Origin of the sequence: Halalkaliarchaeum desulfuricum, from assembly GCF_002952775.1 — an archaeon.
GTDB lineage: Archaea > Halobacteriota > Halobacteria > Halobacteriales > Haloferacaceae > Halalkaliarchaeum > Halalkaliarchaeum desulfuricum.
In genome coordinates, this window is the sequence record NZ_CP025066.1 from 3,035,569 (window position 1) to 3,090,411 (window position 54,843).

The 54,843-nt window shown below is 62.3% G+C and carries 60 protein-coding genes (2 of these 60 cut by a window edge); 36 read left to right on the plus strand and 24 right to left on the minus strand.

Annotated features, from left to right (window positions below):
• The 3 genes in view from AArcSl_RS15070 to AArcSl_RS15080 are tightly spaced (at most 3 nt apart) and all read left to right on the plus strand, a layout consistent with a single transcriptional unit that may run on beyond the window.
• Nucleotides 1-1,470 carry the 3' portion of an ABC transporter substrate-binding protein gene (locus AArcSl_RS15070; RefSeq protein ID WP_119821054.1) on the plus strand. It extends 60 nt beyond the left edge of the window, so the window shows 1,470 of its 1,530 coding nt (coding positions 61-1,530); its start codon lies off the left edge, out of view; the stop codon is at nt 1,468-1,470.
• Between the two features lie 3 nt (nt 1,471-1,473).
• Nucleotides 1,474-1,923 carry a class I SAM-dependent methyltransferase gene (locus AArcSl_RS15075; protein ID WP_119821056.1) on the plus strand — a complete coding sequence of 150 codons (450 nt, stop codon included), beginning with the start codon at nt 1,474-1,476 and terminating at the stop codon, nt 1,921-1,923.
• Nucleotides 1,851-2,075: a winged helix-turn-helix transcriptional regulator gene (locus AArcSl_RS15080; protein ID WP_245883448.1), complete on the plus strand. Its 225-nt coding sequence runs from the start codon at nt 1,851-1,853 to the stop codon at nt 2,073-2,075. Before AArcSl_RS15075 ends, AArcSl_RS15080 begins: the two co-directional genes overlap by 73 nt.
• Nucleotides 2,076-2,087: 12 nt before the next feature.
• Here AArcSl_RS15080 and AArcSl_RS15085 read toward each other — a convergent pair whose 3' ends face one another.
• Together AArcSl_RS15085 and AArcSl_RS15090 are read right to left on the minus strand one after the other, a co-directional pair.
• Nucleotides 2,088-2,417, minus strand: a complete 330-nt coding sequence (locus AArcSl_RS15085) for a DUF7853 family protein (protein WP_119821058.1) — start codon at nt 2,415-2,417, stop codon at nt 2,088-2,090.
• A gap of 137 nt (nt 2,418-2,554) precedes the next feature.
• Nucleotides 2,555-3,205 carry an HVO_2922 family protein gene (locus AArcSl_RS15090; RefSeq protein ID WP_119821060.1) on the minus strand — a complete coding sequence of 217 codons (651 nt, stop codon included), beginning with the start codon at nt 3,203-3,205 and terminating at the stop codon, nt 2,555-2,557.
• Nucleotides 3,206-3,326: 121 nt separating this feature from the next.
• Between AArcSl_RS15090 and AArcSl_RS15095 the strand changes: the two genes are divergently transcribed.
• From AArcSl_RS15095 to AArcSl_RS15110, 4 genes are all read left to right on the plus strand, one after another.
• Nucleotides 3,327-4,193, plus strand: a complete 867-nt coding sequence (locus tag AArcSl_RS15095) for a hypothetical protein (RefSeq protein ID WP_119821063.1) — start codon at nt 3,327-3,329, stop codon at nt 4,191-4,193.
• Complete coding sequence (locus AArcSl_RS15100; RefSeq protein ID WP_119821065.1) at nt 4,190-4,774, plus strand: cysteine hydrolase family protein; 585 nt, start codon at nt 4,190-4,192, stop codon at nt 4,772-4,774. Before AArcSl_RS15095 ends, AArcSl_RS15100 begins: the two co-directional genes overlap by 4 nt.
• A gap of 107 nt (nt 4,775-4,881) precedes the next feature.
• Nucleotides 4,882-5,184, plus strand: a complete 303-nt coding sequence (locus AArcSl_RS15105; protein WP_119821067.1) for a hypothetical protein — start codon at nt 4,882-4,884, stop codon at nt 5,182-5,184.
• Nucleotides 5,185-5,697, plus strand: coding sequence for a YlaK family protein (locus tag AArcSl_RS15110; RefSeq protein WP_119821069.1), 513 nt, complete (start codon nt 5,185-5,187; stop codon nt 5,695-5,697). It begins immediately after the preceding gene.
• 14 nt (nt 5,698-5,711) lie between these two features.
• Here the strand turns inward: AArcSl_RS15110 and AArcSl_RS15115 are convergent, their stop codons facing one another.
• Nucleotides 5,712-6,809: an aminopeptidase gene (locus tag AArcSl_RS15115; RefSeq protein ID WP_119821071.1), complete on the minus strand. Its 1,098-nt coding sequence runs from the start codon at nt 6,807-6,809 to the stop codon at nt 5,712-5,714.
• Between the two features lie 61 nt (nt 6,810-6,870).
• On the minus strand, nt 6,871-7,866 hold the full coding sequence (locus tag AArcSl_RS15120) for a radical SAM protein (protein WP_119821073.1): 996 nt from the start codon (nt 7,864-7,866) through the stop codon (nt 6,871-6,873).
• 170 nt (nt 7,867-8,036) lie between these two features.
• Between AArcSl_RS15120 and AArcSl_RS15125 the strand changes: the two genes are divergently transcribed.
• The 4 genes from AArcSl_RS15125 to AArcSl_RS15140 all read left to right on the plus strand — a co-directional run bounded on the left by AArcSl_RS15125 (nt 8,037) and on the right by AArcSl_RS15140 (nt 11,751).
• A complete protein-coding gene (locus tag AArcSl_RS15125) occupies nt 8,037-8,507 on the plus strand; it encodes an OsmC family protein (protein WP_119821075.1) in 471 nt (156 codons plus the stop codon).
• Between the two features lie 244 nt (nt 8,508-8,751).
• Nucleotides 8,752-9,381, plus strand: a complete 630-nt coding sequence (locus tag AArcSl_RS15130; protein WP_119822033.1) for a vitamin K epoxide reductase family protein — start codon at nt 8,752-8,754, stop codon at nt 9,379-9,381.
• 63 nt (nt 9,382-9,444) lie between these two features.
• Nucleotides 9,445-10,470 carry a DUF5784 family protein gene (locus AArcSl_RS15135; RefSeq protein WP_119821077.1) on the plus strand — a complete coding sequence of 342 codons (1,026 nt, stop codon included), beginning with the start codon at nt 9,445-9,447 and terminating at the stop codon, nt 10,468-10,470.
• Nucleotides 10,471-10,557: 87 nt separating this feature from the next.
• A complete protein-coding gene (locus AArcSl_RS15140; RefSeq protein WP_119821079.1) occupies nt 10,558-11,751 on the plus strand; it encodes a pyridoxal-phosphate-dependent aminotransferase family protein in 1,194 nt (397 codons plus the stop codon).
• 6 nt (nt 11,752-11,757) lie between these two features.
• Here the strand turns inward: AArcSl_RS15140 and AArcSl_RS15145 are convergent, their stop codons facing one another.
• On the minus strand, nt 11,758-12,192 hold the full coding sequence (locus tag AArcSl_RS15145; protein ID WP_119821081.1) for a universal stress protein: 435 nt from the start codon (nt 12,190-12,192) through the stop codon (nt 11,758-11,760).
• A gap of 116 nt (nt 12,193-12,308) precedes the next feature.
• The gene (locus AArcSl_RS15150) at nt 12,309-14,237 is read right to left on the minus strand and encodes an aldehyde ferredoxin oxidoreductase family protein (protein ID WP_119821083.1); all 1,929 of its coding nucleotides are present in this window, start codon (nt 14,235-14,237) and stop codon (nt 12,309-12,311) included.
• Nucleotides 14,238-14,476: 239 nt separating this feature from the next.
• On the opposite strand from AArcSl_RS15150, the gene AArcSl_RS15155 reads away from it, so the two are divergent.
• Both AArcSl_RS15155 and AArcSl_RS15160 read left to right on the plus strand, forming a co-directional pair.
• Nucleotides 14,477-15,553 carry an archaeosine biosynthesis radical SAM protein RaSEA gene (locus AArcSl_RS15155; RefSeq protein WP_119821085.1) on the plus strand — a complete coding sequence of 359 codons (1,077 nt, stop codon included), beginning with the start codon at nt 14,477-14,479 and terminating at the stop codon, nt 15,551-15,553.
• Between the two features lie 98 nt (nt 15,554-15,651).
• Complete coding sequence (locus tag AArcSl_RS15160; RefSeq protein WP_119821087.1) at nt 15,652-19,302, plus strand: tetratricopeptide repeat protein; 3,651 nt, start codon at nt 15,652-15,654, stop codon at nt 19,300-19,302.
• Nucleotides 19,303-19,314: 12 nt separating this feature from the next.
• On the opposite strand, the gene AArcSl_RS15165 is transcribed toward AArcSl_RS15160, so the two are convergent.
• Complete coding sequence (locus AArcSl_RS15165) at nt 19,315-19,677, minus strand: BsuPI-related putative proteinase inhibitor (protein ID WP_119821089.1); 363 nt, start codon at nt 19,675-19,677, stop codon at nt 19,315-19,317.
• Between the two features lie 23 nt (nt 19,678-19,700).
• Nucleotides 19,701-20,033, minus strand: coding sequence for a DUF7536 family protein (locus AArcSl_RS15170; protein ID WP_193588476.1), 333 nt, complete (start codon nt 20,031-20,033; stop codon nt 19,701-19,703).
• A 135-nt stretch (nt 20,034-20,168) separates the two neighbouring features.
• Between AArcSl_RS15170 and purS the strand changes: the two genes are divergently transcribed.
• Nucleotides 20,169-20,420 (plus strand): phosphoribosylformylglycinamidine synthase subunit PurS, encoded by a 252-nt coding sequence (gene purS, locus AArcSl_RS15175; RefSeq protein WP_119821091.1) that lies wholly within the window; start codon nt 20,169-20,171, stop codon nt 20,418-20,420.
• On the plus strand, nt 20,417-21,106 hold the full coding sequence (purQ, locus tag AArcSl_RS15180) for a phosphoribosylformylglycinamidine synthase I (RefSeq protein ID WP_119821094.1): 690 nt from the start codon (nt 20,417-20,419) through the stop codon (nt 21,104-21,106). The genes purS and purQ overlap by 4 nt, the downstream gene beginning before the upstream one ends.
• Nucleotides 21,107-21,115: 9 nt before the next feature.
• On the opposite strand, the gene AArcSl_RS15185 is transcribed toward purQ, so the two are convergent.
• Nucleotides 21,116-21,643, minus strand: coding sequence for a metal-dependent hydrolase (locus AArcSl_RS15185; protein WP_245883281.1), 528 nt, complete (start codon nt 21,641-21,643; stop codon nt 21,116-21,118).
• Between the two features lie 117 nt (nt 21,644-21,760).
• Between AArcSl_RS15185 and AArcSl_RS15190 the strand changes: the two genes are divergently transcribed.
• Complete coding sequence (locus AArcSl_RS15190) at nt 21,761-22,474, plus strand: creatininase family protein (RefSeq protein ID WP_119822036.1); 714 nt, start codon at nt 21,761-21,763, stop codon at nt 22,472-22,474.
• Nucleotides 22,475-22,510: 36 nt separating this feature from the next.
• Here AArcSl_RS15190 and serA read toward each other — a convergent pair whose 3' ends face one another.
• Nucleotides 22,511-24,118: a phosphoglycerate dehydrogenase gene (gene serA, locus AArcSl_RS15195; RefSeq protein WP_119821096.1), complete on the minus strand. Its 1,608-nt coding sequence runs from the start codon at nt 24,116-24,118 to the stop codon at nt 22,511-22,513.
• 695 nt (nt 24,119-24,813) lie between these two features.
• Entirely contained in the window at nt 24,814-26,178 is a 1,365-nt protein-coding gene (locus AArcSl_RS15200; RefSeq protein WP_119821098.1) for an IS4 family transposase, read from the minus strand.
• A gap of 233 nt (nt 26,179-26,411) precedes the next feature.
• Here AArcSl_RS15200 and AArcSl_RS17840 point away from each other — a divergent pair, with 233 nt between their 5' ends.
• From AArcSl_RS17840 to AArcSl_RS15225, 5 genes are all read left to right on the plus strand, one after another.
• Nucleotides 26,412-26,627, plus strand: coding sequence for a hypothetical protein (locus tag AArcSl_RS17840; protein ID WP_119821105.1), 216 nt, complete (start codon nt 26,412-26,414; stop codon nt 26,625-26,627).
• Between the two features lie 200 nt (nt 26,628-26,827).
• A complete protein-coding gene (locus AArcSl_RS15210) occupies nt 26,828-27,106 on the plus strand; it encodes an antitoxin VapB family protein (RefSeq protein ID WP_119821107.1) in 279 nt (92 codons plus the stop codon).
• A complete protein-coding gene (locus tag AArcSl_RS15215; protein ID WP_119821109.1) occupies nt 27,093-27,494 on the plus strand; it encodes a type II toxin-antitoxin system VapC family toxin in 402 nt (133 codons plus the stop codon). The genes AArcSl_RS15210 and AArcSl_RS15215 overlap by 14 nt, the downstream gene beginning before the upstream one ends.
• A 328-nt stretch (nt 27,495-27,822) precedes the next feature.
• Complete coding sequence (locus tag AArcSl_RS15220) at nt 27,823-28,230, plus strand: hypothetical protein (RefSeq protein WP_119821111.1); 408 nt, start codon at nt 27,823-27,825, stop codon at nt 28,228-28,230.
• A gap of 463 nt (nt 28,231-28,693) precedes the next feature.
• Nucleotides 28,694-29,146: an NUDIX hydrolase gene (locus AArcSl_RS15225; protein ID WP_245883283.1), complete on the plus strand. Its 453-nt coding sequence runs from the start codon at nt 28,694-28,696 to the stop codon at nt 29,144-29,146.
• A 166-nt stretch (nt 29,147-29,312) separates the two neighbouring features.
• Here AArcSl_RS15225 and AArcSl_RS15230 read toward each other — a convergent pair whose 3' ends face one another.
• From AArcSl_RS15230 to AArcSl_RS15250, 4 genes are all read right to left on the minus strand, one after another.
• The gene (locus AArcSl_RS15230; RefSeq protein ID WP_119821113.1) at nt 29,313-30,458 is read right to left on the minus strand and encodes an ISH3 family transposase; all 1,146 of its coding nucleotides are present in this window, start codon (nt 30,456-30,458) and stop codon (nt 29,313-29,315) included.
• Nucleotides 30,459-30,568: 110 nt separating this feature from the next.
• Entirely contained in the window at nt 30,569-30,895 is a 327-nt protein-coding gene (locus AArcSl_RS15235; protein WP_119821115.1) for a hypothetical protein, read from the minus strand.
• Nucleotides 30,896-31,805: 910 nt separating this feature from the next.
• On the minus strand, nt 31,806-32,234 hold the full coding sequence (locus AArcSl_RS15245) for an SHOCT domain-containing protein (RefSeq protein ID WP_119821119.1): 429 nt from the start codon (nt 32,232-32,234) through the stop codon (nt 31,806-31,808).
• 123 nt (nt 32,235-32,357) lie between these two features.
• Complete coding sequence (locus AArcSl_RS15250; protein WP_119813768.1) at nt 32,358-33,188, minus strand: IS5 family transposase; 831 nt, start codon at nt 33,186-33,188, stop codon at nt 32,358-32,360.
• Between the two features lie 667 nt (nt 33,189-33,855).
• On the opposite strand from AArcSl_RS15250, the gene AArcSl_RS15255 reads away from it, so the two are divergent.
• The 3 genes from AArcSl_RS15255 (at nt 33,856) to AArcSl_RS15265 (ending at nt 36,430) form a co-directional block, all read left to right on the plus strand.
• Nucleotides 33,856-34,500, plus strand: a complete 645-nt coding sequence (locus AArcSl_RS15255; RefSeq protein WP_119821121.1) for a hypothetical protein — start codon at nt 33,856-33,858, stop codon at nt 34,498-34,500.
• Nucleotides 34,501-34,623: 123 nt separating this feature from the next.
• The gene (locus AArcSl_RS15260) at nt 34,624-35,796 is read left to right on the plus strand and encodes an ISH3 family transposase (protein WP_119821124.1); all 1,173 of its coding nucleotides are present in this window, start codon (nt 34,624-34,626) and stop codon (nt 35,794-35,796) included.
• Nucleotides 35,797-36,061: 265 nt separating this feature from the next.
• Nucleotides 36,062-36,430 (plus strand): hypothetical protein, encoded by a 369-nt coding sequence (locus AArcSl_RS15265; protein WP_119821126.1) that lies wholly within the window; start codon nt 36,062-36,064, stop codon nt 36,428-36,430.
• A 172-nt stretch (nt 36,431-36,602) separates the two neighbouring features.
• Here AArcSl_RS15265 and AArcSl_RS15270 read toward each other — a convergent pair whose 3' ends face one another.
• The gene (locus AArcSl_RS15270) at nt 36,603-37,106 is read right to left on the minus strand and encodes a hypothetical protein (protein WP_133412182.1); all 504 of its coding nucleotides are present in this window, start codon (nt 37,104-37,106) and stop codon (nt 36,603-36,605) included.
• A 288-nt stretch (nt 37,107-37,394) separates the two neighbouring features.
• Between AArcSl_RS15270 and AArcSl_RS15275 the strand changes: the two genes are divergently transcribed.
• Nucleotides 37,395-37,826, plus strand: coding sequence for an SHOCT domain-containing protein (locus tag AArcSl_RS15275; protein WP_133412183.1), 432 nt, complete (start codon nt 37,395-37,397; stop codon nt 37,824-37,826).
• 137 nt (nt 37,827-37,963) lie between these two features.
• Here AArcSl_RS15275 and AArcSl_RS15280 read toward each other — a convergent pair whose 3' ends face one another.
• The gene (locus tag AArcSl_RS15280) at nt 37,964-38,668 is read right to left on the minus strand and encodes a CPBP family intramembrane glutamic endopeptidase (RefSeq protein WP_119821132.1); all 705 of its coding nucleotides are present in this window, start codon (nt 38,666-38,668) and stop codon (nt 37,964-37,966) included.
• A gap of 462 nt (nt 38,669-39,130) precedes the next feature.
• Between AArcSl_RS15280 and AArcSl_RS15285 the strand changes: the two genes are divergently transcribed.
• Entirely contained in the window at nt 39,131-40,375 is a 1,245-nt protein-coding gene (locus AArcSl_RS15285) for an outer membrane protein assembly factor BamB family protein (RefSeq protein ID WP_119821134.1), read from the plus strand.
• 323 nt (nt 40,376-40,698) lie between these two features.
• The gene (gene ubaA / locus AArcSl_RS15290) at nt 40,699-41,511 is read left to right on the plus strand and encodes an SAMP-activating enzyme E1 (RefSeq protein ID WP_119821136.1); all 813 of its coding nucleotides are present in this window, start codon (nt 40,699-40,701) and stop codon (nt 41,509-41,511) included.
• A gap of 49 nt (nt 41,512-41,560) precedes the next feature.
• Here the strand turns inward: ubaA and AArcSl_RS15295 are convergent, their stop codons facing one another.
• Nucleotides 41,561-41,932, minus strand: coding sequence for a DUF7577 domain-containing protein (locus AArcSl_RS15295; RefSeq protein WP_119821138.1), 372 nt, complete (start codon nt 41,930-41,932; stop codon nt 41,561-41,563).
• A gap of 176 nt (nt 41,933-42,108) precedes the next feature.
• Between AArcSl_RS15295 and pheA the strand changes: the two genes are divergently transcribed.
• The 3 genes from pheA (at nt 42,109) to AArcSl_RS15310 (ending at nt 44,026) form a co-directional block, all read left to right on the plus strand.
• Nucleotides 42,109-42,921 carry a prephenate dehydratase gene (gene pheA, locus AArcSl_RS15300; protein ID WP_119821140.1) on the plus strand — a complete coding sequence of 271 codons (813 nt, stop codon included), beginning with the start codon at nt 42,109-42,111 and terminating at the stop codon, nt 42,919-42,921.
• A 41-nt stretch (nt 42,922-42,962) separates the two neighbouring features.
• Complete coding sequence (locus AArcSl_RS15305; protein ID WP_119821142.1) at nt 42,963-43,403, plus strand: Hsp20/alpha crystallin family protein; 441 nt, start codon at nt 42,963-42,965, stop codon at nt 43,401-43,403.
• Nucleotides 43,404-43,573: 170 nt separating this feature from the next.
• Complete coding sequence (locus AArcSl_RS15310) at nt 43,574-44,026, plus strand: Hsp20/alpha crystallin family protein (protein WP_119821144.1); 453 nt, start codon at nt 43,574-43,576, stop codon at nt 44,024-44,026.
• 55 nt (nt 44,027-44,081) lie between these two features.
• Here AArcSl_RS15310 and AArcSl_RS15315 read toward each other — a convergent pair whose 3' ends face one another.
• The 3 genes from AArcSl_RS15315 to AArcSl_RS15325 all read right to left on the minus strand — a co-directional run bounded on the left by AArcSl_RS15315 (nt 44,082) and on the right by AArcSl_RS15325 (nt 45,829).
• A complete protein-coding gene (locus AArcSl_RS15315; protein ID WP_119821146.1) occupies nt 44,082-44,417 on the minus strand; it encodes a hypothetical protein in 336 nt (111 codons plus the stop codon).
• A gap of 83 nt (nt 44,418-44,500) precedes the next feature.
• On the minus strand, nt 44,501-45,103 hold the full coding sequence (locus AArcSl_RS15320; RefSeq protein ID WP_119821148.1) for a uracil-DNA glycosylase: 603 nt from the start codon (nt 45,101-45,103) through the stop codon (nt 44,501-44,503).
• A gap of 45 nt (nt 45,104-45,148) precedes the next feature.
• A complete protein-coding gene (locus tag AArcSl_RS15325; RefSeq protein ID WP_119821151.1) occupies nt 45,149-45,829 on the minus strand; it encodes a class I SAM-dependent methyltransferase in 681 nt (226 codons plus the stop codon).
• A 131-nt stretch (nt 45,830-45,960) separates the two neighbouring features.
• Here AArcSl_RS15325 and AArcSl_RS15330 point away from each other — a divergent pair, with 131 nt between their 5' ends.
• The gene (locus AArcSl_RS15330; RefSeq protein WP_119821153.1) at nt 45,961-46,542 is read left to right on the plus strand and encodes a DUF7090 family protein; all 582 of its coding nucleotides are present in this window, start codon (nt 45,961-45,963) and stop codon (nt 46,540-46,542) included.
• A 24-nt stretch (nt 46,543-46,566) separates the two neighbouring features.
• Here AArcSl_RS15330 and npdG read toward each other — a convergent pair whose 3' ends face one another.
• Nucleotides 46,567-47,235, minus strand: a complete 669-nt coding sequence (gene npdG, locus AArcSl_RS15335; RefSeq protein ID WP_119821155.1) for an NADPH-dependent F420 reductase — start codon at nt 47,233-47,235, stop codon at nt 46,567-46,569.
• Nucleotides 47,236-47,395: 160 nt separating this feature from the next.
• Between npdG and AArcSl_RS15340 the strand changes: the two genes are divergently transcribed.
• Both AArcSl_RS15340 and cgi121 read left to right on the plus strand, forming a co-directional pair.
• Entirely contained in the window at nt 47,396-49,762 is a 2,367-nt protein-coding gene (locus AArcSl_RS15340; protein ID WP_119821157.1) for an ATP-dependent DNA helicase, read from the plus strand.
• Nucleotides 49,763-49,784: 22 nt separating this feature from the next.
• Entirely contained in the window at nt 49,785-50,279 is a 495-nt protein-coding gene (gene cgi121 / locus AArcSl_RS15345) for a KEOPS complex subunit Cgi121 (protein ID WP_119821159.1), read from the plus strand.
• Nucleotides 50,280-50,309: 30 nt separating this feature from the next.
• On the opposite strand, the gene cmk is transcribed toward cgi121, so the two are convergent.
• The gene (gene cmk, locus AArcSl_RS15350; RefSeq protein ID WP_119821161.1) at nt 50,310-50,924 is read right to left on the minus strand and encodes a (d)CMP kinase; all 615 of its coding nucleotides are present in this window, start codon (nt 50,922-50,924) and stop codon (nt 50,310-50,312) included.
• Between the two features lie 155 nt (nt 50,925-51,079).
• On the opposite strand from cmk, the gene AArcSl_RS15355 reads away from it, so the two are divergent.
• Entirely contained in the window at nt 51,080-52,069 is a 990-nt protein-coding gene (locus tag AArcSl_RS15355) for a transcription initiation factor IIB (protein WP_119821163.1), read from the plus strand.
• 80 nt (nt 52,070-52,149) lie between these two features.
• Here the strand turns inward: AArcSl_RS15355 and AArcSl_RS15360 are convergent, their stop codons facing one another.
• Nucleotides 52,150-53,151 (minus strand): class I SAM-dependent methyltransferase, encoded by a 1,002-nt coding sequence (locus tag AArcSl_RS15360; RefSeq protein WP_119821165.1) that lies wholly within the window; start codon nt 53,149-53,151, stop codon nt 52,150-52,152.
• Between the two features lie 116 nt (nt 53,152-53,267).
• On the opposite strand from AArcSl_RS15360, the gene AArcSl_RS15365 reads away from it, so the two are divergent.
• Complete coding sequence (locus AArcSl_RS15365) at nt 53,268-54,404, plus strand: glycosyltransferase (protein WP_119821167.1); 1,137 nt, start codon at nt 53,268-53,270, stop codon at nt 54,402-54,404.
• Nucleotides 54,405-54,467: 63 nt separating this feature from the next.
• Nucleotides 54,468-54,843 carry the 5' portion of a DUF7475 family protein gene (locus tag AArcSl_RS15370; protein ID WP_119821169.1) on the plus strand. 5 nt of this gene lie beyond the right edge of the window, so only the first 376 of its 381 coding nucleotides appear in the window; the start codon lies at nt 54,468-54,470; the stop codon falls past the right edge of the window.

A 54,843-nucleotide genomic window follows, 5' to 3' on the forward strand; every position in this document is an offset into this window, starting at 1 on the left:
GCCGGCATCCTCGGCGTTGCCGGCTGTCTGGGTGGAGACGAGCGGGCGGCGTTACACGTCGGCTCACCGTGGGGCATCGACAGGGATCCCCTCGAATCCGGGTACGCCCTCCGTCGGGTCGGAATCACCGAAGCGCTGGTGGGCGTTTCTCACGACGTCGAACCGACCCCGAGCCTGGCGACCGACTGGGAGCAGGTCACACAGACGCGCTGGGAGTTCACGCTCCGGGAGGGCGTGACCTTCCACGACGGCCGGCAGCTCGATGCCCGGACTGCGCTCCCGTCGCTCCGTCGCGCCGCCAGCTCGAACGCGTTCGCCAACGTCCCGGTCCGGAGCGTCGAGGCCGTCGACGACGTGACGATCGCCATCGAAACCGAGACGCCGTTCGCGCCGCTTTTGGCTCACATGTCCCGCCACGAGGCGGTCGTGTTGAGTCCCGACGCCCTGGATGACGACCCAATCGAACCGATCGGGACCGGCCCGTTCGTTTTCGACTCGCTGGAGACCGGGGCCGAACTGCGTGCCCGAAGAAATGAGGAGTATCACGGCACGGTTCCGTCGGTCGAGTCTGTCCGATACGAGGTCGTCGAGGACGATCAGACCCGCCGGCTGAAACTCGAGAACGGCGAACTCGAGATGGCCCGCATCCTGCCCCAGGAGTTCGTCGCGGATCTGGAAGCGGCGGACGGGATCGACGTGTACACGCCGACGATCCCCCGGCTCCGGTTTCTGACGTTCGATACACAGTCCGCCCCGTTCGACGACAGCCGCGTTCGGCGGGCGGTCACCCACGGGATCGACAGGGCCGCGATCACCGAATCGGTCCTCGAGGGAATCGATGACCCGGTGGGCGAGCCGATCCCGCCGGTGATGTCCAGCTGGGCCGATCCCGACGTCGACGGACCGCAGTACGACCCGGAGCGAGCCGACGACCTGTTGTCGACCGCGGGATGGACGACGGGATCGGACGGGACCCGAACGAACGGAGACGAACGGCTGTCAGTCGACTGTTACACCTACGACGCCCGGAGCCTGCCCCTGATTGGCGAGGTGCTCCAGAGTCAACTCGCCGACATCGGAATCGAGTTCGAACTCGCGATCCTCGAGTACGGAACCATGGTCGATCGAATCTCCCGGGATCCGTTCGACGCGTATCTGACCTCCTGGAACTGGCATTATCCGGATCCGGACAGGCTCACCGACCTGTTTCACTCTGCGGGAGCGCTCCAGCACGGGTGGAACAACGACCGGGTGGATCGCCTGCTGGAGGAAGCCAGAGCGAGTTTCGATCCGGAAATTCGCCGACAGAAATACCACGCTGTCCAGTCGGCAGTCCTCGATGACGTGCCGATAGCCGTATTGACGGGCTACACGAACGTGATCGCGACATCGGCAGACGTCCGCGGTTACGACCCCCATCCGGCCGAGACGCAGTACGGGCTCGAACACGTCAATCTGGAGGGGAAATGAGTCATGACTGACAGGGATTCACCGGCGGAAACCAGCAAAACAGCGGTCGAACGCTACTGGGCTGGTCGAGCCGACGAATACGACAGTGACGGAATCTCCGGCATCCACAGCACAGACCAGCGTGACGCCTGGTTGGACCGGCTTCGGGCGTGGACGGGTGAACATCCCCGTGACGTCCTCGACGTCGGGTGTGGGACCGGCGTCATCTCGTTGTTGCTTTCGGATCTGGGCCACAACGTCACCGGAGTCGACATCGCCGCCGAGATGATCGACCGGGCCCGTTCGAAAGCCGACAGCCGGGAACTCTCGGCCGGTTTTTGCATCGGCGACGCGGTGTCGTTGCCGTTTCCGGACGATCGATTCGACGTGTTGACGGCCCGCTGCGGTTTCGCGACCTCGAATCGACCCTCGAGGTTCCCCCGAACACCCTCTCGACGCGGCTCGCCGAGTTGACCGACGCCGGACTGCTCTCGCGAACTGCCTACGACGAAGTTCCCCCGCGTGTGGAGTACGAACCGACCGAGAAGGCGCGGGCGCTGTTTCCCGCCTTCGGCCACCTCCACGTCTGGGCACACGAATACGAACTGGCGACGGAAACTGAGTGAGAAAACGAAAACCTACGTCGCCTCCGCCCTCTCGATCGCGTCCGAGACGCGGACTAACAGCGCCTCGATCTCCGGCCGGTCGAGCTCCCAGTCGGTCGGTGCGTGGTGATACGCCGACAGCACCGACTGCACCGCCTCGAGCTGTGCGAGCGTGAACGCTGTCTCGCCGTCGTCCAGGCGATCGAACGCCCGATACACCTCGATCGACGGGGGCCCCAGCTCCGGGGACTCCGCCGTGCGTTCTCGTTCGATCCGGTCGAGGAGCACGTGGTGTAGCGTCCACTGCTCCTCCCGTGGGATCGATACCGCGACCGACCGACCTGTGTGCTGTGAACTGGACATGACCTTCGATCTCGTGTTAGGCGTCCACCCCTACGTCATGCTCATTGTTAACTCTTACCACAGGTATCTCGAAAGATACTTCGGTCGGATCGGGTTCGGTTCCAGAAACGAGTCCGCGGGGACCGACTCGGGTTCGACTAGGAATCGGTTTCCTCGACGGGCGCCCCGCCGACGTTCTTCTGGACGCTTCCGAGCCCCTGTTTTGCCTTCTGTTTGGAGGCGTACCCCTGCCCCGAATCCGCGATGACGTTACCGTTCTCGTGGCGGAGCCGCCAGCGCCAGCGCCCCTCGACGTCCTCGAACAGTTCGAACGTCGCGTTGCTGCCGCCCTCGGGAGGTGCCTCCTCGTCTTTCGACTCGTCGACGACGAACGCGCCCGGAGCGTTGCGCCGGACGCTCTCCAGTCCCTGCTTGGCCTTCTGTTTGGATGCGTATCCCTCGCCGGAGTCGGCGATCACGTTGCCGTTGCGGTGGACGAGCCGCCAGCGGACGTTCCCACCCCTGTCCTCGTACACCTCGAAGCGAGCCTTGCTGGCGACGACGTCAGTCTCGATTTGTCCCCCGTCTTCGGGCCACTCGAGCCCGATGTCGAGGTGGATGTCGTCGCCATCCCGCGTGAGTTCGACCTCCATCTCCGCCTCCGCGGGCGGATCGATCGTCACGCTCTGGCCGTCGTCGATCGGGACCGCCTCGCCGCTCCGGAACCGATCGGCCAGCCGACCGAAGAACGTCGCCAGTCGGCCGCGCTTTTGTACCTCTGTAGACTCGTGGAGCGTCTCATCAGTCATACAGTTGACTGATCGGCGGGAGACTACAAGAAACACCAGGTCGGTCGGAGACTCGCGCGCCGAGGGACACCGGGCTAAATCGTGACGCCATTTTAAGTCTTTCGCGCAAGGGGACACGACCATGCGACGCGCCGCCCTCCATGCAGTGCTCGCCCTCCTGATCGGGATCGTCCACGCCGCCGTCGTGGTCGGGGTTGCGCTCCGATACGGCTACGACTACGGGCCCGGATCGCTGGCGCCGTCTGCGCTGGCGTGGCGCTACGGCGGGCTGGTGCTTTTGGGTGCGGTGCCGGCGTGGCTGGCGTTCGAGGATCGCCTGGCCTCGCCGCTTTTCGTCGTCGCCGTGATCGGCGGCTACGCGGTCGGGATGGAACTGGCACCGCCGGACCCGACGTTCGTTGACGTCGCCGATATCGAACCGGGCATCGACGAGCCGACCGGTCACACCGTCGTCGAGGACGGACTCTACATCGTCAAATACGTCGGGGCGTGGTACGTCTGGCTCGTCGGCGCCGTCCTCGCCGGGGTGTGGGAGCACGTCGCCCGGGCGCGCTCGGGTCGGGTTCCCGACCCGGGCGGGTGGTCGAGGCTGTCGTGGATCACGCGAACCACAACCCGAGAGGGTGCCCTCCGGGTCGCCCTCGCGGCCGGCGGACTCCACGCAGTCGCGTCGCTGGGCTATGCGGCCGGCTGGGGAATCTTCGGATCGCCATTGCTGTTGGTGTGGGGCGCGGTCGGCGGGGTTGCGCTTCTTGCGGTGCCGACGTATCTGCTCGTGCGCTTTGGACTCGTCTGGCCGCTCCCCGTCGCGATCGTCCTGTTTCTCAACAGTGTCCACACCCAGGCGTACGTCGCGGGCCCGAGCGATCCTCACGCACTGTACGTCGGGGCGTGGTTCTTCTTTCTCGGCCTCCCGCTGCTCGTCGCCGCCGGAGAAGTGGCCGCGAGGAAGTTTTTAGGGACGTTCGATGCGTACAACCGGATATGAGCGAGTTCACGTTCGATTCCGACAGCACCGCACTCGTTGTGGTGGACATGCAAAACGGCTTCTGTCATCCCGACGGGAGCCTCTATGCCCCAGGCAGCGAAGATGCGCTCGACCCAATCTCGACACTCCTGGACAGGGCCCGCGAGGCGGACACCCAGGTGGTGTTCACTCGGGATGTCCACCCACCCGAGCAGTTCGAGGACGCCCACTACTACGACGAGTTCGAGCAGTGGGGCGAACACGTGCTGGAGGGCTCCTGGGAGGCGGAGATCCACGACGACCTCGAGGTCAGACCCGAGGATCACGTCGTCGAGAAGCACACTTACGACGCCTTTTACCGGACCGAACTGGAGGGGTGGCTAAAGACGAGACACCTCCGGGACCTGGTGATCTGTGGGACACTGGCGAACGTCTGTGTGCTCCACACCGCCGGCAGCGCCGGACTGCGGGACTTCCGACCGGTGCTGGTCGAGGACGCGCTGGGTGCGATCGAAGCGGATCACCGAGAGTACGCCGTCGACCACGCCGACTGGCTGTTCGGCGAACGGACGACAGTCGAGGAAATCAGGTTTGGGGACTGACCGACAGGATCTCCCTGTACTGTGGCGACGTTCGGCGATGCGATCCAGAGAGGCTCACACTGTACACACGACAATAGCTAAGTAGATTGGCTCACAATGTACACACAATGAGCACCGACAAAAAGCGCGTTCAGTTTCGGGCACCACACCGACTCATCGATCGGACCGATGCCCTCGCAGAGGTTCTCGGGGAAGACCGGACAGATATTCTCGTAACAGCGCTGCGGGAATACCTTCAGGAGGCCACACACGACACCGCGCTCGTCCAGGAGATTGCGGCCGCCTACTACGACGACGAGATTTCCTTCCAACAACTCGAATCGCTCGTCGGTGCCGAAGAGGCGGCGAACCTCCGCGTGTTGAAACAGCAGTTGGATGCAGACTTCATCGACGAGGTCGCCGACGCATAGATGACGACGCTCGTCGCAGACGCCTCCGCTCTCGTCAGTCTCGGAGTTGTCGCCGACGCGGAACCCGAACCGCTCGCGCTGTGTCTGGCTCGCTACGAAGTCGTCGTCCCGGCAGTTGTTCTCGAAGAGCTCCAGGAGATCTCCTCGTACGATGACGCACACGGTCGTGCCGCAACTGTTGTCCTCGATCGAACAGATGTTCTCGACGTTCAGTCGGTCGAACTCGACGTCGGGTTTCCGCTCGACGACGGAGAGAACGCTGCTGTCACTCTCGCGAACGAACTCGGTGCTGGACTCCTCCTCTGTGACGAATTCTCACAACTCGGGTTGATCCACGCGTCGCTTTCGGATACCAGGCTCGTGACGACACCGACGCTGCTTTCGGTACTCGTTCGAACCGATCGGCTGTCCGTCACCGATGCTCGTACACTCCTCGACGAGATCAGTGATGCCCGCAGCTGGGAGGCGAACAGCTACGTTCGACGGGCTCGTTCGTTGTTCGAAGGGTCCTGACAGCAACCGTATCCCTAGCCGTCGAACCCGTCTTCCCATCGGAACCGCCCGTCGCGCTGGATCACCTCGCCATCGACCGATAGTGTCGCATCCTCGTCCATGCCAGTTATCAGGTCGACGTGGACCGCCGAGTCGTTGCCCGACTCGCCCTCCGGGAGGCAGGCGTCGTACGCCCGCCCGAGCGCCAGGTGGACCGTCTCGCCCATCTTCTCGTCGAACAGGATGTTGTCCGTGTAGCGGTCGATCCCGCGATTCATCCCGATCCCGAGTTCGCCGAGACGGCGGGCGCCATCGTCGGTTTCGAGGATCGACGCCAGTTCCGCCTCGTTCTCCCCGGCGGAGAAATCGACAACTTCGCCGCCCTCGAAGGTCAAGTGCACGTCCCGCAGGCGCTTGCCGTTGATCGTCATCGGCACGTCGAAGGACACCTCGCCCTCGGTCGCCGCCGGCGCGGTGAACACCTCGCCGGAGGGCAGGTTGTGCGAGTCGTACGCCACCGACGCACAGGAGTTGACCGCGGTGCGTCCCTCGATCGACATCGTCAGATCGGTCCGCTCCTTTCGGAGCGTGACTTCGCTTCCCGCGTCCAGGATCTCCTTCAGTTGCTGCATCTCCTCGGCCAGCGCCTCCCAGTCGCGCAACACCGCGTCGTAGACGAACTCCCGGTACTCCTCGTATGCCATCCCCGCCTGCTGGGCCAGCGACCGGGTCGGATGGACGGTCGACACCCAGTCGGTCGCCATCCGGGCCTCGCGGATCCCCTTCCGGGCCCGCGAGTGCGCCTGCTTGCGGTCGGGGGGAACGTCCGCCATCGCGGCCGTGTTCCGTCCGCCGCCGAGGCGCAACACCACGTCGGCCGCCTCGTACAGCGCGAGTTCGTGGTCCGGGTCCGGCTCGAACTCCCCGTCGTGCGCCTGCAGGTACGCCCGCGTCAGCTCGTCGGAGGCGTAGGTGAACATCGGGTTGGCCCCGCGCTCGCCCAACGTTTCGGCGACTGCCTCCGCCAGATCGTGGGCATCCTCGGCGACCGAGACCACGACGTCGTCGCCCGGTTCGATCCGGGCGCTCCAGTCGACCAAAAGCTGTGCGTGTTCGGAGACGCGCTCGTCCATGTATCTGCTGTGTGCTCCCGACGATTAGGGCGTGGCGATCCGATGTCGACGGTACGCTTCGTCACGCCAACGGCGTGCGTTCGACGACGGTCCCGTCGACGGTGGGGTACTGTTCGACGATTTCCCCGTCCGCGAGATCGCCCTCCTCGATCATCTCCTCGAGCAGCCACCAGGCGATTTCGACGTGGTTCCGCTTTGCGGCATAAAACTCCTCGGGGACGCCCAGTTGCTCGAACCGTTCGGGATCCGTGCGGGTCTTCCCGTAGACGATGGTGCCGTCGTCGGTCACCTCGTCGAACTCCCGGCGAATGTTTCTGGCCATCCGTTTGAGCCGGTTGCGGTGCTGGGCGGCGTCCTTGAACACGCTGGTACAGAAGTAGACGCGCTCGTGGGCGGCCATCTCCTCGAGGATCGCGTTCTTCGATCCGTCGACGGCGGACATGTGCCCCTCCTGGAGCTCGAACCCCTCCTGTTGCATCCGGCGGTAGTTCCCCTGACTCATCTCGAATTCGTTTACGTTGCAAAACTCCGCGGCGCCCTCGTCGAGAAACTCCAGGAACTCCGGCTCCGCGCGGATTCCCGGGATCTCGAAGGCCGGGGTGATCCCCTCCTCACGGGCGATATAGAGGATCTCTTCCCACTCGGTGCCGTGGAGGTCGCCCCACAGTTCGAGCGGGGGGTGAAACCGGATCTCGTCGAGACCGGCTTCCGCGAGCCGGCGCATGTTCTCCCGCCCGCCGGTGATCCCGGTGTACAGGTGGATGTGGTGATCCTCGCCGAACTCGTCTTTCAAAAGGCGGATGTAGTGGCAAGTCCGCTCCATCGCCTCCTGGGGTTCGCCGCCGGTGACCGACGAGCCTAGCGCGTCCATCAGCCGGGCCTCTTCGAGAACGTCCTCGTCGGACTCGACGAGCCGCTCGTTGGCGTACACGTCCGTGACGTTCTTGCGGTTCTCCCCGAGTGGACAGTAAAAGCAGTCGCGCTGGTCGCAGTACCCGTATACGAAAAGCACCAGCTTCCCGCCTTTGGCGCACTGCTCGCAGCCCTCGGAGATCATGAAGTAACCGTGTTAGCGGCTCGGAGACCAAAAAGCGTGCGAAATCGGTTCCGGAAATCCGACCTGTCGCGGACCGCCTGCCGTGCGGCGAGTGTTGCCGGCGGCGCCGACAACGGACGCGTGTTGCCGGTGCGGGTGGCCCTTTATCCGGCTCGTCCCGAGGGGAACCCGTGAGCCAGAAACAGAAACAATCCGACCGCGACTCCGTACCGACCTTCGGCGTGACTGCAACCGCCGAAACCGCCACGAAAACGACTGTCGAAGCCCGCGAGTTCGAGTTCGTCATCGACGAACCCGAGGAGCTCGGCGGCGAGAACGACGGACCAAATCCCGTCGAATATCTGGCGGGATCGCTGGCCGGCTGTCTGAACGTCGTCTGCCACCTCGTCGCCGACGAGTACGGCATCGAGATCGACGACCTCGAATTCGAGATCGAAGGCGCACTCGACCCCTCGAAACTGCTCGAGGACGCCGCGGGCGTCCGGGCGGGCTACCAGGGGCTTCGCGTGGAGATCACGGCGACGACCGACGCCGACGAGGCCACCCTCCAGAAGTGGCTCGCAGCCGTGGAGGATCGCTGTCCAGTGACCGACAACGTCGCCAACGAGACGCCGGTCGCGATCGAACTGACGACGCGATAACCGAGTTCTTTCTGCCGTCGACTACGCTTTGTCGCGATCGGTGAACTACTGTGGAGAAGAGATGGATAACTCGACCAGCAGGACCTCGGGAGCGGAGGTTGGTAGGCAAATTATACACAATTCCGGAGCAGCTTCCGGGATGTGCCCCTTCGTTATACGGCCTTTTATTAGCCCTTGTCGAACCAGGTATTGCAATCAAAGCACAATATTTTAATACCACATCTTACAATAGTCTTGTATGGCAATGGGTACATCGACCAAGAACGTGTTCGATTACGAGTGGGAGTATTCACCGCGGGTGACGACCCTTTTCGGGGTTTTCACCGCTGTAGCGCTTGTTGGCTGGCTGGTGACGGTTGTGCTGACGTCGATTCACATGTTCGCACTGCCTGCAATTCCGGCCGACGCGCCGGTGCAGGGTAGCATCGAGGTGATCACGAGTTCGTGGGCGTACGTGTTCGGCATCCCGCTGGCGACGCTGGGCGGGTTCTACTACCTGACCACGATCGGGCTGGCGCTGTGGTGGTTCGACACCCGGCACCCGCTGATCATCAAGATCCTCACGCCGATCACCGCCTCCGGCGTCCTGGCGTCGGCGTACTTCGTGTGGCTCCAGCTGGTCCCGATCGGCGAGATCTGCCCGTTCTGCATGATGTCAGCAAGCGCGACGGTGATCCTGTTCGGGCTCGAACTGGGCATCCTCCGGATCAGTGACACCCCGTCGCTGGGGAGCATGCTCGGCGACTTTGGGACGGTCATCGGCGCCACCCGGTTCTCGCAGATCCTCGTTCCGGTCGTGATCGGGGTGTTGACGATCCTCGGAATGTTCATTGTTCCGATGCTTCCGCTCCCGGATCCGGTCCCGTTCGTCTGATCGACCGAACTGCAACCTGTTTTCGATAGGAAAGTGTAAACCGGCCGGTCAGCTACTACCGTTGTGGCGAGTCCGTTACGATTCAGGTACGCCCCCGGTTCCTGGAGCCCCGGCCGCGTCGAGTCGGAACTCTACCGGCCGCTGGATGCGAACCTGGGAGCCGAAAGCGGACGACCGTGGTTCAAACCGCCGTCGGGCTACCAGGCGCGCCGGTTCGAGATGGAAAACGGCGACGTCGCGCTGTTTTGCTGGGGGAGCGACGACGGGCCGGAGGGGACCGACGGCGGCCCCGCCGGATACTGGATGGGGAACACCGAGACCCCACAGCGGCTCTGGAAGACCGAGAAGTACGGGTTCGAGGAGGTCCCGGAGCCGATCAGCGAGTGGGCCGAGAAGGAATTGACGGCCCAGCTTCACGAGGAGTCGCCGTGGCTCGAGCCGTATCCCCACCTGTCGTGGTTCTTCCTGCCGGTGTTCCTCTCGAAGGACGGCCGGGAGACCACCAGGGAGTTCTTCCGCGACCACGCCGCCGGCTTCCCCGATGCGACCCGCGAGGAGGGGCTCGCCTTTTATGAATCCGTGCTGTCGACCGGCGCGCTCGACCCGTACCGGGAGACGATGGCCGGCAAGCTCGGCACCTCCAAACAGCTGGACCTCACCCGGATGCGGGCGGCGATGGGGGAGTTCGACGCCGCCAAACTCCTGATCGACGCCGGCTACGAGATCACCCCCGAGATCCCGGTGACGACGGGGCATTCGCTCGATTACCGGGCCGAGAAGTCGGGAACCGAACCGACGCTGGTGGAGGTCACCCGGCCGCTTCCCCCCAGCCGACGGGCCGCCTCCACCCCCGTCGCCGCGGTGCGGGACACCGCCGAGACGAAAACGAGCGGCCAGCTGGAGGCCCACGCCGGCGGCGTCACCCTGTTCGTCGACTGCACGTCGTTCCCCGACGACGCCTGGGCGTCGGTGCTCGCCGAGAAGCCGGAAGTACGACACCGACCCGCCGTCGTCTTCAGGTTCCGGCCCGACGGCCGGGTCGAGGGCTACCGGAAGGGCGCGGCGCTCGACCTCGGCGGCGCGATCTGATCGACGCGACTCCCCGCTCGATTCCCGAAACGTCGGATCGCTCCCGATTCATCAACTTATAACACACGGTGCGTCGAAGCCCGAACTATGGTCGATAGTGACACCACCGACGAGGAGTTCCTGCTGCTCAACCCCGGCCCCGTCCCGGTGACCGAGGACGTGCTGGCGTCGATGACCGAGCCGATGGTCTCTCACCGATCTGCCGACTTCGAGGCGACCTACGAGCGCGCACAGGAGGGCCTCGATGCGGTGTTCACCCGATCGACACTCGACGGAACCTCGACCAGCGATGCGGGCACGAGCCTGATCCTCAACGGCACCGCCACGATGGGGATGGAAGCGGCCGTCGCAAACGTGATCGACGAGGGCGACACGGTGGTCGCGCTTGTCAACGGGAAGTTCGGCCGGCGGTTCGCCCGGATCGCCGACCGCTACACCGACGACGTCACCCGCGTGGAGGCGACGTGGGGCGAGTCGATCCCGCTTTCGGCCGTCCGGGAGGCGGTCGACGACGACACCGACCTGGTGACGATGGTGCACAACGAGACTTCCACGGGACTGTTGAACCCCGTCGCCGAGGTCGGGGAGATCGCCAAAGACCACGACGCGTGCTTCGTCGTCGACGGCGTCACGAGCATCGGCGGGGACGTCTTCCGAATCGACGACTGGAACGTCGACGTCGCCGTCACCGACGCCCAGAAGGCGCTTGGCGCACCGCCGGGCGTCAGCGCGATGTACGTCACCGAACGCGCAAAAGCGGCCATCGACGGCGAGTCGGCGCCCTTCTACGAGGACCTCGACTGGCACCTCCGGAAGGCCGACCAGCACCAGACCCCCTTCACGTCGGCGGTGCCGCTGTTCCGGGCACTCGCGGTCGCCGTCGAAGAGATCACCGACGAGGGAATGGGCGACCGGATCGAACGCCACCGCCGACAGGCGGCAGCGTTCCGCGAGGGTTTTACCGCGATGGGGCTGGAGCTGTTCGCGGACGCCGAGGGGCCCACCGAACTGTCCAACACCGTCACCGCCGTGGCGCTGCCAACCGAACTCCGCGAGGCCGATCCAGACGAGTTCTTCGCCGCCGTAAAGGAGCGAAACGTCTCGATTTCCGGGGGACAGGCCCATCTGGGTGGGCAGATCTTCCGGGTGTCGAACATGGGATCGCTCTCGTCGGCACAGATCCTCCGTGGCGTCCGCACCGTCGGCGAAGCGATGACGGACGTCGGGATCGACGTCGACATCGACGCCGGCCTCGATGCCGCGAACGCGGAACTCGAGTAGCGCCGATCACGTCGACTCGTCCGGCGGCACCGCGAGCACGGGAACCGACGACCGCCGGAGCACTCGTTCGGTCGTGCTCCCGGCGTGCCGGAACCGGTCGAAGCCGCTTCGGCCGCAGGTTCCCATGACGATCAGGTCGGCGTCGATCCCCTCCGTGAACCCGACGATCTGCTCGGCAGGCTGTCCTCGCCGGAGATGTTTCTCCACCTCGACCCCGGCTTCTGCACCCATGTCGCCGACCGTATCGAGAGCGTCCTCTCCTTCCGCCTCCTGCCGTTCGACGACGATGTCCCAGTCGCCCGGGCGACCGATCCCCTGATCGACGACGTATACGGCGTGGACGGTCGCCCCGGACTCGGCCGCGAGGTCGATCGCCCGCTCGACGCCCCTGTTCGCGCAAGGGCTCCCCTCCGTCGCCACCACGATCCGGTCGTAAGCCATGTCTAGGAGTTCGGCGCTACTTATAAAAAGATGATCCAGGACGGTTGGGAGACTCGGCGACCGAGCGACGGCGGACGATCCCGGTCAGTCGTCGGTGAGGCCGGCGAATTTTCCGATCAATCGTCCGCGGGCGCGGTGCCCTCGTCGCCCATCGAGACGCCGGTTCCCGGTCCGATGTCGATACCGAGCGCCTCGAGCTTCTCGTCGGGGACGACGCCGTCGACCCACTCGCGGTGTTCGTAGTACTCTTCTTTCATCTCCTCGAGTTCACACAGCTCGCCCTCCGAGCCGCCCTGGCCCGGGATGGCGTCCTCGTGGCCCTTCACGAACCGACCCGGCAGGGAGTCGTCGGCGGCGTCGAAGCCGTTGAGGTTGTTGTAGTAGCGCTCGAGGTTGTAGATGCGCTCGCCGGCCTCGAACAGTTCGTCCTCCGAGAGGTCGCGGCCGGTCATGCCGTTGTACTGGAGGACGTACTCTTCGATCCCCTCCGCGAAGGCGTTGAACTTGCAGATGTCGAAGCTGTCGGAGATCGCGTGCAGGTCCTGGAAGGTGGCGGTGAGTTCGCCTTTGCCCTCCCACTCGTAGGGGTCGACCTTCTCGGGGATGCCCAGGATCTCTGCGGCCGGGGTGTACCCACGAAGGTGACAGGCACCGCGGTTCGAGGTGGCGTAGCCGATCCCCATCCCCTTCATGCAGCGTGGGTCGTAGGCGGGGATGCCCTGACCCTTCACCGTCATCGCGATCGTCGGGTCGCCGAACTCCTCGGCGGCGCCGGCGGCCCCCTTCGCGAGGGCGTCGGCGAGGTCGTCCTCGCGACGAGCGATGCGCTCGACCATGTCGATCATCGCGTCGGCGTCGCCCCAGTCGATCCCCTCCTCGATGAGGCCCTCCTCGGTGGCCTCCATCGCCATCGAGAGGGTGTTGCCGGTCTCGATGGAGTCGATGCCCATGTCGTTACAGCGGTCCATGATGACCGCCGTCTTGGCGGCGTCGTCGTTCAGCGAGTTCGGCCCCAGCGACCAGGCGGGCTCGTACTCGAACGACTCCATGTGGACGTTCAGCTCCTCGCCTTTGTGCATCGTCTGCACCTCGACCTCCTTCTTGCAGGCGACCGGACAGGAGTGACACGTCGGCTCGTCGACGAGGATGTTCTCCCGGACGTGCTCGCCGGAGACCTTCTCGGCGTCGGAGTCGGTGTCGAAGTCCTCGCGGGCGCTCTTTGTGGAGGTGTACCGGCCGTTCTTGACGGGCAGGCCGTCCATCTCCTCGGTGATGTTCATCAGGACGTTCGTCCCGTACACCGAGAGGCCGCCCTCGTTGGGCGCGGTGACGTCCGACTCCCGGACCACCTGCATCGCCTGCTGTGCCCCCTCCTGGAACGTCTCCGCATCGGCGGGCTTGGGCATCCGCGTGCCGGACTTGACGACGACCGCTTTCAGCTTCTTGTCGCCCATCACGGCACCGGTGCCGCCGCGCCCGGACGCGCGGTCGTCCTCGTTCATGATGCAGGCGTACCGAACGCCGTTCTCGCCGCCCGGCCCGATCGCCATCACGCTGAGGTTTTTGCCGATCTCGCCGTCGACCTCCTCGCCGAGCGTTTCGATCGTCTCGTGGACGCCTTTACCCCAGACGTGGCTGGCGTCGCGCAGTTCGAGCTCGCCGTCCTCGACGACCGCGTAGACGGGATCGTCGCTGCGGCCGTCGAACAGCAGCCCGTCGACGCCGGCCCACTTCAGCCGGGCGCCCGACCAGCCGCCGTGATGCGAGTCGGTGACCGTCCCCGTCAGCGGGGATTTTGTCACGACCGCGATCCGGCCGCTCATGACCGCCTGCGAACCCGTCAGCGGGCCGTTCATGAAGCACAGCCGGTTCTCCGGGCTCAGCGGCTCGACTTCCGGATCCTTCTCGAACATGTACCGCACGCCCAGCCCGCGAGCGCCGATGTATTTCTCCGCGTACTCGTCGTCGATTCCTCGGTAGTTCACGTCGCCTCCGGAGAGGTCGACCTCTACCACGTTGTCCCTGAATCCACCGTACTCTGTCATTGTAACGTACGTCTATTACGTTGGATCGGCAGCATGTTAGCTATTGCTTCGGAAGTGTAACTCTCACCGGTTACGGGAACGCGAAAGAACGCGAATACCACTATCGAAATACGTTACTCGAAACGGTCGGAAACCGGCTGGACAGCCCCGAGAGATACCGAACGGGTCCGGGCGGCCATCGCGAAGCAACGAGGACCGACGACGACACGGCTTTACGGCGTCGCTCCCACCGTCCGACAATGAGCGAAACGAGCCCCGAAAGCCACGAGGAGGGGCGCGGGATGGACGCCCACAACCGGGTGATGCGCGAGATCCGCGCCCGCCGGGACGAGACGTACGACCCCCACGAGCCGACGCGGGTGTGGCTCGACGAGGACAACACCCCTGACGGCGTCTACCAGTCGCTGACGATCATCCTCAACACCGGCGGCTGCCGGTGGGCGCGGGCGGGCGGTTGCACCATGTGCGGCTACGTCGCCGAGTCCGTCGAGGGCGGCTCCGTGAGTCACGAGGCGCTGGTCGATCAGCTCGAGGTCTGTCTGGAGTACGAGCGCGAAAACGCCGATGAACCCGCCGGCCTGATCAAGATCTACACCTCCGGCTCCTTTCTCGACGAGCGGGAGGTGCCCGCCGAGACCCGGAAAACCATCGCCGAGGCGTTCGCCGACCGCGACCGGATCGTCGTCGAATCGCTGCCGGACTTCGTCGACCGGGAGAAGCTCGCGGACTTCACCGACCGCGGGCTCGAAACAGACGTCGCCGTCGGCCTCGAAACTGCGACCGACCGGGTTCGACGCGACTGCGTCAACAAGTACTTCGACTTCGCCGACTTCGAGGATGCCTGCGGGGAGGCGGCGGCCGCCGGCGCCGGCGTGAAAGCGTACCTCCTCATGAAGCCGCCGTTCCTCGCGGAGCCGGAGGCCGCAGACGACATGATCGACTCGATCGAGCGGTGCGCGACGGTCGACCCCTGCCACACCGTCTCCATGAACCCGTGTAACGTCCAGCGGTACACGATGGTCGAAGAGCTGTACTACGCCGACGGCTACCGGCCGCCGTGGCTGTGGTCGGTCGCACACGTGCTCGAGGAGACCGCCGACGTCGACGCGATCGTCGTCTCCGATCCGGTCGGCCACGGCTCCGATCGGGGCCCGCACAACTGCGGCGACTGCGACGACCGCGTGCAGACGGCGATCAAGGACTTCGGCCTCCGACAGGACCCGTCGGTGTTCGAGCAGGTCTCCTGTGAGTGCGAGTCGACCTGGGAACTGGTGATGGAAGCGGAGACGGCATACAACATGCCGCTGGTCGGGTGAGGCGAACGAACGGGGAGACGATTACTAAGGGTTTATAAGCAGTTGAATTAGTGCGCTCGGGCGTACTGTTTAGTGGGATGGCCGTGAAACGTAGGGCGATGGACGACCGGATCCAGGAGGCGCTGCGGACGATCGACCGGCGCCGGGCGTTGCTCGACCGGCTCCGGTCGCCAGCGGACAAACGGGAACTCGTCGAACACCTCGACTGTTCGCGGGCGACCGTCGACCGTGCGATCCGCCGGCTCGAGAGTTTGGGCTGGATCGAACGCGTCGACGACGGCTGGCAGGTGAGCCTCACCGGACGGACGGTTCTGGACCGGTACGCCCGGTTTCGAGAAGAGTTCGCCGACGTACTCGCGGGCACCGAGGCCCTGGCTTCGCTGCCGCCGGACGCCGACGTCGACGCCAGACTGTTCGAGGGAGCGACCGTCATTCCCGAAGATCGACGGGAGGTCGGCTCCGGCGACGGCACCCAGGGCTCCGGCGACGGCGCCGGAAACGAGTTACCGGCCGAGCTGCGAGCACGGATCGAATCGGCGGATCGGATCCGGCTGATCGCGCCGGGCGAGACCGCGGCGACGCTGCTTTCCAGCTGTCGGGAACTCTCCAGTGGAACCGTCGAGGCTGTCCTCGACCGGCGCGTGCTCTCGCGACTGCCCGAGCGAACACCGGCACTGGCGCGGTGGCTCGTCGAGTCCGACCGAGCGGCGGCGTTCGCCGCCGAGACACCCCCGTACGCGCTGTTGTTGCTCTCCGAGGGGGACGCGACGGTCGTCTCGGTCGTCGGCCACCGCGAGGATCGCTCCGTCGAGGGAGTCGTGTCGAACGACGACGACGACGCCGTCGAGTGGGGGGAGCGTCAGTACCGGGCGCTCAGGCGGATCGCCACGCCGCTTGCCGAGGCCGTCGAGTGGGGCGGCGTCCCTGTCCCGACCGATCCCGATCCCACGGACACGCTGTTCCGGGAGGGATTCTTGAAGCTGACGCCGTCGTACTTCGCCGAGCGGGAGCCGCTTCCGTTGCCGACCGCATGGCGGGCCGGCGTCGGGTTCCCCGAGGTGGCTGCCGGCCACGCGCTCGAACGGGAGCACGTCCGGGACGGCGAGCGACGATCGCTGGTCGCTGACCTGCTCTCCGCGCTCGAGGGGGGCGGCACCCGCGCCCTGATCGGTCCGCCGGGATCCGGGAAGAGCACCGTCTGCCGCGGCGTCGCCTACCGGTGGTATCGGTCGGTCGGATCGGTGCTGTATCGACCGGAGGGTGGCCCGGAACCGTTCGAGTCGTGGGAGGCGCTCGTGCGGCTGCTCCGGGACCGAACCCGCCCCACCCTCGTCGTGATCGAGGGGGCACTCCGCGCCGACGCGAGGGCGGCGTTCCGCGCCATCGAGGCGCTCGAGGACGACGCCGGCGTGGCGTTCCTCCTGGAGTCTGGAAGCGAACGGTGGGCCGTCGGCGGGACGTTCGACGTCGACCCGCACGACGAGGCGATCAGAGAGCGGATCGGAACCGTGCGGATGCCGGCGCTGGACGCGACCGAACGCGAGCGGTTCCGATCGCGGCTGGAAGACGCGACGGGCGTCTCGGTCGACGTCGATACCGACGGATCGACCGAAGCGGAGGGGGGCGAGGCGGCGGAACCCGGGGAGTTGCTGCTGTTTCTCAACCGGCTCGTGATGCAGGTCGATACGGCGGGACGCGACGGATCGGACGTCGGTACCGAGGGAGAACCCGCCGTCGGCTCGGAGACCGCGTCCGGGTTAGACGCCGACGTCGAGGAGCTGTGTGCGTCACTCCGGGGAGACGAACTGGCGATGGACACCGCGGTACTCGTCAACCTCCTCAACGCCGCGGAGCTTCCCGTCCTCCCCGAGTACGCCTACGCGCTGGCGTTCGAAGCGGGCGACGGGATCGTCGCCCCGTCAGCTGACGCGGGGGAGACGACCGGACAGTCGACGGAGGATCGGCTCGAAGATCGGCTGCGACGGGTCGAACAGGCGATAGAGGAACTTTCGGGGCGGGTGCTGTTCGACAGCCAGAATCGAGGGCGGTATCGGACGATCCACGCCGGCTGGTCGAGTGCGTTCCTGCGGCGGTTGCTGGAGACGGATGGACGCGCTGCGATCGATCGCGCCGACAGGTGTGTGAGCACGTTGCTCGCGCTCGCTGTCGACGAGGCCAGTCGCGAGCGACTCAGGGACCTGCGGGACGGGGGACGGCTGTCGTCGGCTTCCGACGGTAAGGATCCGCTCGACCGGATCGCGGAGCGTCCTGGCGACTGGGCGGAGTCGATCTCGCGACGGCTGATCGAGTTCTCGGAGGACCATCCTGCGCTCGCGCCGCTCCTGTGTGGCTGTGGCGGACCGACCTTTACCGTCCCGCGGGCGACGTCGGCCGGCCTGCCGGTCGAACTCGCCGAGCGCTGCGGGCGGGGGCACCTCGCGGGAGGGCGGCTCGAGGAGGCCACGATGGCATTCGAGTCCGCGCTCGATCGGCTCGAGAACGCCCCGCTCGCCACGGAGGACCGAATTCGGCTTCGGGCCCGCTGTCGAGTCGGGCTCGGAAACGTCGCCGACGAACAGGGGACCTACGACGAGGCCGAGAGGTTGTACCGGGAGGCGCTGTCGGACTATCGCGAACTGGACGACAGCCTGGGGATCGCAGACAGCCTCAGACATCTGGGCTCGGTTGCTCAACGCCGGTCAGAACTCGACGTCGCAGCGGATCGATACGCCCGAAGCCTCGCGATCTACCGGGAAATCGGGGCCGAACGGAAGCTCGCCACGGCGCTTTCCGACATCGGCTCAGTGGCCCAGGACCGGGGAGACTTCGAGACAGCCGGCAGGCACTACCGCGAGAGTCAGCGCCGGTATTCGGCGCTCGGCGAACGGCGGGAGATCGTGGACGTGCTCGGCAAGCTGGCGACCGTCGGCTGGGTCACCGGCGATCTCGAAGGAGCCGAAAAGCGTGCGCGCCGGGCGGCCGCAATCGCCCGGGAGATCGGCTACGAGCACGGGTTCGCCACCGCCCAGTATCACCTCGCCGTGGTGTCGAACGTCCGAGGCGACACGGCGGCCGCCCGGAGACACGCCGAACGGGCAGCCGACGCGTTCGCGGCGATCGGAAACAACCACCACGAGGCGAGCACCCGATCGCTGCTCGGGGAGGTCGAACGGGCGAGCGGGAACCTCGACCGGGCCGAAGAACACTACAGGATGGCGGCACGGCGCCACGAGGACGTGGACGACGACCGGGGGCACCTCGACGCGCTGCTTGGGCTCGGCCGGATCGCCCGCCAGCGGGGCGACCTCGACGGTGCGACCGAACGCGCCGAACGCGCCCTGAAGTTGGCCCGGTCGGTCGGGGACGCGCGCAGCGAGGCGGCGTGTCTGCGGCTGCTCGGGACGATCGACCGGGAACGAGGGGATCTCGATCGGGCGGACGAACGGCTCGAGGAGGCGCGTTCGGGATACCGCGACGTCGAGGAGCGCCACGGCGAGGCGGCGACGCTGCTCGAACTGGCCGAGGTCGCAGCCGACCGCGACGAGCGCGACCGCGCCCGGGAACTGTTCGGGCGGGCGATCGAAGGCTATCGGGAGATCGACGCGACGCCCGACGCCGCCGACGCCCTCGAGCGGTTCGCCGATCGCTGTGAGACGTGGGGGGCAGTCGACGAGGCGCGGCGGCGACGGTCGACCGCAGAACGGCTCCGCGAGGGGAACTCGGATTCGGAGAACCCACTCGCGGAGTGAGAGCAATCGTCCTCAGACGGGTGGAACTGAGACGACCATCGACGCCTCGGCGTCGACGTTCTCGGCGGTCAACACGCCACGAACCTCGTACTCGCCGGCGGGGGGGTCCTCCCAGATCGCCCCGTAGGACAGCGACTCGCCGGGCTCGAGGGTCTCGCGTCCGAGCGCCTGGGTGAACAGCCGGCCGTCGCTGTAGCGCCACACCTCCTGGCCGTCCCCTGTTCCGTCCGCGTCGTCGACCCGCTCGACCACGAAGTCGACCCGCTGGCCCGATCGGAACGAAAGCTCCACGGGCTCGTCGTCGTCGTTCCTGACCGTCAGCGAGAACTCGAATCCCTCATCGACCGGTGCGACGGACAGCGTCGACGTGAGCATACGCCGCCTTTCGCCCCCGACAGCTAAACGTTTCTCCCCATCCGCGCCGCCTCCAGGGCCACGAGCAGGATCGTGATCAGCATCGCCGACGTCACCGCCAACACGAACGCCAGCACGAGAAACCATCCCTCCGGACCGAGGATCGGATACTCCCGTGCTCCCGGTGGCGGACCCAACAGCTCGAGTACCCGAACCAGGTACGCCGCGATAGCGAGCAACAGCCCCGCGAGTGCGCCGCGTTTCGCGTGCTTCGGCACCGAAAGCGCCGACAGCATCGCCGACGCCGGAGGTCGGTCGGGACGCTCCTGCTGTGGGGCCTCGCCCCCTGTCGTTCCGTCAGTTCCCTCTCGACTCACGCCCGACGGTTGTCGTCGACCGAAGAAAGGCGCATCGCTCCCCGACCGCTGGAGTGTTCGCCGGTGTAATACACATTTATGGATAACTAATCGTATCCAAAACGGTTTTTGCACACGAGGGCGCACCCTCACACGATGACCCCCTACACCGCGACGGTGACCGTCCGGCTGAAACCCGGCGTGCTGGATCCGGAAGCGGAGACGACACGGCGCGCACTGGAGCGACTCGGGTTCGAACTGGAGGACCTCCGGTCGGCCGACCGGTTCGAGATCGACCTGGAGGCGGCCGACGCCGAGGAAGCCGGCGACCGGGCCGCAGAGATGGCAGAGCGGTTGCTCGCGAACCCGACGATCCACGACTACGAGGTCGCGGTATCCGAACGATGACCGTCGCAGTCGTCCAGTTCGGCGGGTCGAACTGCGACCGGGACGGCGTCCGCGCGCTGGAACACCTCGGGATCGACGCCGAGCGCGTCTGGCACGAGGACGGCCTCCCCGCCGACGTCGAGGGGATCCTGCTGCCGGGCGGGTTTTCCTACGGTGACTACCTTCGGGCGGGAGCGATGGCCGCCCGTGCGCCGGTTATGCGGGAGGTGCGCGCTGCCGCAGACGAGGGCGTGCCAGTGCTGGGAGTCTGCAACGGCGCCCAGATCGGCTGTGAATCGAGTCTCACGCCCGGGGCGTTCACGACCAACGAGAGCGCCCGGTTCCAGTGTGAACACGTCCACTGCCGGGTCGAGCGCGCCGACACCCCCTGGACCGCCGCCTACGAGGAGGGCGAGGTGCTCCGCCTGCCGATCGCCCACGCCGAAGGACGATTCGAGATAAGCGAGGACCGGTACGCACAACTCGAGGCGAATGATCGGATCCTCTTTCGATACTGTGACGCCGACGGGAACGTCACCGACGAGGCGAACCCGAACGGCTCGACTGGCAACGTCGCGGGACTGCTCGGGGAACGGGAGTCCGTCGCGGTGTTGATGCCCCACCCCGAACGGGCGACCCTTCCGGATCTCGGACTCACAGACGGTGCAGGGGTGCTGTACGGGTTCGATCCCTCGCTGCGGAGCTGACGACGCCTCTTAAACCATCGTTGCGATCGCGACCGCCGCACCGCCAATCAGGAACAGCGAGACGTTCGCAGTCCGGTGTTTCGACGCCACCAGATCCAGCGTGACGTGCCAGTCGGAAAGCGGCGCGAACGGCCGGATCCCCATAGGCGTGGCGGCGTCGACCGCGACGTGACTCAGGACGGCGCCCGCCGCGAGCAGGCCGGCGACGGGGCCCCAGAAGGGCCGGACCCCGGTCGCTGTCGACTGTGTGGCGACGGTCACGACGGCCACAGCGACCGCCACCCCGACCCCGACAACGAACCAGAGGGTGTGGGTCAGTCCACGGTGGGAGAGCGGAAGGTACACGTCACAGTCGGGCAGCACTGCGGCACCGGCGACGAGCAGTCCGCCCGCCAGTGCCGCGTGGGGCTCTCCCGCCCCGACGAACAGCCGCGCGACTGGCGCGTAACACAGCAGCGCGATCCCGTAGTGACCCAGTTGGTACACGGTCGACTCGTTTTCGGCTGGACCGCGTATGAAGTTCTCGGTCGTTCCCACGAGTCGTTCGCCGTCACCCGACGGTATTTGTTCCCGGCTCCCCCGGACGTGAGTGTGACCGACGATAACGAGGAAACACAACGGGGCGCGGCGGAAACGGCGTTCGACCTCGGCGGGATGACCTGGGAGGAGGCCGGCGAGGCGTTCCTCTCGGCGGACGCGGTCGTCCTGCCCACGGGCAGTACCGAACAGCACTCCCGGCATCTCCCGCTTTCGGTCGACAGCCTGCGGGCGGATCACCTCTCTGCGACGCTCGTCGAGGCGGCCGAGCGACGGGACCTGCAACTGTATCGGCTGCCGACGCTGCCGTACGGCTACTCACAGCACCACATGCGCTTTCCGGGAACGGTGACGCTGACCCCAGAGACGTACCGCGAAGTGATCGTCGAGATCGGCGCGTCCATCGCCGACCACGGGGTCGACCGGCTGCTCCTTTTGAACTGTCACGGCGGCAACCGGGAACCGCTGAAGCTCGCGGCCGACCGGCTGGGACGCGAGTACGATCTCGAGGTCCACTTCGTCCACTGGACCGACTTCGCCCGCGAGAAGCTGGAAGAGCAGTTCGGCGACGACTGGGGTCACGCCGGCGACCACGAGACGAGCGTGATCGAACTGTTCCGGCCGGACCTGGTTCGCGAGGAACACAAGGAGCCACAGACGACCAGGGAGTTCCCGGAAACGCGGTCGTACACCTACTTCGACGAGGTGACCGAGGAGGGCGGGCTGGGCGATCCGACGAACGCCGACCCCGAGGCGATCGAGGAGATAATCGCGGAGACGACCGCGGAGATCCTCGACGCGTTCGAGGCGGATCTGGATGCCGGGTGGTGAAACCGGGAGGGAAGAAGCGAGAGCCGCCAGTCGCGATCAGTCTGCGTCCCGCCGGCTCTCAGTATTGTCGAGCACGATTTCGTTGACTTCAGTGATCCGGTCGTCGGCGAGCAATTCCTCGTGGACCGACTCGGGGATCGGGTGATCCAGGTTGTAGACGGTGATCGCCTCCCCGCCGTGGGTCTGACGGGCGTTGAACATCCCGGCGATGTTGACGCCGGCGTCGCCGAGCGCGGTGCCGATCAGGCCGAGCACCCCCGGTTCGTCGCGGTTGCGCACGACCAGCATGTGGCCGTACGGAATCGCGTCGACTCGGAAGCCGTCAATACGAACGATCCGCGGGTCGTCGTCGGCAAAGAGGGTCCCGCACACCGAGATCGACGTTTCGCCGTTGCCCACGGTCACTGTCACCAGGCTCCGGAAGTCGTCGGCCTTTCGGCGTTTCGACTCGGTGACGTCGATCCCCCGCTCGTCGGCGAGGCGGGGCGCGCTGACCGCGTTCACCTGCCACTCCAGCGGTTCGAAGACCCCCTTCAGGGCGGAGGCGGTCACCACCTCGACGTCCTCGTCGGCGATCTCGCCCTCGTAGACGATTTCGACGTCGGTGATCCGCCCTTCGAGCAGTTGAACCGCGATCTTGCCGGCGGTCTCGGCGATGTCGAGGTACGGTCGGACGCGGTCGAACGCCGCCTCGTCGATCGAGGGGGCGTTGAGCGCGTTCGCCACCGGTTCCCCACGGAACGCCGCGAGAACCTGCTTTGCGGTGTCGACGGCGACGTTCTCCTGGGCGGCTTCGGTGGATGCGCCCAGATGTGGGGTGACGACGACGTCGTCGACGGACAGGAGCGTCGAGTCGGCGGGCACGGGTTCGGTTTCGAAGACGTCGATCGCCGCGCCCGCGAGGGTGCCGTCCTCGACGGCGGCCGCGAGCGCCTCCTCGTCGACGATCCCGCCCCGGGCGCAGTTGACGAGGTAACCGCCCTCGAGCAGTTCGAGCTCCTCGGCGCCGATCATCCCCCGGGTTTCGGGCAACAGCGGCGTGTGGACGGTGACGACGTCGGCGCGCTCGAGACACTCCTCGAGTTCCCCGACCAGTTCGGCGTTGAACTGGGCGGCCCGCTCCTGGGAGATGTACGGGTCGTAGACGACCAGCTCCATCCCGAGCGAGTCGAGTCGCTTTGCGACCTCCTGGCCGACCCGCCCGAGGCCGACGATCCCGAGCGTCTTGCCGTTGAGTTCGGTGCCGACGAACTCGCTTTTGGCCCACTCGCCGTCCCGCAGTCGGATGTGCGCCTGCGGGATCGACCGAACGGTGGCGAACGCCATTGCGACGGTGTGTTCCGCCGCGGCGCGGACGTTGCCTTCGGGTGCGTTGGCGACGATCACGCCGTGTTCGGTAGCCGCCTCGATGTCGATGTTGTCGACGCCGATCCCCGCCCGGCCGACGATGACCAGCTCGGTGGCTGCTTCGAACACCTCGTCGGTGACCTCGGTTCCCGACCGGACGATGAGTGCGTTCGCGTCCGAGACGGCCGACAGAAGCGCCTCGCCCTCGACGTCGTAGGCCGTCTCCACCTCGTGGCCGGCATCGCGGAGTCGCTCGAGGCCGGCATCGGCTATCGGGTCTGTGACGAGTACCTTCATAGTAAAATCTGAGACAAGTGGGGGTGTTAAATCCCACCTTTTTCTGCCTCGGGTGCGCTCGCGAGGCGAGCGCACCGCTCGTTGAAAAAGCTGGACCAAAAAGGCCGACGCCTCGCTTCGCTCGGCGTCGAGACGATGCGTGGAGCTCCACAGCGGCTTCACCGCAAAACCGCTTTCGAATTTGAATGCCGGTGTCGACAATTCCTCGACATTTTTCTGTGGCGCGCGCTGGCGGGACTTCCGTGTCCCGCCAGCCGGCGCGCGAGGGATGAGCGAGTGAAACGAGCGAATCGGCTGGGGAGGGTCGAGGTGCTGGTGACTTGGTCCGAATATCGTTATTTAAGGTGTTTGATCAGTTGTGCCTACTCCGCATTCATACCGATTCCCAGGGATTTTCATAGATTTCAGTATGGCAGCTATTGGAATTATCAATATCACCGTGCAAGGTGTAGAGGGTGAGTGCAGCAGGCAATGGTCATTGTAACAATAACCTGTCACAAAACGCCTGATGTATACAAGGCCTGTCTCTTACCCATAACTCAACGCTCAAGAGAAAAACCAACTCAAACGAGGGGTGAGCAAAAGAATTGGTCAGAAGGCACTCACTGTTCTTGGCAACTCACGGGTCTTTCGGAGATATCACTCTGTGCGGGGCTGACTGTCCCGTGGATTTCGCTGAATGAGCGACTTGTCGCTTATTCAGTGCCGAGTTCGTAGCCTTCCGCCCACATCCGAAGCTTCTGCAGCCCTTTCCACATCGCCTGCCACCCTGGTGGCGGATCCGAATTGCGGTCAAGATACCCGCCGAGCTTTGCCACACTTACTGCGTAGGCTTTGCCACTCTCCCCGCGCAGTTCTGGATGTTTTGCTTCCAGAACTGCGCGTTCGGCGTCGCTCAACAACACTTCTGGATCAGCCGATGGATTCCCACGAGCCAGGTTTCGTAACTCCAGTACTTTCCACGCAATCACCGAGTACACACCCAATAACACGTCCATCCGTTCCCACGTCTGGAGTTGCCGCTCTTCGATCCGACAGCCTGTTTTCAGCGCCTTGTGCCACTCTTCGATTCGCCAGCGCAGACCGTAATATTCGAGGATGGTCAACGCCTCTTCCAGAGTTCCAACCGATTCAGTGGTGAGTAACACCCACTGAATCGGGTCCTCACTCTTGCCGATCTCGTCAACTCGGACGACGTTCACTGAAAGAGGGTCTGCTCCAGCAGGAGCAGCTTGTGTCGACGGAAGCTGACACGTTCCCAGTGCAATCGACAGCTCCGCAGTTCGTGCTTTTCTCCCGCCAGCCTGTTGAATGTCGAGTGTCGTGCGACCTTCCTCGGGAAGGTCGCCACTCCAGTCGAAGAGTTTGTCATCCTCTCCAGCCGGGGTGCGGATCCATCTGTTATACTGCGCACGCACGACGAAGCCAGCGTTGTCCATCTCTTCGATGATTTCAGCGTACAACGAGAAGTCGTCTGCTCCACGGTCGTGAATAAAAATCGGTCGCACGTCTGTGGGAAGCCACGTTCTGGCGCGTCGATCTCCACGGATCCACTTTTCGTGGCGAGTCTCAAGCAGTATCGGCTCATCTTTGCCGTTTGCGTCGTGTGTTGTGACTGCCTGTCGGTCCTCGATCAGCGCCTGCTGATCGATGACCCCCGTCATGTTGTGAGTCTGTGGGTCGATGCCGATCGTCGAGTGGAGTTTGACGCCTTCGAGATCCATCTCAGACGTGCCGATATCGCCGAGACCTTCCTTTGATGGATGTCTCGGAAAGATAAGTTCGGTCGTATCCGAGACGACCAAGAGTTGGTCCATCTCTTTGATTCGAGAGAGTTGTGCTTGCCTGTGGGATGCGATGATTTTGGCGGAGTTCACACTCTCATTATCGCAAAATCGGTATGTAGCCTTGGTGGACGCCAAGTCCTCGCAGGCAATCGGGATGGACTCGGCAGGTGCACTGCCGAGTTCATCCCCAATCTGTACCAATCGGTCGGTGAGTCGTGCGTCTCCAAAATCAGCATACTGAAACTCTGTCTGCACTTGGCCTGATATATCCATCTACCAGAAGGGGCTATCTCCATCAAAATCCGATTGTCTCTTCTGCAGAACGCTGTTTACCACGGTATTAGCCCGTCAGCGGCGGTAATAGCATTAGTGGGTAAGAGACAGGTCGTTAAGGGGCGTATCTTGCACCAACCGTTCTCCGGAGCACGATGATTTGAATCGGTCGGTACAAGGAAAACTACAATCGGAATACAAATACACGGATGGACCTAACCACAGATATCTAAATGACAGACGGTGACAATTCCAACCACGTTCCCAGTCGACATATCGTTGTTCAGGAGGATACTCATCAAAACGAGATTCCAGAGAATATTGAATCGGGACTGTATTCGGTAGATAGCCCATCTAACTCATTCCATGAATTCAAAATCGAGCCCGGTGATGAACTGGTTGAAGCACTTCGCAACAACGGCTACACGGTGGAATTCAGGGACCGCTAACGACCACTTTGTATTTCGAGTAGCACGATGGTTGGGTAGATTGAGAACGGAATGAACGAGAATACCGTGTTGCATTGACCCTCTGTATCGGGTGGTCCCCAGAAATCCTCTAACAGTAGTTTGTAATTCGGTTTTGTTATTCAGTTCAGTGCAGAAAATTTTCAACAATAATTTTGTGTTTGTGTCCACAAACACAAACCATGGGGACAAAAACAATCGGAATCCGCGATGATGTGTATGAGCGGTTGAAGGCACGCAAACGAGAGGGTGAGAGTTTTACCGAGTTGATGGATCGCCTCTTGGATGAGACGACGGTTGATTGGAGAGACGGATTTGGAACGCTCACCGACCAAGATGCCGACGAACTCGAACAGATTGTTCGGAACTCCCGTGACCGGCTAGCAGACGGACTCTCTACACGTCAACAAGAGACTCTCAGTGAGTTAGCGGAAATCGAGGGAGACGATGAAACTGCTTGATACGACGTTTCTCATCCACTATTGGGCGGGACGAGAAACAGTAGAAGGGTATCTCGAAACACACGAAGAAGACGAGTTTGTGACAACAACACTGAATATCAAAGAACTCGCTGTCGGACGGGCAATGCAGGAGAAACTTGACCCGGTGGAGGTACAGACCGTCTTTGGGTGGACGACGATCATTCCGTTTCGGCAGGAACACGCTTTCATTGCTGGAGAGTTAGAAGCGCAACTCCATCAAAATGAGCGGATCAATCAAGACAAGATCAATTCTCTCGCTGCCGATTTGTTGATTGCTGCTGTTGCGAAAGAAACTGGTGCAACGGTTGTCACACAGAACACGGAAGACTTCCAGCTATTTGATGGAGTGTCGGTAGATGTGTATTAATATTCGCTCAAAAATCTGAATAACAAAACCATATTACCAACTACTGCTAAGCAAACCATCACCAGGTGAGTGATGAATACAAGGGGCGAACACATCATCTAGCGTGGGCGAAACACGTGCCTCGACAATCGTGTGTTTCGGGTTAAGGGTTAACCGGTAGCAAGGCTTTCTTATCAGGCGACGATCAGAAACACCGCGAAAGACAGAATGCACATATTCAGTAATTGCTACTCGCTGACAACCAATTGGGATGGGCGATGCGTGGATAGGACAAAGCGCCGTTGAAGCTTCCCCAGTATTTTCGTGGAATAGTTGTGAAAACGGGAGTATGGTCTCCTCTTCGATACGATGGTCGGTGTATGTTGGCATCTACACGTTCCTCGCTGGTGTTGGTCTGCTCATCCCATTGTGGGTCATCGCTCGTACAGTAGTCGAGATACTTGGAGCGCCACCCAGTTTCGCGGTGATTCTCGTGCCCGGGTCTAGTGCGGTAATCGGAGCGGTTGTCTGGGGAGCGATTGTAGAGCAGCGAAATACGTACACGTATCTGCTCGGCATCACTGGTGGACTGGTGACAGGGGTTCTGACGGTGCTTTGCTGGACACTAGTGGTGGCGGCTGTCTGGGGCTTGGAGGCAGTACTGGCCGCTCGTATCGTGATTCTGTTCGTCCTCACGGTGGTTGGTTTAGTGGCGTCTATCGCATGGGTGCCACTGATATATGCTCGCTGCCAATGAGACAGCGAACGGATCGGGCAAAAAGAACCAACTCGACAGTAAGCGACGAAGTTTCCCGGGCACTCTAATTGAGGATGAACAATTAGACAAAGTGAATGACGTTCAAACGCTCCGTCGTGCTGAACTTATCCTCTGTATCGGGCGCTCCCCTAATATCCCGTAATCGAACCATCAGGACATGAGTGAGGAATACAATGGCGATCACATCATCGTGGAACTATGGATCGAAGGGTTGGATCTTGGAAATTATTATTGAGTGACTTCCCGGAATCATGTATATCTTATTAATATTCATCAGAATTGCGCTGCAAGTTACAGCCGCATATCTTACAGTTCCTCCCCGAATCACGATGACTCAGATCAGTCAGTACACGAACGCAATTAAATCAGGAGTTTTGAATTGGTGAGAAAGAAAACACCGTGAAGCGAGAAGCGTATTACTAAGCATCTGCCAAATTAGTAGATGATGGACGAGCACGCTTATGTGGTGAATGTTGATGGGGTCGTCGTTCAGGACGAAGAATATCTTCTCATTGAACGGTCGGAGGATGAGGAACATGCAGCCGGTATGTTAGCGTTCCCTGGAGGGAAGGTCGAGGAGCGTCCAGATAGTGAAGACGTCATTACGGAGACTGCAAGGAGAGAACTGTCCGAAGAGGTCGGGATTGAAATCGACGACGTTGAATACGTCCTGAGTAGCACGTTTGAGGCAGATGATGGAACCCAGTGTCTCAACATTCTCACGCTGTGTGACTATGACTCCGGTGAACCATATGCCCGTGAACCAGAGGAAGTTGCGGACGTTCACTGGCTAACAGTCGAGGAGATTAGACAGCGTGACCCCCCAGAGTTCTTTCTGCGATACATCGACAAACTCAGTCGATCACATCAGAAGAGTCACGATCCTGTCCAGTAGCCGCTGAATCGTTGTCTTCGATATCTGGATCGCCTTCGAACGGATTGAGATGGTGAGTTCTGTTCTCGGCAGCCGAGTTTCGGTGCTAGCCAGTCGCTGTCGGCGGCAGATCGCCGCCGACGCGACGGCGTTGCCACTCACGACCGCTGCCCCAATTCAGGGACAACTACCGGAAGAACCGGTCGTCGAGTGGTTGATTCGCTGGGACAGCCCTGCGGACGCCAAGGGCTGTCCAAGCTGCTCGGAGCACCATCTCACAGAACTCCGTGAATGGCCATCTCCAGAGGCGGCGCCCCCCTCGGCGGGGCGCCGCCACGTACCTCCAGTGGAGATAGCGCCAGCTGTTCTGAAGCAGCAGACTCACTACAAACATCACCAGCCGCAGCCCAGCGTCCTGAGAACTAGTGAAAGCGAGGCTCTGCTTGGCTAATCGGTAGCTTGATTCGATGCCGAAGCGCTTGCTGTAGTGCTCTCGGGCATCTCGTGGCGTCTCGATAAACGGCGCGTCAGCGGCATAGCCGTGACGCGCCACCCCGTGCTCGTCGTACCGCCCTCGTTGGTAGACGCAGTCGATGAACACAGGGAACGTTACCTTGCCGGCGAGATCGTGTTCGATCTCGCGGCTCCAGCCTTTGCTGAGTTCCTCTTGAATCGTCTCACCCCACTTGACGATCGGCATCGCGTAGGCGTAGTTGTGCGCGTACAGCAGCTCGAGACAGCTGCTGTTGTAGAATCCGCGATCGAGGTAGACGGCCTTGACGGCGAGGTCAAGGCCGTCGAGGAGTTCAAGAAACTCGGCGAGGACATCGCTGGTGGTTTCGCCAGCGACCAGTTGGCGAACCGCCAGTGTGTAGCGTTTGTTGCGCACCCGCGCGTAGAGCGTGGCATAAGCGTGAAACGCTGTGGTTCCTCGTTTTGCCTGCGAGAAGTACAGTGCCTCTGTCTCGTCTTCGTCGCCGTAGTAGGGATCGAGGTGGAGGTCGGCGACGACCTCCACCGGTCGATCCGGCAGTGTCTCAAGCGCATCTCGTTGTAAGAGCATGTCTCCAACCGCCTCAACGGAATCCAACTCAAACTGATCGGTGAGATGTCCACGGACGGTGTTGGCGTGTGGTGAGTCGTCGGTTGTTTCGCAGACGTGATTGATCGAGGTCCCGCCGGCGCTGGCGCCGGCGAGGACCTCATACAGCTTCTCAGTAGTGACCTCAACGTTCTCTCCGAGCTCCAACGAAAGTTCTTCGTCGAGACTGTTGACGACAAAATTAAGCAGGTGCTCTTCCTCTATCTCGTTGTCTGCTTGCTTGGGTTGCACACCTTCTCCAAGCAGACACTTTCACTCAAATCCGATGTGATCGACTGAAACTTGAAGAACACCGACACAGCGAACAGTACTGACGAAGTACTGACGGCTCAAGGGAGGACCTAATTAAGACTTTCCGAATGACCGTGTTGTTGTCGTTGCTCCCACCACCTGGCAGTTGCGATACCGAGAAATGGCCCCGCTGTCCCGGCGGTGAGGAACATGATAAAGACAGGACTAATACCGAGTGGAATTCCAAGTATTAGGGTTTCACGGAGGCCCTGTTGGGCTAACGCAACCAGGAGGTTCCCAGTAAAGTACACAGCCGGAACGCCGGTGATGACGAGAAGGTAAAAGCGATACTGTGGGAAAGACCTCCCGACGATAACCCCGACAATAAACGGTAGCACCGCCAGCACAGCGGTTGCAAAGATATCAACAATCACCATATGTACCCATCCGTATGGCCACATATTTAATCCACAGAGAGTGCATGAATGTCAATCCCCACTGCTGCTGAGCGGTTAGGTCACAACACCGGCGTGAATCAACAGTCTCCAACGCTACAATCTCTCGCTACATCCAGCAATTGGATTTTGATAACATCCGTCTTGGCAATATCAATCTGCGCTGAATACGACGTGCGCACCTTGTCGGAGGGTTAATAGGAAGTCTCTCCTGACGATTGACTACTGGCTATTCGGACAGCAATTCGCGGAGATCAGAACCGAGTGAGAGTAGTCCAATCAATCCCAACAGTCCGAGAAGTACTGTAATCCCGAGGAGAACAGCGACCGACCCACCCGCCTGTGGATCACGAGCCATTTCCGAGAGAATCCAAAAAATCACCGCTCCAGCAAGAAGCAACGTCGTAAGAATTGTCTTCACCGCAGTACCGGTCCACCAAGGCAACTCGACCATTAGAAAACGTTCTGGTGGGAATAAGAAAAGTTTCCTGTTCAAAATCTGGTGTAGCAATCTGTTAGTCCATACCGTCAGCGTGAAACGGTCGAAACAGTCGTGCAGAATTCTTGGTGTATATTTCGGTCGATTCAACTCGGAAAGTTGGGTTGACATTCGTCCGCTGCTGTTTGCTAGGGGCGAAGAGATTACCGAGGAAGTTGGATTGAGGGATCTGGTTTGGGTTACAATAGTACAGTGACACCCAGGAATCATGTCCATCTTATCAGAACTTATCAGAAACCCGCTACATGGTACAGCGCCCAAGTCTTGTATAAGATACCAGCCGCTTGATTGTTACCTCCGTTGGATATCCGCTCCAGGATGACACCGAATTGGATGTAACGAAAGCGAATCCTGATTCCGATTGTGAGTCCCACCTATTGAGTGATACTCTGCTCAGTCAGTTTCTCTTTTCGAGGTTTCTGTTTCGTGGGTATCAGTCTCCTCTTCGAACCTGGGGTCGAAATCGTCTCCAGTTTCGGAGTCGTTATCACCAACGAGCAGTTGTTCGAGTTGTTCCTCAAATTCTGCTTCCGACAGTTCGCCACTGGCGTATTGTTGTTTGAGCGAGTCCACAGGGTCGTCTCCCAGTTTGCTTTCGGTTCCTGTCTGATCGTCAAGGTCGGTTTCTGATTCGAGTCGCTCCTCGTGCAATCTGAATACCCGCCAGACGCGCCAAGTAAGGTATCCACCCAGTGTTACGAGAAGAAGAACGACGAGAGCGGTCACCACCAATTGCATCACGACGACCATATAGAGGAAAAATGCCACGTACACGAGGCCGATCAGGATCTGCCAGTTGCGGGGAATAGCGGGCGAGCGCATCAGTGTTCATTCAGGTAGGCTGAATAAAAAATTAGTGCTGTAGGGAGTCTGATACACCTCCCGACAGAGTACTTGGCTCGTACGAAAGGATGGCTCCATTGAATCGCTGTAAGACGTTAGAATTCATGGTTTGACGTAGCGTTTGATGTTGTAGACGAGACACATCAGGGCAATCTCGCGGAACTCGCGGTACCATTCACGCGCTCGGACGGCCGAGCCGTACGAGCGCTTGACCGAGGAGTTGGCGGTTTCGGTCATCGAGCGCTGATTGTAGAGATCGTCGTTAATTCGGGCGTTGTGTGCGTGATCGTAGGGCGCGAACACACGATGTTTGACGAGTGGTCTGATGCCGAGTTCACGGAGTTGCTCGCGTAACTCTTGGCTGTCGTAGCCCTTATCGGCGGCAAGCGTGCGTAACTCGCCCGGGTAGCGCCGGGCGAGTTGCGCACAGACATCGGCGTCACTCCCTTCTCTGGTCGTGGTGCAGTGTACGTCAAGGATCGCTTGCGTCTCTGTATCGACGAGTTTCGTCGCCTCGATGGTCTGAACGCGGTAGTTCGTGCGGTCACAGTAGTGTTTGCTGGCCGGAGAGCGTTCGTAGTAGGTAGCGTCAACGGCAGCGTCGGGAGAGGGATTGTGCAACTGCGCCGAGTGGCGCAGCAGCACTCGCCAAACTGCCATCTCAATCCTGTCGAGCCACTTATTCAACGTGGATGGTGCCGGGAGATCGTCCGGTTCAAGGCCAATAATCTCCAGAATTTGCGTCATTGTCTCTAACAGGTCGATTGTCATCACGTAGGATTTCTCAAGGAAAATTCGCAAGCCGTGAAGCGAAATCATCGCCCATTCAGCGAAGCTGCCGCCACCTTCCGGGGCGGCAGCTTCCTCAGCATCGTCGGAATAACTTTTGGCGAGCGAGACTAATTCCTCGGTGAGGCGGGTGGTAAGGTTCATCCAAACTGCTACTCACTCGCCTCAACTTCTTCGATTTTACGACTTACTACGGCGATGTCTGGCGATTCAATGGAGCCGAAAGGATGTGAAATCAACAGCGGCCGACTGATGAACGCAACCTCCAACTTCTGTTTCAGTCGCTCCCCTACAATCCGCTAAACAAACCATTTCGATGAGGCTGAGGAATACAGGCTACGAAAACCTCATCAGGTAATACGGAAAACAGTCTTGCTGGTGATCGTTCACTACCGGCAGCAGAAGTAACATTAGTGTAGGGTTTGTTACTCAGTATATGGACGGACGTGGTTCAGATAAAAAAGGGACACTTTCCCCAATTTACCCGAGTGAGATCCCATATCTCCCAGATAACGGACGACGGTGGGTCGCTATCTTCCTGTTGGTAGCATTTATCAGCGGATTTGTCGTCTCCTCTCTGATGTGGATTAGTAGTCTCCTCTGAGTCACCTGTCCTCACTGAGTGTACATGCCTATTGATCGACTGGATTTGGGAAAGTTTCGTGAATGAAAAAGTCACAAATTGTTGTTTTAGATCGGTCTGCCTCAATCGAGTCAATTCGCAAATTCGAGTTGACACTCAACCACTGCGATGACTAAGGGCCGAACATAGTACGCAGAATTTTTGATTTGACGTGGAATACACCCTGATATGTCCGTTCCTGAGGCTCCCCGCAGGGCAGTTCTCGGTAGTCTCATGACGGTCGCCCTTGGCCCGCTTGCAGGGTGTTCTGAGGTGAGAGAGTGGACCTCCGAGCCATCGGATGGAGACGGTGACTCAACTGAGAAACATCCGACATTAGAGGATGTCACTGTTGACGAGATTGAAGTGAGTGTTGAGGCTGTACTGCGGACAGAGGAAGTACAACTGCTTCCGGATGGTGACACAACTGATGCAATCGACCTGTTGGCTCCCGAAAACAGTGTTTACAAGCTCTTTCTGATCCAAAGCTACAATCCCACTGCAGCTCCCCGTGAAGCACCACGGGTTACCCCGATGAACTACGACTCCATGGGTGCTGGTCCAAGAGAGAATGATATTCGCGTCTACGGGTCCGGAGACGGCGGGTATTTCCCTGAAATAAACCGGGAGATAGCTGCGTACGATCTACGGCTTGAGCCCGGAGGAAACATACTGGAGGGCTATCCCGCTGGAGAGCGACCAGTTCTTGAACCAAACTCGTCGGTTCGAGGGTGGGTAATCGGCGTTATCGAAGAGAATCCGCCGTACTTACAGATTCAGTTCAACGGAGAGTCCGCAACGTGGACAACTGATCCAGAGATACACAATCGATGACCGTCGATCGGTATTTGCCATCCAAACGATTGGCTCGAAGAACAGAATTCGGTACTTCCCAACCGGCGTAATCAGTGGAATTGAATCGTCGGATTAACCACGAGAAAGTGTCTGGTTCTGGATGTGTTCAAGATCCCCGAACCAGACGGTTATCTTTCGGCATCGGACGTCAAAGATGTAGCGGAAGAAGTCATCACTCCACTCCCGTTGCCGGGTGTCGAGGGGAGCCCCCTCGACCCCGGCGACATCTGGCTCGTCGTCATATTAGCCTGCGTCAACGAGACCTCGATCTGGGAAACCTGCAAAGACACCGACGGAACGCCATGTGACGACACCACCTTCACGTGGCTCCACACCCTCAACCGTGAGTGGCTCGAAGTCGTCGCTAACCTCCTGCTTAAACGCCTTGCTATGACGATTCTCGACCGGTCTGGGTCGAGAATCGTCTCCATCGACTTCATCGACAATCCCTACCACGGTGATCACTACGTCGATGAAGGTGAACTCTGCTCGATGGCTCCGAAAGATGGCACGACTACGTGCCATCGGTACTGTACGGCATACGTTGTCTCAAACGAAAAGCCGGTGACTCTGGCGATGACGTACGTCCGCAACGACGAAGACGAGGCCGACGCGGTCGAGCGCGTGCTCGCCCGCGTCGAGAACTATCCGTTCGAGATCGATCTTTTGCTTGCCGACAGCGGCTTCTACAACGAGCGCGTCATCCGCCGGTCTCGTGAGATCGCTGCAACGGTCGTTCACGTCCCCAAGAAGGGTGAGCGGATGAAGGACAAACTCGACGTCCACAAGTCGTACATGACGACCTACCGCATGTACAAGGACAGCGAGCGGGAACTGCGCTTCCCGCTCGCGGTCGCTGTTTCCTACCAGAACGGTAATCGGGGCAAGCACGGCGAGGTTGTCCGAGGCTACGTGGCTTGCGGCGTGACTGATCGATCAGCAAAGCAGGTCGAACGCCTCTACAGAAAGCGATCAGGCATCGAAACGAGCTACCGACTGCTTCGGCAAGCACGAGGGATCACGACGACACGTGATCCCGTCGTGCGGTTTGCGATCATGCTCGTTGCAGCGCTGCTGGAGAATCTGTGGTTGGTGCTGCGATGGGCGGTCGTCGCCCGCCCGCGGCGGGGCGGGCGCGACCTGCCCGAGGAGTTCACGTTCAAGACGTTCTGCGACTGGATTCGACACGAACTGGAAGAGGAGTTACGGCGTCGGTGGAGACTCAAGATGAATGGAGTTGGTGTGCCGGCGTCACAGGCTGTGGCCGCGGGCTGACCGGGGTCAGCCCACGGCCAGTCTGCCACGCCGTGAGCGACTGCTCTCTTCGATAGGCGGCAACAAGCGGGTGAGATCGTCCGTCTGAAGCGGTGAATCGCTTCTCTAGTCAGTTACTCTCCAGTCATGACGGGAGTTCGGCGTAGAACCATACAAGAAGTGACTATTTCAGGGCGTTCAGACACCGCTGTTTCGACTCGTTCGGGAAGTACCGGAATTAGTTCTGGCTCTCGTTGTTATCGTATCACACACCTTCTTCTGGTTGATGATTGCTATTCCTGTGTGGATAGAACAGGAACTGTTACTGACACTGTTGGAACATGGAATAGCTCTTTTGTACTGGGGGACGCCGCCGGTGCTTGCGGTGGCGGTGATGCTGAATTCCGCCGTTGATGAGATTGGAGTCGGGTCTGTACTCGCGGTCGTCGGCGCAGTCGTGACGCTATCCGTCGTCGGCCTCAGTATCTATACGCTCATCAACCCACCGGAAGGTGGAGGGGTTTTCTTCGGTCATATTATCTCTTCTATAGCCGTAATTCCGTTTGTCATAGTAGTGTTTCTTCGGAGAATACTAAATCGTCTCTTCGCTCGTATATGGCTCCACCCCGAAGGGCTGTTTTCAGAAGGAAACTGAGTTCCTGTACACAATAGCGTTGAAAGTGTCGGTTACTGGATAGTCGAATTACCGAAGTCGGAAAGAGTCAAACGTATTCATCGTGCTGTATAGAGCCTCTTTTCCAATAATTAGAAATCATTTGTATCCAGATAGATCACCATCGACAAGGCTCGTCAGGTTTCCGGCCCCACTAGCTACAACTTGCTCTACTGGCGATATACAGGGTATGGTCGGATTTAACCTCGACCGTGAGAACGTACCTGTGATCGTCTCGATTATTTCTATCGGGACAAACAAGCTCGAAATTATCCGCATCGCTCTTATTGAGCTCCGTCTCGTGGACGATCACCGTGAACTCGTCACCCTCCGAGGCTTCTTCTACCACTTCGTAGATTCCACTGCTATGATCGTCTATCTCGACCGATTTGGCGAGTAACACCTCCTCATCATCATCAAGGATATACAACTGGAGGTGGCTTTGTCTGTTCGAGTGGTTAAAAACGGTGAGTTCGAGGGGTGCTTTGAAATTATTTTCAAACAATCCAATGCACCCCGCTACTGGTGTGACCAGACTAGCGCCAGTGAGTGCCAGAGCCTGGCGACGGTTCATGTCACAAGATTCTCTTCCTTCACTAAAAATGGAGGAGAAGACTATAACCCTGATTTGACCGATTCGGTATGGTGCTGCATCCATGCTTTTTAGACATCAATCGTTCCCAATCATGTTCCTGAACTGAAATTCAGTGCGTGATTTGTGTAGGCGAAGCAGCTAGTGCGGTGAGTCGTCATTCGAGACTTCTATAACTGTTGTACCAACCACGGTTTTCGCATTGTAAATGGTGATTTCACATGGATTCAATGGCCGACAATTTGATAATCCAACAGGAGTCACCGTTCTCTTATGTACGGTCGCCGCTCTGGTCCCTCCCCGCAGCTACGCGACACAGTCGAAAAATACACCCCTGACGGTACCGTCGGACGATTGGTACTGGCGGTAACGTCCGGGGGACTGAGCCTGTTTGCGTTCTTTATTTTTGCCGTCTTTGCCTTCGACGGGCCGGGGTTGTTTTGGCTTGTCCTTTCAGTGGTCCCCGGGATGATCAGCGTCTCGGCCCTCCTGTTGACCCTGTTCGTTCTCTGGCCGATATACCTCTCGCTCATCGGTCAGATCGATTCGCCCCACGAGTACGGAACTGATCGTTCGGACGCTCAGTCTAACGGAGATGATCCCGTAGCACTTCTCAAACGCGAGTTCGCACAGGGAAACATCTCGGAAGAAGAATTCGAACGCCGATTGGAAGTCTTGCTTGATACCGATCTGTCACTGGGAGATCTCGGTGAGAGACGCCCCGACAGCGAGCGTCCGACGAACCCAACTGTCAATGAAGAAGTTGAGGAATTCGACCACGTGTGAGGCCAGCATCGATCAATCACTCCTCCAGCCTCATCAGACTACCTGCCAATTTTCATATGAAACGATCCAGTGAGTGCTGAATAGAACGCGCGTATCATGCGAGGAATGAGTAATTACGGGTGTTCCGTAAAGCTCCGTCAAAGTGACCCGAAGACCAGCATGAGGAGAGTAACGGACTGCCAGAGACCGTTGAGTATCACGTGACCGATCATCGGGACGAAAATGTTGCGTCGCCAGACGTATCCAATCGTCAAAAACACCGTAAGAGGTGTAATGATGAGAAGTGCCCCGAACGAATGCCCTCCAAAGTGAACCACGACGAACAAAAATGCAGTGACGGTTGCGGCGATCCAGGTTGATCCAGTCAGTGTTTCCAGCCGTTCGAGTGCGTAGCCTCGATACAGGATTTCTTCGGTTATCCCCGCTGTCACCCCGATTAAGAGCCCGACGAGAAGCGCGGTTGCTGTCCGATCCACTCCACCGGTCTGGTCACCGCCAAACGGTGCTGTGCTGAACCCGAGCGAATCGACTATCGGAGTGAGGATCCCGATCGAAAGCACTCCCAAGACAAAGATCATGATCCCAGTCACAACGTCCCAACGATCTGGTCTGGTGACCCCAATTGAGGCCAACGATTCCTGTTCGAACACGAGTACGATCAGAACGATCCCCGCGACGAGCATCCATTTGAGGACTGCAACACCAACTGAACCGACTGTGAGGCCTGTCACGAGTTCCCAGACGTGGGTCAACAGGAAGCCAAACAAGGCGAGGAGTATTCCGATGAGCGTACTGGTTCGGGTCTGGTTTATCAAGTTCTTCGAATCACTCGGAACTTGCATGATAATAAATCACATGTCGAACAATATCTGAATCACGATGGGTTAAATAGCATTTTAACTCTAAGCACTGAATGGTACATTTTTTAGTACTTTAGAGACGGGATTAATTCGACCGACGTGCCGCGTTCATGCTCTGTATATCTCAGTCGGTCTGAATTGAGAATTTTGGCTGACATCCTACCGCTGATGGGTGCAAGGGGCGAACACATCATCGCAGGATATCCAAACCCGCGAGTTGCCCTTCGTTTTGTTTTGGCTGGTGCACGAGCCAGTTTCAGGCGAATCTTATCAGACCTCAGTCAGAAAAACGCTGCCAGATACAAGGCGCAAGTCTAGCACGGAGTTGTGTGCAAAAGGAGACTGCTGAATCGTTCAGTCCCAAACCAATCTCTATTCCAATAGAGTAAAATATCGATTTGTACCTGGAAAATCGATATTAGTGAAGGATACGAACATCCGCGCATGCCCTCCATGCGACGTCGTGCGGTTTTGTCGAGTGCAGCCGCTATCTCAATTGGCCTCGCTGGATGCACCACGGCACGGGAGCGTGTTGGTGATCTACTCCGCGAACCGCCAGAGAGAGTCGTCGATCCGGACTGGAGTCCGGAACCCGGAACATGGGCAGGACGGGGATATGACGGGACAAATAGCCGTCACAACCCATATGCGAGTCCACCCCAACAAGTACCGGAACGCAAATGGAGCTACAACCTCGACGACTGGACACGGTCGCTGGTAGTCGCGGATGGAACCGTCTTCGCCAGCACTGACACCGAGGTGGTTGCCCTCGATGCAGAGGATGGAACTGTCCGTTGGCGCAACGAGGTACACGATACCCGTGGACTCCGGTATGTCGACGGCCGACTCTACGAACTACGGCCGTCCCAGGACAACAAAAGCGGTGAACTGTGGGCCAGATCGCTCGATGGCGAAGAGATTTGGCATACTGACCTCGACGGTTCCGGGTCGCTTCGATTGGTCCACGAGCAAGCCGGATACGTGTATGTCGGTGGGATTGGGACGTACTGGACGCTCCACGCCGATACAGGCGAGGTGGTCCGCAAACGCGATTCACGCCTGGATATCGTTGTTTCGGACGACGAAACACTGTACGCTGCCCGCGGCGGGTTACTCACCGAGTATGAAGCCACCGGTCGAACCCTCAAAGAGGGGTGGCAGGCGCAAATCTCTCGGAGTGGAGACATCATGTTGCGGGACCGATATATCTACCATGCCAAACGGTCTGCGAATACCTGGGGCGCTGGGACAGAGGATCCGGAGCTTACCATCACCCACTACGATCGTAATGGAGTCGAGTCGGGTACGTTCACGGTTCCGTACTATGGGGTCCACCTCGCATCCGACGATGCCGGTATCGTGACGGGGGCGACAACCAGACACTACGAGGATGGACTCATCGATGCAGCGATCCTCGCGTTGACCCCCGATGGCGATCTGCGCTGGGACTACGAGTTGCCGAGTGGTATCACAAACCCCATCGTCGCGGACGAAACCGTGTATACTTGCACCGGCGAGATCGAGCAGTCGATGACAGCTCTCGCGTTAGATAATGAGAGTGGCGAGCGCCGCTGGAGCTGGTCTTGGGATGGTGAGCGCCGCGAGCACGGGGACATTATTAAGATGGCTGCAGCAGGCGAGACGCTCTATGTCGGTGATGGTACCAGTGTGATCGCATTGCGTGAATAATTGACCTGACATACAACACAGGTCGTCTGCTTAGCAGTGAAGGCATCATATCATCGGTGATTCAGTGATAACTACATGGTCTATACACATCATTCCAGACGAGATATGAATTTAAATCGAAACAAATCCAGTGCAAATCTCGCGCGTTCCATCCTTTCACACTGTTTCTGACCACTTCTGGATATATCTGCTGTAAAACTATAGCCGCCTTCCATTGTCCCTCGCAGTAGTTGGCAACAGAACCCACTATTCCAGGAATCCGCACCGATCGCCACGAACGCCGGACGAATCCACTTAAGAACGTCGGCGGCGAAATCATCGGTATGAGCCTCTCCCTCGATTCGACACAACTCGACCGCTACTCCCGGCACATCATCATGGACGAGATCGGCCCCGAGGGACAGGGGGCGCTCCTCGAGGGCCGGGTGCTCGTCGTCGGCGCGGGCGGACTCGGTTCGCCGGCGATCCAGTACCTCGCGGCCGCGGGCGTCGGCACCATCGGCATCGTCGACGACGACGTCGTCGAACGGTCGAACCTCCAGCGCCAGATCATCCACGCCGACGACGCCGTCGGCGACCCGAAAACCGAGTCGGCCCGCCGGTACGTCGAGGCGCTCAACCCAGACGTGACCGTCGAAACCCACGAAACCCGACTCGACACCGACAACGCCGCCGACCTGCTATCCGGTTACGACGTCGTGGTCGACGCCTCGGACAACTTTCGGACCAGGTACATCGTCAACGACGTGGCCCGACTCGAAGGCCTTCCGGTCGCCCACGGCGCGATCTACAAGTTCGAGGGGCAGGCGACGACACTCGTTCCCGACGGTCCCTGCTACCGATGTCTGTTCCCGGAGGCGCCCGATCCCGGGACGGTTCCCGACTGTGCGACGACGGGCGTGCTCGGAGCCCTGCCGGGGACGGTGGGCTGCATCCAGGCAACTGAGGCGATGAAGCTGCTCGTCGAGGAAGGGGACCCGCTGGTCGGCCGGCTGCTGTTTTATGACGCCATGGAGATGAGCTTCGAGACCGTCTCGTACGCCCCGAACCCGGGCTGTCCCGTCTGCGGCGAGGAGACGATCGACGACATCGACGGGATCGACTACTCCAGTGGCTGTGCGATCGAAGCGGACTGACGGCTCCGATTCGTTCCGGCAGAACAGTCCCGAACGCCCTCTCGGTCCCCTATCGTCCCATCCGATCGCTCGTAGGGGAACTGCCGTCCGCGGCGCCCCCGGCTCCCCCGTGAAGCTGAGAGACGCACAGCCGGCAGTACTGGTACGCCGCCTCGTTTTCCGCGCCGCAGGCGGGACAGCGGACGGTGGCTTCGTCGGTGTCGAGTGACGGCCCGACCGGCTCGCCGGTCACCGACCGCGAGTCGTTATCCGATCGTTCGGCCCCGGCGTCGCCCTCGCGGCCCGCGAGCGACGAGAAACCGCTCTCGCCCGCGGGAGGACTGCCCGCGGCGTCCGACCATCGCATCACCAGCGCAAACACGATCACGTGGAGCAGCCCAACCGCGACGGCCAGCAGGAGCAGCTGGTTCGCGTCGGGCATCACATATAAATGTACGTGGCTCACGTACTTCAGCGCTATGTCAGCGTTCCGAGAAGTTCGGCCAACGGCACAGAGCCTCCAGATCCCGGACAGAGCCTCCAGATCCCGCACAGCGCCCCCAGATTCCGTAGCGCGACCCACGCGTTTATCCGGCCCGACGGTGTAACCGACAAGCGATGAGAGCTGTCACACTCGGGCCCGCCGGAACCTACTCCCACCGGGCGGCCCGCGCCGTCGCCGAGGAGGTCGCGTTCCGCGAGTCGGTCACCGCCATCGTCGAGGCGGTCGCCGACGGGAAGTTCGAACGGGGAGTCGTACCGATCGAGAACAGCATCGAGGGATCGGTCACCGAGAGCCTCGACGCGCTCGCGGACCGCGAGGTCGCCGTCACCCGCGAGATCGTCACGCCGATCCGGCACGCGCTGCTGGCGCAAGGGGCGGAGTTCGACGTCGTCGCCAGCCACTCGCAGGCGCTCGCACAGTGCCGGTCGTTCCTCGAATCCGAGTATCCCGACGTCGGCCAGGAGGCGGTTGCCTCCACCGCCCGGGGGGTCGAACGCGCCCGGGAGGACCCGACGGTGGCCGCGATCGGCCATCCCGACAACGCGACCAACGGGGTCGAACTGCAGGTGCTCGCGGAGGACATCCAGGACCGCTCTTCGAACGCGACCCGTTTTCTGGTGGTCGCGCCCGTCGCCGAGCGTTCGGAGGCCGGCGGCAAGACGACGCTGGTCGTCTACCCGAACGCGAACTACCCCGGCCTCCTGCTGGAGCTGCTGGAGGCGTTCGCCGAGCGGGACATCAACCTCTCGCGTGCGGAATCACGACCCAGCGGTCGACGGCTCGGCGACTACCTGTTCCACTTCGACGCCGAGGCCGGGCTCTACGAGGAGCGGACCAGGGAAGCGATCGAGGAGATCGAAGAGATCGCCGAGAACGGCTGGGTCCGCGTGCTCGGCAGCTACGACACGATGCACGTGCTGTACTGAGCACAAAGCTTCAAGAGATTTCTCGACGGAGGTTCAACTGTATGACAGACAGAGATCCGTTCGGCGAGATCGACGAACTGTTCGAGCGACTGAACAGAGAGCTCGACCAGCTCGGCGGACAGTTGGATACGGGCCTTCCCGGCCGCGGTGTCAAGGTCGACCTCGCGGAACACGACGAGGAACTGGTCGTCACTGCCGACCTTCCCGGATACGAGAAAGACGACATCGAGGTGACGGTACAGGAGCGGACACTCACGATCGAAGCCGACCGTGAAGAGGAGACCGAACGCGAGGATGAGGGCGACGACGGACCACGATACCACCGACGCGAGCGCAGCCGGACGGCGGTCTCCCGCCGGATCCGTCTGCCAGTCGAGGTCGACAGGGCCGACGCCAAAGCGAGGTATGCAAACGGCGTGTTGACGATCACGCTCCCGAAGCTGACTGCCGACGAGGGCGGGCACACGATCGACGTGAGCTGAGCGGAACCGAACGAACCCAATAGATTTCCGGATCTCGCTTTCTCGACATCCTCCGTGCGGCGAGCTATCCCGTATTCTGCGGTGTTTAAGCCCTGAGACGACCTAGTACAGGTCGGAGATTATTGATGAGATACACACCATTTGAGGACATTGACCGACTGTTCGAACGGATGAGCGAGAGCCCGGCCGCCCGCAGATGGGGGCCACTGGGCGAGACATGGAGCCGGACAGACGACAACCGCATGGACGTCGACGTCGCCGAGTACGACGACGAGATCGTCGTGATGGCCGACCTTCCGGGGTTCGAGCGCGAAGAGATCGACGTGACGATCGACGAGGGAAGCCTGCGGATCCATGCCGAGCGCGAACGCGAATCCGAACACGGCTCCGGCAACGAGGGACACCGCTCCGGAGACGACACCGAACCGATGGGCCGCGACAGCGGCAGCCGCCAGACGTACCTCCACCGCGAACGCCGCCACGAATCCGTCTCTCGCCGGATCAGCCTTCCCCGATCGGTCCGCGAGGACGTGGCGAGCGCCCACTACCGCAACGGTGTGTTGACGGTGACCCTCCCGCTTTCAGTCGACCGCGACGACGGCCACCGGATCGACGTCGAATAGCGAGCGGCGAGCGCCACCCCGGTTTTTTCGCCCACCCATATTTTAAGGATTCACTTCAATCGTCCGCTTCGTCACCGTCTCCGCGTTCGTCCGAGACGTAGCCGAACTTCGCGGCCGCCAGGCCGACCGTCACGACCAGCGTCGTCGCGATCACCGCGGTTTCGGCGCCCTCGACGTCGGCGACCGTGAGCGGGAACAGAAAGATCGGAACGAGATACGCAAACCAGGCGACGCCCTCGGCGCGTCGACCGTCCTGATAGCGCAGGTAGCCGGCCAGGGTGACGATCGCGGTGACGATGCCGACGGCGATGCTCGGCGGGAGATAGTCGCCGACGACGATCACCGTCACCGCCATGAGTCCGACGAGGACGAACCAGTCGACGAGATCCATCGGGCGGGAGTGCGAAACGTGTGGGTAAAAAACCGCGTGACTGGCGTCACGAATGATCGGAACTGACTGGGGAGATCGAACAGCTATCCGAACCGGTCGAGCTGCGACTGTCCCTCGCCGTCGGTCGATCCCACGCCGGCGATAGACGCCGCCCGCTCGATCGCCTCGAAGAACCCGTCCCGCTGTCCCCGATCGTACAGCGTCGCCGCCGGATGCACCGACAGCAACACCCGCCGCGACCGATCGCCGATACGCACGTCGACCACGTCGCCGGCCTCGGAGGTGATCGCCACCGATCGGTCCAGGAGGTGTTGGCTGGGCACCTTTCCGAGCGTGACGATCAGCTCCGGATCCAGCGTCTCGATTTCCCCCTCCAGGAACTCTCGGCAGTTGTCAAGTTCCTCGGCCGTCGGGTCCCGGTTGTCCGGCGGGCGACACCGGACGCAGTTGGTGATCCGGACGTCCCGACGCGTTACCCCCGCCGCAGACAGCGCCTCCTCGAGCACGTCCCCCGAGCGCCCCACGAACGGCTCTCCCTGCTCGTCTTCCCTCTTGCCGGGGCCCTCGCCGACAAATAGGAGCGCGGCGTCGGCAGGTCCCACGCCGTTGACGATCCGGCTGCGGGACTCCACCAGCGCCGGACACCGGCTGCAGTCTGTCGCACACAGTCCGTCGAAGTCGGCCATCTGTCTGGTGATTCGGTGGCTGCAATTCGGGTTAAAGCTGGCGAGTCACGGCGCGACGCCCACCGTCAGGAGCGTTCCCCAGGTCCGGTAGCGGTCGACCATCGCCTCGCGTGTCTCCCAGTCGTCTGTCGGGAACTCCTCGGCCGGCGGGATATCGACGTCCCGATCCGAAATCGTGTCCTGCTGGGCGACGTACAGCCCCGCCTCGCGGAACGCCTGCCGGTACTCCTCGCGGTTCCATCGGGTCATTTCGATGTCGAGGTTCTCCTCCCACTCGTGGGTCGTCTCGCTTTCCTCGTAGTAGTTTACCGCACAGTAGAACGTCCCGCCGGGGCGGAGCACCCGTTCGATCTCCCGGAGCGTCTCGTCGGGGTTCGCCGCATAATAAAAAGCCTCCATCGAGAAGACGTGATCGAGGCTGTCGTCGGGAAACGGGAGATCGCCGAAGTCGCCGACGAGGTAGCCGACCGACGAGTCGTCGGTGTACGATCGGGCGTTGCGTGCCATCTCGGGGGAGCCGTCCAGGCCGTACGCCCGCCCGACGCCGGCGGTCTCCCGCAGCGCCCGCAGCGAGTAGCCGCTGCCACATCCCAGGTCCAGTACCGTCTCGCCGGTCTCGACGGGCATCCGTGCGAGGGCGTGTTTGGCCGTGTGCCAGTGGCGCTGTTCCATCCCGCGGTCCTTGCCGGCCTCCGCCCAGGCGTCGAACTCCTCGTGAACGCTCATGGGTGTCGGACGGACGGGCGAACCAAAACGGGTTCGGACTACGGTGCCCCAACCTCGTCGGGATCGGACCATTCCATCCCGTTTCTGCGCGGATCTCCACGCTTAAGTTACTGGGGAGCGAGCCACGTGGTATGGATTACGCCCTCGAACTCGAGGACGGCCCGGAAACGATCCCGGGGGGAACCGGACTGCTGTTGTTGCATCCGAGCATCGGCGAGACCGACCGCGTCGACACCGGCTTTCTGAAGGTCGACACCGACCGATTCCTGGTGGTCTCGACCCGAACCACCGCCCGCGAAGTCGAGCAGAAACTCGAACACTACGAGGTCGACGAAACCAAAGCGGAGATCCTCGACACACTCTCCGTGGAGCGGGGCTACTCCCGGCGCAAGAGCGACGACGTCCACTACGTAGGCTCGCCGGACGACCTCGCGGGGATCGTCGCCAAGGTCGAGACGTTCCTCGAGTCGACGGCGGGGAAACGGCGGGTTTCGGTCGACTCGCTCACCGAGATGGCCTACTACGCCGACGTCGACGGCGTCCTCGAGGCGACCGCAGAGATCCTCGAACTCCTCGAGGAACACGACGCAGTCGGCCTGTTCCACCTCTCGAAGGAGGTCCACGACGAGGAGACGCTCGATCGGTTCCGGGAACTGTTCGACGGCGTCGTCGACCTCGCGCCCGACGGGAGCGTCGACGTCGAGATCCAGTGAGATCGGAGCCGAACGGATTCCCTTTCATCTGAATCGAACGCCCAGATCGTGGAGACCGTCGTTGTGCTGAGCGACGGTTAGCAGAAGCGGCGTGAGCGACTCCACCTCCGCCGCGTTCGCGAGCCCGCCGGCGTCCAGCGCGCGCAGCCCGTCGATGTCCTCCGCGAGCAGGCCGACGATCTCCTTTGCACCCTCGTCGTCGCCGACGAGCAGCGTGTCGATCCCCAGTTCCGCGTCGATATCGGCGAGCCGGCCGGCCGAGAGGTTGTGAAACGCCCCGACGACCGGCACCTCCGCGGGGGCGGCGCCCGCGACCAGTTCGGTGACGCTGCCGGCGCTGGGCGGATGGGCGTGCACGCCCGTCTCGTCGCGTTTCATCCCCGCCGCCGGCGAGATCACCACGTCGGCGTCGACGAGCTCCGACGCCACCGCCTCGACGGTGTCGGTGACGTGATACGGCGGCACCGCGAGCACGACCGCGTCGGCGCCGGCCGCCGCGTCGGCGTTGGCCCGTCCCTCGATCGTGACGTCGATCCCGCGGCTGTCCAGTTCCGTTTCATAGGCGTCAGCCTTCGTCCCCGCCCGGCTGGCCTCCCGCGAACCGATCACCAGTTCGTGGTCCGCGTGATACCCCCACCGGAGCGCCAGTCCCTCGCCGATGTCCCCCGTGCCACCGAGTATTGCGATTCGCATAGCTTCATCCCCGACCGGCAGGGGTGAAAGCGTTTCGTGACCGCGAGACGAACGTCTCGTGATCGGTTCCGACCGCGGCTTCGGGTTGAGTAAAAACCCAACCCAGGAGAAGCACGAGAATTCCGACGGTTTAAACGGCATCGGGAACCAGTTTTCGGTAATGCAGTCGACCGCCCTCGAGGGGTTGCCCGACGGCGTGGCCGAGGCGCTCGCCGAGGAGGGGATCGAGGACCTGTACCCCCCACAGGCCGAGGCCGTCGAGAAGGGGCTGCTCGACGGCGAAAGCCTCGTCGCCTCGGTCCCGACCGCCTCGGGAAAGACGCTGATCGCGGAGTTCGCGATGCTGTCGGCGATCGAACGCGGCGGCACCGCCCTCTACATCGTCCCGCTTCGGGCGCTCGCAAACGAGAAGAAAACGGAGTTCGAACGCTGGGAGGAGTTCGGCGTCTCGGTTGGCGTTTCCACCGGGAACTACGAGTCGGACGGCGAGTGGCTCGCCTCGAGGGACATCGTCGTCGCCACCAGCGAGAAGGTCGACTCGCTGGTTCGCAACGACGCCCGCTGGCTCTCGGATCTCTCGTGTGTGGTCGCCGACGAGATCCACCTGGTCGACGACCGTCACCGGGGGCCAACCCTGGAGGTGACCCTGGCGAAGCTTCGCCGGATCAACCCCGGCCTGCAGACCGTCGCGCTGTCGGCCACCGTGGGCAACGCCGACGTCGTGGCCGAGTGGCTCGACGCGGAACTGGTCAAATCGGACTGGCGGCCGATCGATCTCCGGATGGGCGTCCACTACGGCAACGCGATCAACTTCGACGACGGGAGCCAGCGCGAGGTGCCAGTCGCCGACGGGCAGCGCCAGACCGAGGCGCTCGTGGCCGATACGCTCGATGAAGAAATCGACGGCCAGGGCGGCTCGTCGCTGGTGTTCGTTAACTCCAGGCGCAACGCCGAGTCGGCGGCCCGCCGGCTCGCAGGCGTCACGGAACCGCGGCTTTCGGTCGACGAGCGGAACCGGCTGGCCGAGCTTGCCGAAGAGATCCGCGAGGGGTCAGACACCGACACCGCGGAATCGCTGGCCGACTGCGTCGCCCGCGGGGCGGCGTTTCACCACGCGGGGCTCACCGGCGACCACCGGCAGGCCGTCGAGTCGGCGTTCCGTGAGCGCCTGATAAAGGTGATCTGCGCCACGCCAACGCTCGCTGCGGGCGTCAACACTCCCGCCAGACGGGTGATCGTCCGGGACTGGCGGCGGTACGACGGCGAGTTCGGCGGGATGCAGCCGCTCGATGTACTCGAGATCCACCAGATGTGTGGCCGGGCAGGTCGGCCCGGACTGGATCCGTACGGCGAGGCGGTGCTGCTCGCCAAAGACGCCGAGACGATGGACGAACTGTTCGAGCGGTACATCTGGGCCGACCCCGAACCCGTCCGGTCGAAGCTCGCGGCCGAACCCGCGCTTCGCACCCACGTCCTCGCGACGGTCGCCTCGGGCTTTGCCGCCTCCCGGACCGAACTGCTGTCGTTTCTCGACCGGACGTTGTACGCGACCCAGACGGCCGATCCAGGTCGGCTCGAGGGCGTCACCGACACCGTGATCGACTACCTCGAGGCGAACGGGTTCCTCGATCGGGGCGCGGTCGACGACGATCCCGACACGGCCGCCGTCGACGGCGAGGGAGACACCGACACGCTCACGGCCACGAGTCTCGGCCACACCGTCTCCCGGCTCTATCTGGATCCGATGTCGGCCGCCGAGATCGTCGACGGGCTTCGCGACTGGGAGGAGACAACCGACGACCCACCGACGCCACTCGGGCTGTATCACCTGGTGAGCCGGACCCCGGACATGTACGAACTGTACCTGAAATCCGGTGATCGCGAGCAGTTCACGGAACTCGCTTACGAGCGTGAGGCGGAGTTCCTCGGGGCGATGCCCTCCGAGTTCGAGGACGTCAGATTTGAAGACTGGCTCGCGGCGCTGAAAACCGCAAAACTGCTCGAAGACTGGGCCAGCGAGATCGACGAGGACCGGATCACCGAGCGGTACGGCGTCGGACCGGGCGACATCCGGGGGAAAGTCGAGACTGCCGAGTGGCTGCTGCGGGCGGCAGAGCGGCTGGCCGGCGAAGTGGGGGTCGACGCCGTCCCGGTTCGGGAGGCCAGAAAGCGGGTCGAGTACGGCGTCCGGGAGGAACTGCTCGATCTGGCTGGCGTCCGTGGCGTCGGGCGCAAGCGCGCCCGCCGGCTGTACGAGGCTGGAATCGAGACCCGGGCGGAGCTCCGCGAGGCCGACAAAAGCGTCGTGCTGGCAGCCCTGCGGGGCCGGCCCAGAACAGCCGAACGGATCCTCGAGAACGTCGGCCGCGAGGATCCCTCCATGGACGGCGTCCGCGAGGACGACGAGGCGGCGGCCGCAGTCGCCGCCGATGGCGACGGGGGCCGCGGTGGCAGTCCCGGCGCCGGGGACGGGGGATCGGGCGGCGACACCGACGAGAGTCAGTCGAACCTGGGTGATTTCGGATGACGCCGGGTTCGGAGGTGACCCCATGAGAGTCGTCGAGGGAGTCGCTCGCGTCGACGATCTCGAGGAGTTCCTCGCGGAGGTCGGCCGGATCGGGGAGGAGACCGGCGCCGTCGTCCAGGTGTTCGATGCCCGATACGTCGTCTCGCGGGCGCATCTCGAACGCGCGGTCGAACTCGCCGAGCGCGCGCGCGATCGCGGGGAGGAGATCGCCCGCGATCCCGCCGTCGAGATCCTCCTGTATGCGGCCGGGCGCCGCCAGATCGATCGAGCCTTACAGATGGGGATCGAGGAGGGAGAAACGCCCGCAGTCGCCGTCGTCGTCGGGGACGACGGCGACGAGTCGGCGGCCACGGCAGCGCTTTCGTCGCTGCTTGCCGACGCCGACACGCTCGGAGCGTACGACGAGGCGCGCGTCCGGGAGTTCTTCGACGTCTCCGCTGCCGAACTCCGCGCCGTCGACGGCGGACTCGCCGACGTCGTCCTCGAACGTGTGGCGCTGCTCGACGTCGAAAAGTGACGCGTTCCGTCCGTGTTGGGGTTTCCCGTCCTAAATCTCCAGTTCCGGCGTCGGGAACGCCCCCTCGTCGACGTGGGAGTCGTACTCCTCGATCGCCCGCAACACGATGTCCAGGGTTCCCCCAGGACTCCAGCGGGCCGTGTTTATCACCAGGTCGTAGATCGACCGATCCGAGAGGTCGATCCCGTAGTACGACTCGTACCGCTGGCTTTCGATGACCTCCCTGACCTGCATCTCCGCCCCGCGTTCCTCCCGGTCCCGGGTGCGCTCGAGGCGAACCTCCTCTGGGGCGTCAAGCCAGATCCGCAGGTCCGCGCGGTTGCCAGCGAGCCAGCCGGCGAGACGCGACTCGAGCACGAACGCCTTGTTGGTCGATCCCCACTTCTCGGCGATGGTCCGGAGGCGACGGTCGATCGCCCGATCGAGTTCGTCCGACTCGCTCGCCCTGGCGGTCAGCTGCGAGAGGCTCATGTCCCGCTCTTTTGCGATGTCCCGGAACACCTCGCCACCGGAGACCCACCCGCAATCCAGCGCCGTCGACAACCCCTCACACAGGGTGGTCGCCCCACACCCCGGCGGCCCCGAAACGGTGATGAAGAGGTTGGCGTCGAGCTCCCGCTCCGCGGACCGATCGGTCGGTGACATGACTCGGCTATCGCCCCCCGAGGTGTTAAACGCCCCCGCAGCAGTACTCCGTCTCTTCGACCGTTCGTTCGCAACCGAGGACAATTACTTTTGGTTTCGTTAACTGTTATTTGGAACTAATAAACTTTACATTGGGGGGCGTGCTATCTACAGTCATGACGAATACACCCACGGCCAGAACGGCAGACACGGAGTCGACGAAAGAGCGACAGCGAGAGAACGGATCCCGGGAGCAGGAGAACTGCCCCGAGTGTGCCGGACCGCTCGTCGTCCGCGAGGACGACGGCGAAACGGTCTGTGATGATTGCGGGCTGGTCACCCGGGAGGGGGCGTTGGATTCGGGTCCCGAGTGGCGGGCGTACGACGCCGCAGAGCGGGACGAAAAGTCCCGTGTCGGCGCACCGTCGACGGAGTTGCTCCACGATCGAGGGCTATCGACGACGATCGGCTGGGACGACCGGGACGCAAACGGACGGACGCTCGGTTCCAGAAAGCGGCGGAAGCTCGCGCGGCTTCGGTTGTGGGACGAACGGTTCCGGACAAAGGACGCCCACGACCGGAACCTCAAACACGCGCTCGGCGAGATCGACCGGATGGCCTCCGCGCTCGGACTGCCCGATCCGGTGCGGGAGACCGCGTGCGTGACCTATCGCCGGGCACTGAACGACGACCTGCTGCCGGGACGGTCGATCGAGGGGATGGCCACCGCGGCGCTGTACGCCGCCGCGCGGCTGGACGGCGTCGCCCGGTCGATCGACGAGGTGACGGCGGTCAGCCGGGTCGGCGGAATGGAGGTGAAACGGACCTACCGGTACCTCTCCCGCGAACTCGAACTCGAGGTCCCCCCGACTCATCCCGCGGAGTATCTCGGCCGGTTCGCCTCCGATCTCGACTGCACCGACGAGACGGAACGGCGAGCGCGGGAACTCGTCGACGCCGCGACCGACAGAGGCGTCCACAGCGGCAAACATCCCGTCGGGATCGCCGCAAGCGCCCTCTATGCCGCCGCCACCCTGACCGACGAGGAGGTGACCCAGTACGAGGTTTCCGACGTCGCGAACGTGAGTGAGGTGACGATCCGGAACCGGTACCGCGAGGTGCTGGAGGCGGCCGCGACCGAAGGCGTCGCGGACGACGATAGCTGAACGAACGACGGGAACGAAGAGATGGATACCTGAACGCGACGGCACGCCACCCGGACTGCGGCACACCACCCGGGTCTGTCTCACGACGGCGCCCGATAGAGCAGGTCGTACTGGTGGGCGACGTAGGAAAGCTCCCCTGCCGCGAGCTGTCGCCGACGCGTCTCCAGCCAGTCGTCGAAACCATCCCGGTCCAACCCCGGAACCGCCGCGGAGGACGGATCGACCGCATCGTCCACGAACGAGAGGATCCGATCGAGGAACCACCGCTCGTCTTCGGGGTACTCCCCGACAGATTCACCCTGCGGACGAACGATCCAGTCGGAGGCGTTTGCCACGAGGAGCGTGCCGTCCCGGCCACCCAGAAGCGAGAGGGTAGCCCGTCCCGCACGGCTGTTTCGCCCCTCGACCGCGTCGATTGCGGCGTGGTATGCCCGCTCGACGGCGTCGTCGAGAGGGTGTTCGGGGGCGAACAGCGTCCCGCCGTCGAACGTGATCGGCAGGTACGCGAGGCCGCCGGGTGCGAGTGCCGACTCGATCGACTCGATCGCCGGTTGAAGCGGTACCACGTCGAGGAACGCCCCTGCGATGACGAGGTCCGCCCCCCGTTCGCCCGTCCTTCGCACGTCCGCCCCCCGTTCGCCCGTCCTTCGCCCGTCCGCCCCCCGTTCGCCCGTCCTTCGCCCGTCTATCTGTTTTTCGTTCGCTCGTTCGGGGAGCAGTTCGAGCGCGTCGCCGGTTTCGAAGGCGAACGTTGCATCGACGGTTCGCCCGTTCCGGGAGGCAGTGATCCGTCCACCACGGCGCGTGTCGACCGCGTCGTACCCCCGGTAGCGGAGTTCCTTCGGCCGAACGTCGCTGGCGAACGCGACCACGTGGGGGTCGTGGTCGACGCCGAGATAGTCGAATTCCCGCAGCCCCCACGATAGCAGTCGAGGGACGGTCACTCCGGTCCCGCAGCCGGCTTCGAGCACCCGCGGCGCCGGCGGGAGCCCCGCCAGCATCGCCTCCCGCACACGCCTCGAGAGCGCCCGCCGGTCGACGGAACGCTTCGCCTCGAGGTATCTGGGGTCGGCGTGATCCATCGTCCCCCTACTGTGCGGCGCCCGGCATCAACGTTCGGGTGGTGGACGTCGGAGGGATCGGATCCGGAACGGCCAGCGTCCGTGAGGTTGATTGTGCTTCCCTCCGGGATGGGAACATGGCCAGGGTGGCGGTCGTCCACAACACGCTGGATTTCCGTGGCGGCGCCGACGCCGTCGCGCTGTCGGTCTGTGACGCGCTCGACGCCGACCACCGGGGGAGCCACGACGTCGATCTGTTCACGATCGCCGAAACCGACCCCGGAGAGTTGGCACCGCGGTTCGGGCTCGACGTCGACGTTCCGGTCCGTGAGCCACCGTGGGCCGACCGGCTCGCCCACGCCTTCGGAACTGCCACACCGTGGATCGGTCCCCAGATGGCCGCCAGGAGCGCGCTCGTCTCGCAGTTCTTCCGCCGGCACGCCGACGACTACGACCTCGCGGTCAGCACGACCAACGAGCTCTCGCTTCCGATCCCCTCCGTTCAGTACGTCCATTTCCCGCAGTTTCACCTCGACCGCCTCCCCGACCGGTTCGACGCCACCCCCGGTCGGCTCGACTGGCTCTGGAGCCGACTGGGGGCGCCGACGCCCGGGGAGATCCCCGAGGACGTGACGCTCGTGGCCAACTCCGCGTGGACCGCCGACGCCGTCGAGGCGGTCTACGGCCGGTCGGCCACCATCGTCTATCCGCCGGTCCGCCAGGTGCCTGATCCCATTCCGTGGGACGAGCGCGAACTCGGGGCCGTGGTCGTCGGACGGATCGCGCCCGATCGACGCACGCTCGAGGCGGTCGACGTCGTCGACCGCGTTCGCGATCGGGGACACGACCTCCATCTCCACGTGGTGGGCACGGCACCGCGTGCGTACCGGCAGTACGTCGATCGGGTTCGCCGGGCGGCACGGAACCGGTCGTACGTGCACGTCGAGACGGACGTTCCGCGGGATCGCCTCGAAACGCTGCTGCGGGCCCATCGCTACGGCCTGAACGTCCGTCCCGACGAATCATTCGGAATCGGCGTCGCAGAGTTCCTCGCGGCGGGGATGATCGCGTTCGCGCCCGACGCCGGCGGCCAGCGGGAAGTGCTCGATGGCCAGTCCGACCGGCTCTTCGAGTCGCGCGGGGAGGCCGTCGAACTCCTCTCGACGGCGATCGAATCGGGTGACCGACCGGAGATTCCACGGGACCGTTTCGGGCCGGAGCGGTTCCGAACCGAAACTCGAACCCTCGTCGCAGACTCGCTGAATCGTCTGTGAGTTCCCGTCAGTGGTGCTTTTGGCCACGGTTGTTTTTATGATCATGGAATGCTATCATGCCCCATGGCCCAATTCGAACTCGATCTCGATTCGCTGACCGGGCTCCACTGGTTCGGCGTCGTCTGTGCGGCGGTCACGGGCGTCATCCACCTCTGGTTGGGAATCGAGTTCATCGACAGCCCGATGGGATGGAGCTTCCTGGCTGCTGGCCTGGGCTTTTTCGGCGCGATCGTCCTGCTGGTCCTGGGCGTCCGTCGGCGGCTGCTGTACCTGGTCGGTATCCCGTACACCGGAATCCAGATCCCGCTCTGGTGGGTCGCAAACGACATCGAGGTGGCGGACCTGTTCGAACCCGGGATCGGGGTGTTCGACAAACTGGTGCAGGTGCTTTTGATCGTCACGCTCGTCGTTCTGTACCGCCGGGAGCGAGACATTCGAC

Excerpts from the sequence above, each read along its gene's own strand:
- pheA (WP_119821140.1), top strand. The coding sequence starts at position 42,109 with ATGAGAGCTGTCACACTCGGGCCCGCCGGAACCTACTCCCACCGGGCG.
- AArcSl_RS15090 (WP_119821060.1), bottom strand. The coding sequence starts at position 3,205 with ATGACTGATGAGACGCTCCACGAGTCTACAGAGGTACAAAAGCGCGGC.
- AArcSl_RS15305 (WP_119821142.1), top strand. The coding sequence starts at position 42,963 with ATGACAGACAGAGATCCGTTCGGCGAGATCGACGAACTGTTCGAGCGA.
- AArcSl_RS15365 (WP_119821167.1), top strand. The coding sequence starts at position 53,268 with ATGGCCAGGGTGGCGGTCGTCCACAACACGCTGGATTTCCGTGGCGGC.
- AArcSl_RS15145 (WP_119821081.1), bottom strand. The coding sequence starts at position 12,192 with ATGGCTTACGACCGGATCGTGGTGGCGACGGAGGGGAGCCCTTGCGCG.
- AArcSl_RS15085 (WP_119821058.1), bottom strand. The coding sequence starts at position 2,417 with ATGTCCAGTTCACAGCACACAGGTCGGTCGGTCGCGGTATCGATCCCA.
- serA (WP_119821096.1), bottom strand. The coding sequence starts at position 24,118 with ATGAAGGTACTCGTCACAGACCCGATAGCCGATGCCGGCCTCGAGCGA.
- ubaA (WP_119821136.1), top strand. The coding sequence starts at position 40,699 with ATGAGCCTCTCCCTCGATTCGACACAACTCGACCGCTACTCCCGGCAC.
- AArcSl_RS15215 (WP_119821109.1), top strand. The coding sequence starts at position 27,093 with ATGAAACTGCTTGATACGACGTTTCTCATCCACTATTGGGCGGGACGA.
- AArcSl_RS15155 (WP_119821085.1), top strand. The coding sequence starts at position 14,477 with ATGAGCGAAACGAGCCCCGAAAGCCACGAGGAGGGGCGCGGGATGGAC.
- AArcSl_RS15280 (WP_119821132.1), bottom strand. The coding sequence starts at position 38,668 with ATGCAAGTTCCGAGTGATTCGAAGAACTTGATAAACCAGACCCGAACC.
- AArcSl_RS15250 (WP_119813768.1), bottom strand. The coding sequence starts at position 33,188 with ATGAACCTTACCACCCGCCTCACCGAGGAATTAGTCTCGCTCGCCAAA.
- AArcSl_RS15325 (WP_119821151.1), bottom strand. The coding sequence starts at position 45,829 with ATGAGCGTTCACGAGGAGTTCGACGCCTGGGCGGAGGCCGGCAAGGAC.
- AArcSl_RS15100 (WP_119821065.1), top strand. The coding sequence starts at position 4,190 with ATGAGCGAGTTCACGTTCGATTCCGACAGCACCGCACTCGTTGTGGTG.
- AArcSl_RS15245 (WP_119821119.1), bottom strand. The coding sequence starts at position 32,234 with ATGCGCTCGCCCGCTATTCCCCGCAACTGGCAGATCCTGATCGGCCTC.
- cmk (WP_119821161.1), bottom strand. The coding sequence starts at position 50,924 with ATGTCACCGACCGATCGGTCCGCGGAGCGGGAGCTCGACGCCAACCTC.
- AArcSl_RS15160 (WP_119821087.1), top strand. The coding sequence starts at position 15,652 with ATGGACGACCGGATCCAGGAGGCGCTGCGGACGATCGACCGGCGCCGG.
- AArcSl_RS15110 (WP_119821069.1), top strand. The coding sequence starts at position 5,185 with ATGACGACGCTCGTCGCAGACGCCTCCGCTCTCGTCAGTCTCGGAGTT.
- AArcSl_RS15220 (WP_119821111.1), top strand. The coding sequence starts at position 27,823 with ATGGTCTCCTCTTCGATACGATGGTCGGTGTATGTTGGCATCTACACG.
- AArcSl_RS15265 (WP_119821126.1), top strand. The coding sequence starts at position 36,062 with ATGATTGCTATTCCTGTGTGGATAGAACAGGAACTGTTACTGACACTG.
- AArcSl_RS15355 (WP_119821163.1), top strand. The coding sequence starts at position 51,080 with ATGACGAATACACCCACGGCCAGAACGGCAGACACGGAGTCGACGAAA.
- purQ (WP_119821094.1), top strand. The coding sequence starts at position 20,417 with ATGACCGTCGCAGTCGTCCAGTTCGGCGGGTCGAACTGCGACCGGGAC.
- AArcSl_RS15150 (WP_119821083.1), bottom strand. The coding sequence starts at position 14,237 with ATGACAGAGTACGGTGGATTCAGGGACAACGTGGTAGAGGTCGACCTC.
- AArcSl_RS15255 (WP_119821121.1), top strand. The coding sequence starts at position 33,856 with ATGTCCGTTCCTGAGGCTCCCCGCAGGGCAGTTCTCGGTAGTCTCATG.
- AArcSl_RS15295 (WP_119821138.1), bottom strand. The coding sequence starts at position 41,932 with ATGCCCGACGCGAACCAGCTGCTCCTGCTGGCCGTCGCGGTTGGGCTG.
- AArcSl_RS15360 (WP_119821165.1), bottom strand. The coding sequence starts at position 53,151 with ATGGATCACGCCGACCCCAGATACCTCGAGGCGAAGCGTTCCGTCGAC.
- AArcSl_RS15115 (WP_119821071.1), bottom strand. The coding sequence starts at position 6,809 with ATGGACGAGCGCGTCTCCGAACACGCACAGCTTTTGGTCGACTGGAGC.
- AArcSl_RS15340 (WP_119821157.1), top strand. The coding sequence starts at position 47,396 with ATGCAGTCGACCGCCCTCGAGGGGTTGCCCGACGGCGTGGCCGAGGCG.
- AArcSl_RS15270 (WP_133412182.1), bottom strand. The coding sequence starts at position 37,106 with ATGGATGCAGCACCATACCGAATCGGTCAAATCAGGGTTATAGTCTTC.
- AArcSl_RS15190 (WP_119822036.1), top strand. The coding sequence starts at position 21,761 with ATGACCTGGGAGGAGGCCGGCGAGGCGTTCCTCTCGGCGGACGCGGTC.
- AArcSl_RS15120 (WP_119821073.1), bottom strand. The coding sequence starts at position 7,866 with ATGATCTCCGAGGGCTGCGAGCAGTGCGCCAAAGGCGGGAAGCTGGTG.
- AArcSl_RS15320 (WP_119821148.1), bottom strand. The coding sequence starts at position 45,103 with ATGGCCGACTTCGACGGACTGTGTGCGACAGACTGCAGCCGGTGTCCG.
- AArcSl_RS15285 (WP_119821134.1), top strand. The coding sequence starts at position 39,131 with ATGCCCTCCATGCGACGTCGTGCGGTTTTGTCGAGTGCAGCCGCTATC.
- AArcSl_RS15130 (WP_119822033.1), top strand. The coding sequence starts at position 8,752 with ATGGGTACATCGACCAAGAACGTGTTCGATTACGAGTGGGAGTATTCA.
- AArcSl_RS17840 (WP_119821105.1), top strand. The coding sequence starts at position 26,412 with ATGACAGACGGTGACAATTCCAACCACGTTCCCAGTCGACATATCGTT.
- AArcSl_RS15235 (WP_119821115.1), bottom strand. The coding sequence starts at position 30,895 with ATGGTGATTGTTGATATCTTTGCAACCGCTGTGCTGGCGGTGCTACCG.
- AArcSl_RS15210 (WP_119821107.1), top strand. The coding sequence starts at position 26,828 with ATGGGGACAAAAACAATCGGAATCCGCGATGATGTGTATGAGCGGTTG.
- AArcSl_RS15140 (WP_119821079.1), top strand. The coding sequence starts at position 10,558 with ATGGTCGATAGTGACACCACCGACGAGGAGTTCCTGCTGCTCAACCCC.
- npdG (WP_119821155.1), bottom strand. The coding sequence starts at position 47,235 with ATGCGAATCGCAATACTCGGTGGCACGGGGGACATCGGCGAGGGACTG.
- AArcSl_RS15095 (WP_119821063.1), top strand. The coding sequence starts at position 3,327 with ATGCGACGCGCCGCCCTCCATGCAGTGCTCGCCCTCCTGATCGGGATC.
- AArcSl_RS15105 (WP_119821067.1), top strand. The coding sequence starts at position 4,882 with ATGAGCACCGACAAAAAGCGCGTTCAGTTTCGGGCACCACACCGACTC.
- AArcSl_RS15075 (WP_119821056.1), top strand. The coding sequence starts at position 1,474 with ATGACTGACAGGGATTCACCGGCGGAAACCAGCAAAACAGCGGTCGAA.
- cgi121 (WP_119821159.1), top strand. The coding sequence starts at position 49,785 with ATGAGAGTCGTCGAGGGAGTCGCTCGCGTCGACGATCTCGAGGAGTTC.
- AArcSl_RS15165 (WP_119821089.1), bottom strand. The coding sequence starts at position 19,677 with ATGCTCACGTCGACGCTGTCCGTCGCACCGGTCGATGAGGGATTCGAG.
- AArcSl_RS15315 (WP_119821146.1), bottom strand. The coding sequence starts at position 44,417 with ATGGATCTCGTCGACTGGTTCGTCCTCGTCGGACTCATGGCGGTGACG.
- purS (WP_119821091.1), top strand. The coding sequence starts at position 20,169 with ATGACCCCCTACACCGCGACGGTGACCGTCCGGCTGAAACCCGGCGTG.
- AArcSl_RS15330 (WP_119821153.1), top strand. The coding sequence starts at position 45,961 with ATGGATTACGCCCTCGAACTCGAGGACGGCCCGGAAACGATCCCGGGG.
- AArcSl_RS15225 (WP_245883283.1), top strand. The coding sequence starts at position 28,694 with ATGATGGACGAGCACGCTTATGTGGTGAATGTTGATGGGGTCGTCGTT.
- AArcSl_RS15200 (WP_119821098.1), bottom strand. The coding sequence starts at position 26,178 with ATGGATATATCAGGCCAAGTGCAGACAGAGTTTCAGTATGCTGATTTT.
- AArcSl_RS15310 (WP_119821144.1), top strand. The coding sequence starts at position 43,574 with ATGAGCGAGAGCCCGGCCGCCCGCAGATGGGGGCCACTGGGCGAGACA.